This window comes from Bifidobacterium samirii, assembly GCF_003952945.1.
Classification (GTDB): Bacteria; Actinomycetota; Actinomycetes; order Actinomycetales; family Bifidobacteriaceae; genus Bifidobacterium; species Bifidobacterium samirii.
Window position 1 is genome coordinate 1 of record NZ_QXGK01000019.1, and the last position, 56,874, is coordinate 56,874.

The 56,874-nt window shown below is 67.3% G+C and carries 32 protein-coding genes, 1 tRNA gene and 1 rRNA gene; 8 read left to right on the forward strand and 26 right to left on the reverse strand.

Features of this window, described 5'->3' with window-relative positions:
- Positions 1 to 457: 457 nt before the first annotated feature.
- From D2E24_RS08315 to D2E24_RS08340, 6 genes are all read right to left on the reverse strand, one after another.
- Complete coding sequence (locus D2E24_RS08315) at positions 458 to 1,210, reverse strand: type 1 glutamine amidotransferase (RefSeq protein WP_125968881.1); 753 nt, start codon at positions 1,208 to 1,210, stop codon at positions 458 to 460.
- Between the two features lie 84 nt (positions 1,211 to 1,294).
- Positions 1,295 to 2,902: a Mur ligase family protein gene (locus D2E24_RS08320; RefSeq protein ID WP_125968882.1), complete on the reverse strand. Its 1,608-nt coding sequence runs from the start codon at positions 2,900 to 2,902 to the stop codon at positions 1,295 to 1,297.
- Positions 2,903 to 3,307: 405 nt separating this feature from the next.
- Positions 3,308 to 3,874, reverse strand: a complete 567-nt coding sequence (locus D2E24_RS08325) for a hypothetical protein (RefSeq protein WP_125968883.1) — start codon at positions 3,872 to 3,874, stop codon at positions 3,308 to 3,310.
- Positions 3,875 to 4,333: 459 nt separating this feature from the next.
- Positions 4,334 to 5,896: a replicative DNA helicase gene (gene dnaB, locus D2E24_RS08330; RefSeq protein WP_241222930.1), complete on the reverse strand. Its 1,563-nt coding sequence runs from the start codon at positions 5,894 to 5,896 to the stop codon at positions 4,334 to 4,336.
- Between the two features lie 597 nt (positions 5,897 to 6,493).
- Positions 6,494 to 9,901, reverse strand: a complete 3,408-nt coding sequence (locus tag D2E24_RS08335; protein ID WP_125968884.1) for a family 20 glycosylhydrolase — start codon at positions 9,899 to 9,901, stop codon at positions 6,494 to 6,496.
- A 222-nt stretch (positions 9,902 to 10,123) separates the two neighbouring features.
- Positions 10,124 to 14,164 carry a family 20 glycosylhydrolase gene (locus D2E24_RS08340; protein ID WP_125968885.1) on the reverse strand — a complete coding sequence of 1,347 codons (4,041 nt, stop codon included), beginning with the start codon at positions 14,162 to 14,164 and terminating at the stop codon, positions 10,124 to 10,126.
- Positions 14,165 to 14,756: 592 nt separating this feature from the next.
- Between D2E24_RS08340 and D2E24_RS08345 the strand changes: the two genes are divergently transcribed.
- The 3 genes from D2E24_RS08345 to D2E24_RS08365 all read left to right on the forward strand — a co-directional run bounded on the left by D2E24_RS08345 (position 14,757) and on the right by D2E24_RS08365 (position 27,860).
- Complete coding sequence (locus D2E24_RS08345) at positions 14,757 to 20,108, forward strand: glycosyl hydrolase family 95 catalytic domain-containing protein (RefSeq protein ID WP_164521065.1); 5,352 nt, start codon at positions 14,757 to 14,759, stop codon at positions 20,106 to 20,108.
- A 214-nt stretch (positions 20,109 to 20,322) separates the two neighbouring features.
- Positions 20,323 to 26,256: a beta-N-acetylglucosaminidase domain-containing protein gene (locus D2E24_RS08360; protein ID WP_125968886.1), complete on the forward strand. Its 5,934-nt coding sequence runs from the start codon at positions 20,323 to 20,325 to the stop codon at positions 26,254 to 26,256.
- Positions 26,257 to 26,474: 218 nt separating this feature from the next.
- Positions 26,475 to 27,860 (forward strand): MATE family efflux transporter, encoded by a 1,386-nt coding sequence (locus D2E24_RS08365; RefSeq protein ID WP_125968887.1) that lies wholly within the window; start codon positions 26,475 to 26,477, stop codon positions 27,858 to 27,860.
- Between the two features lie 583 nt (positions 27,861 to 28,443).
- Here D2E24_RS08365 and D2E24_RS08370 read toward each other — a convergent pair.
- From D2E24_RS08370 to ftsY, 3 genes are all read right to left on the reverse strand, one after another.
- Complete coding sequence (locus D2E24_RS08370; RefSeq protein ID WP_125968888.1) at positions 28,444 to 28,782, reverse strand: P-II family nitrogen regulator; 339 nt, start codon at positions 28,780 to 28,782, stop codon at positions 28,444 to 28,446.
- Positions 28,782 to 30,065, reverse strand: a complete 1,284-nt coding sequence (locus tag D2E24_RS08375; RefSeq protein ID WP_125968889.1) for an ammonium transporter — start codon at positions 30,063 to 30,065, stop codon at positions 28,782 to 28,784. The genes D2E24_RS08370 and D2E24_RS08375 overlap by 1 nt, the downstream gene beginning before the upstream one ends.
- A 225-nt stretch (positions 30,066 to 30,290) precedes the next feature.
- The gene (ftsY, locus tag D2E24_RS08380; protein WP_125968890.1) at positions 30,291 to 31,532 is read right to left on the reverse strand and encodes a signal recognition particle-docking protein FtsY; all 1,242 of its coding nucleotides are present in this window, start codon (positions 31,530 to 31,532) and stop codon (positions 30,291 to 30,293) included.
- Positions 31,533 to 31,664: 132 nt separating this feature from the next.
- Between ftsY and D2E24_RS08385 the strand changes: the two genes are divergently transcribed.
- Together D2E24_RS08385 and D2E24_RS08390 are read left to right on the forward strand one after the other, a co-directional pair.
- On the forward strand, positions 31,665 to 32,387 hold the full coding sequence (locus D2E24_RS08385; RefSeq protein ID WP_206430954.1) for a TetR/AcrR family transcriptional regulator: 723 nt from the start codon (positions 31,665 to 31,667) through the stop codon (positions 32,385 to 32,387).
- A 175-nt stretch (positions 32,388 to 32,562) separates the two neighbouring features.
- Entirely contained in the window at positions 32,563 to 33,600 is a 1,038-nt protein-coding gene (locus D2E24_RS08390) for a glycosyltransferase family 2 protein (protein ID WP_125968892.1), read from the forward strand.
- Between the two features lie 310 nt (positions 33,601 to 33,910).
- On the opposite strand, the gene D2E24_RS08395 is transcribed toward D2E24_RS08390, so the two are convergent.
- On the reverse strand, positions 33,911 to 35,506 hold the full coding sequence (locus tag D2E24_RS08395) for a C69 family dipeptidase (RefSeq protein WP_125968893.1): 1,596 nt from the start codon (positions 35,504 to 35,506) through the stop codon (positions 33,911 to 33,913).
- A 356-nt stretch (positions 35,507 to 35,862) separates the two neighbouring features.
- Between D2E24_RS08395 and D2E24_RS08400 the strand changes: the two genes are divergently transcribed.
- A complete protein-coding gene (locus tag D2E24_RS08400; protein ID WP_125968894.1) occupies positions 35,863 to 36,114 on the forward strand; it encodes a mycoredoxin in 252 nt (83 codons plus the stop codon).
- A gap of 636 nt (positions 36,115 to 36,750) precedes the next feature.
- Here D2E24_RS08400 and ilvC read toward each other — a convergent pair.
- The 8 genes from ilvC to D2E24_RS08440 form a co-directional block, all read right to left on the reverse strand.
- Positions 36,751 to 37,803 (reverse strand): ketol-acid reductoisomerase, encoded by a 1,053-nt coding sequence (gene ilvC, locus D2E24_RS08405; RefSeq protein WP_125968895.1) that lies wholly within the window; start codon positions 37,801 to 37,803, stop codon positions 36,751 to 36,753.
- Between the two features lie 286 nt (positions 37,804 to 38,089).
- Positions 38,090 to 39,454 (reverse strand): MFS transporter, encoded by a 1,365-nt coding sequence (locus D2E24_RS08410; RefSeq protein ID WP_125968896.1) that lies wholly within the window; start codon positions 39,452 to 39,454, stop codon positions 38,090 to 38,092.
- Positions 39,455 to 39,952: 498 nt separating this feature from the next.
- Positions 39,953 to 41,647: an MFS transporter gene (locus tag D2E24_RS08415; protein WP_125968897.1), complete on the reverse strand. Its 1,695-nt coding sequence runs from the start codon at positions 41,645 to 41,647 to the stop codon at positions 39,953 to 39,955.
- Positions 41,648 to 41,876: 229 nt separating this feature from the next.
- Positions 41,877 to 42,968, reverse strand: a complete 1,092-nt coding sequence (locus D2E24_RS08420) for a LacI family DNA-binding transcriptional regulator (protein ID WP_125968898.1) — start codon at positions 42,966 to 42,968, stop codon at positions 41,877 to 41,879.
- 170 nt (positions 42,969 to 43,138) lie between these two features.
- A complete protein-coding gene (locus D2E24_RS08425) occupies positions 43,139 to 44,269 on the reverse strand; it encodes a glycoside hydrolase family 172 protein (RefSeq protein ID WP_125968899.1) in 1,131 nt (376 codons plus the stop codon).
- Positions 44,270 to 44,415: 146 nt separating this feature from the next.
- Complete coding sequence (locus tag D2E24_RS08430; RefSeq protein ID WP_125968900.1) at positions 44,416 to 45,276, reverse strand: carbohydrate ABC transporter permease; 861 nt, start codon at positions 45,274 to 45,276, stop codon at positions 44,416 to 44,418.
- Positions 45,276 to 46,154, reverse strand: coding sequence for a carbohydrate ABC transporter permease (locus tag D2E24_RS08435; RefSeq protein ID WP_125968901.1), 879 nt, complete (start codon positions 46,152 to 46,154; stop codon positions 45,276 to 45,278). Before D2E24_RS08435 ends, D2E24_RS08430 begins: the two co-directional genes overlap by 1 nt.
- A 100-nt stretch (positions 46,155 to 46,254) precedes the next feature.
- Positions 46,255 to 47,475: an ABC transporter substrate-binding protein gene (locus tag D2E24_RS08440; protein ID WP_241222931.1), complete on the reverse strand. Its 1,221-nt coding sequence runs from the start codon at positions 47,473 to 47,475 to the stop codon at positions 46,255 to 46,257.
- Positions 47,476 to 47,820: 345 nt separating this feature from the next.
- Between D2E24_RS08440 and D2E24_RS08445 the strand changes: the two genes are divergently transcribed.
- The gene (locus D2E24_RS08445) at positions 47,821 to 49,413 is read left to right on the forward strand and encodes an alpha-amylase family glycosyl hydrolase (protein WP_125968902.1); all 1,593 of its coding nucleotides are present in this window, start codon (positions 47,821 to 47,823) and stop codon (positions 49,411 to 49,413) included.
- Between the two features lie 102 nt (positions 49,414 to 49,515).
- On the opposite strand, the gene D2E24_RS08450 is transcribed toward D2E24_RS08445, so the two are convergent.
- From D2E24_RS08450 to D2E24_RS10475, 4 genes are all read right to left on the reverse strand, one after another.
- Positions 49,516 to 50,175: a YesL family protein gene (locus D2E24_RS08450; protein WP_125968903.1), complete on the reverse strand. Its 660-nt coding sequence runs from the start codon at positions 50,173 to 50,175 to the stop codon at positions 49,516 to 49,518.
- 149 nt (positions 50,176 to 50,324) lie between these two features.
- Positions 50,325 to 51,845 (reverse strand): sucrose phosphorylase, encoded by a 1,521-nt coding sequence (gene gtfA, locus D2E24_RS08455; protein ID WP_125968904.1) that lies wholly within the window; start codon positions 51,843 to 51,845, stop codon positions 50,325 to 50,327.
- 200 nt (positions 51,846 to 52,045) lie between these two features.
- Positions 52,046 to 52,414, reverse strand: coding sequence for a fluoride efflux transporter FluC (locus D2E24_RS08460; RefSeq protein WP_164521067.1), 369 nt, complete (start codon positions 52,412 to 52,414; stop codon positions 52,046 to 52,048).
- Between the two features lie 2 nt (positions 52,415 to 52,416).
- Positions 52,417 to 53,250 (reverse strand): fluoride efflux transporter FluC, encoded by an 834-nt coding sequence (locus tag D2E24_RS10475; protein WP_241222932.1) that lies wholly within the window; start codon positions 53,248 to 53,250, stop codon positions 52,417 to 52,419.
- Here D2E24_RS10475 and D2E24_RS10655 point away from each other — a divergent pair.
- Positions 53,240 to 53,599, forward strand: a complete 360-nt coding sequence (locus D2E24_RS10655) for a hypothetical protein (protein WP_241222933.1) — start codon at positions 53,240 to 53,242, stop codon at positions 53,597 to 53,599. The genes D2E24_RS10475 and D2E24_RS10655 overlap by 11 nt on opposite strands.
- A 337-nt stretch (positions 53,600 to 53,936) precedes the next feature.
- Here the strand turns inward: D2E24_RS10655 and D2E24_RS08470 are convergent, their stop codons facing one another.
- The 4 genes from D2E24_RS08470 to rrf all read right to left on the reverse strand — a co-directional run.
- Positions 53,937 to 55,223: an adenylosuccinate synthase gene (locus tag D2E24_RS08470; RefSeq protein ID WP_125968906.1), complete on the reverse strand. Its 1,287-nt coding sequence runs from the start codon at positions 55,221 to 55,223 to the stop codon at positions 53,937 to 53,939.
- A 136-nt stretch (positions 55,224 to 55,359) separates the two neighbouring features.
- The gene (gene fbaA, locus D2E24_RS08475; protein ID WP_125968907.1) at positions 55,360 to 56,448 is read right to left on the reverse strand and encodes a class II fructose-bisphosphate aldolase; all 1,089 of its coding nucleotides are present in this window, start codon (positions 56,446 to 56,448) and stop codon (positions 55,360 to 55,362) included.
- A 114-nt stretch (positions 56,449 to 56,562) separates the two neighbouring features.
- A tRNA-Gly gene (locus tag D2E24_RS08480) sits at positions 56,563 to 56,636 on the reverse strand.
- Positions 56,637 to 56,766: 130 nt separating this feature from the next.
- Positions 56,767 to 56,874, reverse strand: a 5S ribosomal RNA gene (gene rrf / locus D2E24_RS08485); the annotation flags it as partial.

Genomic DNA, 56,874 nt, shown 5'->3' on the forward strand with positions numbered 1-56,874 from the left:
CCAGGCCGAGCAGGACCCGGCCGTCGAACGCGCTAGACTCAATACCAAGCCGCGCGGTTTCATTCATTTTTTCAATCACACACCGAATCAAACCGCACGGCCCTTACACACCAAAATGCGAAGAGCCAGATTACGGTCTTCCTCATGATCCTTGGTCACCATCCAAGGCCAATGTCGCCCTCGATCGGATCGAGGGCTTCCCGATTTCCGCACCGGCAACCCATCCCCTCTCAGGACCCGACTGCGCACATCCTTGTTCCTCCGTGACCGGAACCCGATAACCTCCCCGGTCCTCGGCCCCAGCTCACGCAAACGGCCATCTTTGCGTGACCTCAATCCGGGAACCTACCCAATCCTCGGGGCCAGGTCACGCCAACCACCCCGTCTGCGTGACCTGAGTCCGAGAAGCCAGCTTGTCCTCGGTCTCAGGTCACGCAACGGGACCGTCGCGCCCCAATTACCGGGGTCGCCCCGCAGCCACGCGCCGGGCCTGCTCGGCGGCCTCGTCCAGCCGCTGCAGCGCCGCGCGCGAGTCCGCATCCTGCAGCCGCTCCGGCTCGAACGCGCCGTAGCGGCGTTCGACGGCGGTGCGGATCAGGAAGTCGGCGACGGCCGGGTTCTTCGGCAGCAGCGAGCCGTGCATATACGTGCCGATCACGTTGTGCACGCGCGCACCTTCGGTGTGGTCCTGCCCGTTGTTGCCGGTGCCGTCGGCGTCGACGCGGCCGAGCGGCCGCACGCCGTCGCGCAGGAACGTCTGTCCGGAGTGGTTCTCGTAGCCGATCACGTCGCCGAAGTCGTCGGAGTGTTCGACGAGATTGCCGATCATGCGCACGTCGCGGCCGACCGTGTACGCGCCGATCACGCCGATGCCGTCGAGCCGCGCCCCGTCGACCGTTTCGAAGTATTCGCCGAACAGCTGGTACAGGCCGCAGATCATGAGCATGGGCACGCCGTCGGCGGCGAGCGCGCGCAGCAGGTCGGCACGCCGGTAGAAGTCGTCGACGATCTTCTTCTGCCCGGTGTCCTGTCCGCCGCCGCCGAGAATCATGTCGACGTGGTCGGGCCACGGGTCGCCCTGGTTGTAGGCGATGACGCGCGGCTCGTACCCGTAGAGGGCGAGCCGGCGCGCGACGGTGAGCACGTTGCCGGTGTCGCCGTAGATGTTCATGTCCTTCGGGTACAGCGACATGATGTCGATGGTGGTCATTGGCCCGCCTTTCGTTGCATGCGTTGCATGCGTTGCTTGCGTTTCAGTTCGTTGCGTGCATCGTCGGATGCGTGGGCGCGCCCGTCACCGTCCGACGCCGGCGTCGGCCACGTCGGCGATGCGCGCGAGCGCCGCGCGCACGTGGAGCATGGCCGTGTACGTGCAGTAGATGTGGCGTCGGCGGCCGGGGTGCGCGGGATCGGCGGCGACGAATGCGGCGAGCGCCGCGTCGAGGTCGGTGTCGGTGGCGCCGACGGGCACGCGGTCGTATTCGAGTCGCAGGGCCATGTCCCAGGCGCGTACGCCGGACACCTGCTTGACGCCGCCGTCGCGCAGCGAGGAGAAGTCGACGTCCCACAGCCAGCTCATGTCGCGGCCGTCGGCGTATTCGTCGTTGATGCAGATCATCGTGTCGGCGCCGTCGGGAGGGAAGGAGGCGAGGGCGAGGCGGAATCCCATGGGGTTCTTGACGAGCAGGAGTTCGGTGGGGTGTCCGTTGACGTCGATGATCTCGCCGCGGCCGAATGCGGGGGTGACGCCGGCGAGGGCGGCGACGAGCGCGTCGGTGCCGGCGTCACGGAAGTCGCGGATGCGTGCGGCGAGCGCGGCTCGTCCGCGTCCGGAGGCATGGTCGATGATGCGTCCGGTGCGTGGGTCGGCCTGTACGGCGCGTACGACGGCGAGCGCCGCGGCGGCGTTGTACAGGTTGTACACGCCTTCGAGCCGCACGTCGGTGGTGTGGGTGACGCCGTCGATGGTCAGGTCGGCGCGGTGGTCGCCGACGCGGGTGAGGATGACGTCGGCGTCGGGCCGGCCGGCGGCCGGGGCCGTTGCGCCGGCGACGGTCGGCGCGCCCGCATCGCCGTCCGCGGCGCCCGCCGACGCCGCACCTGCCGCGTCGGTCGTCGCGGCGGCGTCGCCGAGGTCGATGGTGACGGTCATGTCGTCGTCGGAGGGGAAGAACCGGCGCAGGTCGTCGGACAGGCCGAACCAGCGCACGTCGGCGCCCGGGGTGCGTACGAGGTCGGCGAGGCGGGCGATGCGCGGGTCTTCGCGGTTGAGGACGACGGTGCCGGTGGTGGCTTCGGCGACGTGGCCGAGGAGCCGGGCGGTGTTGTCGATTTCGCCGAAGCGGTCGAGCTGGTCGCGCATCACGTTGAGGAGGAGCGCGTAGCGCGGGCGGCATTGGCGTACGAAGTGCACGGCGTACGCCTCGTCGAGTTCGAGGACGGCGATGTCGGCGTCGAGCCGGCCGCCGAGGCTGACCTGTTCGAGGAGTGCGGAGGCGACGCCGCGGGTGAAGTTGGAGCCGGTGGGGTTGGTGAAGACGCGCAGTCCGAGGTCGGCGAGCATGGTGGCGACCATGCGCGTGGTGGTGGTCTTGCCGTTGGTGCCGGAGACGAGTACGACGCCGAGCGGCAGCTGGGCGAGCGTGCGGGCGAGGAAGCCGGGGTCGATGGTTTCGGCGATCTTGCCGGGGAAGGCGGATCCGCCGTGGTGCAGGAGCCGGGATGCGCGGCGCACGCCCTTGCCGATGAGCGGCGTCGCGAACGCGTGCCACGGCTTGCGTGGCACGGCCGGTGCAGCCGGTGCCACCGAAGCCGCCGAAGCCGCCGCGGCCGGCGTCGCACCCGCCGACGCACCGTCGGCCGGTTCCGTTTCACGTGAAACGCGCTGTGCATCGGTACCCATGTATCGTCCTTCCCTGATGGCGCCGTCGTGCGACGCCGCATGCCGCCGGCGCGGCGACGCCCGCCGCCGTCCGCCATCGCCCATCCTACCCGTCCACGCCGAATCGCCGACGACCGACGACACTCCCGAGGTTCAGGTCTTTGCCGACGTCCAGCGCAGTCACTCACGATTTCCCATCATGACCAACCGAACGGCCTTATCCCTCACCGCTCGCACACCTTGCGCCGGTACAGTTCGGAGACGGTGCCGTTGGCGCATGAAAAAACACGAAGAGTCCTTATGCTTCCACGAAACCGAACACGAATAACGCGAGAGCCGGCCCCCAAGATACTCGGGGCGTCCGGCTCTCACTTCCATTCCCCCAGCGGGGGCGGCTCACCTAGTAGTATACACGGTTTGACAATGTCAATCACCATCAATGACCACAGTTCGCACACAGCTGAGGAAACCATCGTACCTTCCTTCACCGGTTCGAGCGTCGCCATAGGCTCCGAGCAACTGATCCGGAAGCCACAGCCTTGCGTCTTCTTCTCCGGCCTGGAGTTTGACATGAATCGTTCCGATGAATCCACGGCTGCGCAGACCGTCGATGAATCGAATATCGTTTCTGTCCTGTGAGATTTCGCGCCGTTCAAGTACGAGCGTTTTCACGCCATATTCCTTTTCCAATAGAGGAAGAAGATGCTCCAGACATTTGCGCCGGGCTCGTTCGGCGGTATTCCAACGGCTCATAGGCACCGCGGCCACGATGACGTGATCGAGATGCATGGCGTCGATCGTGTCGATGACCTTGCCCCGCGTTACCGGCCGCATGTCGCGCCAATGCAGTTTCCGAGCACTCTTAGGCTTGAGCGATTCCAATCTTCTACGGGCCAGGATTTCATCGTCGTCGCACACGCACGCTCCCATCAAGTACATAGGCGAAGGCACTCCGGTTTTTCGAATGCTTTCATCACCCCAAGCGGTTGCCATGCTCTACCCCTTCTTGCGTAACGTGGACAATGGCTCGATGGTACTGGATGGTGAAGTCGACCGGAACAGCTTCCTTGTCTGAATCGAATGGCTTGCAGCCCTCCCCCTGGGACGAAAGAAGCCGGCGCCCTTGGGCTGACCGGCTTGCTTGTGGCCTTTAACGTCTACCGCGGTGACAGTCCGCGTCCGTTCGCACGGACGCGTTCCCCACGATGCTTAGCGTCCCCGTGGTGGGACTGGATACGTTCCGGGGCTTTGCAACCCCTGACGCCATTCGTATCGGGCGGCGGAATCCTTTTATACGTGTGGAGGCCAGCACGGCAAGTATGGACGCGGACGGCGCACCTGTATCTGCATCGTCCAGTGTACCAACACATGCCGCTTACGCCCACCGGCTTCACCGGATCGCGCGCGGCCCCGCATGCGGCACCAGGCCCGCCGCCCGCCGCCGGACCGCCGTCACACGGCCGGGCCGGTGCTGTAGTCCTGCGGCATGTCCTTGAACTTGGAGGTCGCGCCGAGGAACGCGAGGTGGAACGTCTCAGTGGGACCATTACGGTGCTTCGCCATGATGATGTCGGCTTCGCCGGGGCGGTCCTCCTTGTCGTAGAAGTCGGGCCGGTGCACGAGGAACACCACGTCGGCGTCCTGTTCGATCGAGCCGGATTCACGCAGGTCGGACAGCTGCGGCTTCTTGTCGTTGCGCATCTCGGGGCCTCGGTTGAGCTGCGAGAGCGCCACGACCGGCACCTCCAGCTCCTTGGCAAGCAGCTTGAGGGCTCGCGAGAACTCGGAGACCTCCTGCTGGCGGCTTTCGACGTGCTTGCCGGACGTCATGAGCTGCAGGTAGTCGATGACGACGAGCTTCAAATCGTTGGTCTGCTTGAGCCGGCGGCATTTGGCACGGATCTCCATGAGGCTCATGTTGGGCGAGTCGTCAATGAACAGCGGCTTTTCGCCCAGGTTGGCGAGGAACCGGTCGAGGATGTTCCACCGGTCGGGGGTGATCTCGTCGGCGCGGCGCAGCGCGCCCAGCGGGATGTTCGTTTCGGCGGAGATGATGCGCTGGGCGAGCTCCACCTTGCTCATCTCGAGGCTGAACACGATGGTGGTCATGCCGTGGCCGAGGGCGGCGGCGCGCGCGAAGTCGATGCCGAGCGTCGACTTGCCCATCGCGGGTCGGCCGGCGACGACGACCATCTGGCCGGGCTGCAGGCCCTGCGTCACGTCGTCGATGTCGCGGAATCCGGTCGGCACGCCCTTGTTGACGAGGCCGTTCTGCAGCTTGTTGATCTGGTCGAGCGCCTCATAGACGACGGGGCCGATCGCCGCGTAGTCCTGGCGGACCTTGCCGACCGACATCTCGTACACCTCGGCCTGGGCGAGGTTGACGACGTCCTCCGCCTGCGAGCCCTCGGCCGAGTAGCCGAGCTGGGCGATCTTGGTACCGGCGGCGATGACGTTGCGCAGGACGGCGCGCTGGTGCACGATGTCCGCATAGTAGGTCGCGTTCGCCGCGGTCGGCACGGATGCGACGAGACTGTGCAGATAGTCGACGCCGCCGACCTTGTCGAGGTCGCCGTCGGCGAGCAGCCGGTTGGCGACGAGGACCGCGTCGACCGGCTGGGACGCGGAGAACAGGCTGATGATCGCCTCGTAGATGGTCTGATGCTTCGGCTGGTAGAAGTCGGCCACGTCGATGGTCTGCGACACCTCGCCGATGGCGTCCTTGCTCATCAGCATGCCGCCGAGGACCGCCATCTCGGCGTCGTCGTCGTGCGGGGGGACGCGGTCGAACAGCGCGTCGCGCACCGACCGCGCGGAGTCGCCGCGACGGTACGATCCGTCGCCGCGGTCATACGACGACCCGTTGCGGTCGCGTCCGCCGCGGTCGCGTCCATCGCGGCCGCCGCGCTCCGACCGATCGTCCCAGTCGTCGCGTCCGCTGTGATCGCCCCAGTCCGCTCCCCCGTCGGGCGCGGGGGCGGGGCCGTCTTCTTCCCAAGTGGTTCCGTCTGCCATAGCTACCGAGTATAGGGGGCCGGCAGGAGGCAGCGGATTGGCCTCGCGGAGGACATCGTCCGATTACGTGCGATCGTACGTCGTCGCGTTCCCGGAGCGTCGTCACACGAAGTTCCGCTGCTGTCAGGACATGATGAACAGCACGATATCGTCATCCGACACCGTTTTGTCAATCGTTTGCCGACCATCGACGCGACACGCACGGAATGGTGCAATGTGGATAACTTTTCCGGAAGTTATCCACAATCTTGTGACAAATCAGGTATCCACCCCCCATATATGGGGCACATTTCCCCAAGGTTATCCACATATTGGGGACAACTATGTGGATAACTTGGGGGATAATCCGTGGACAACTGTGGATAACCATGGTGGACGTCCACCGAAACCTACCACGATTTGCCCTTCCGCCCATATTGTGCTACGCGCAAGTTTCAGTCATCAGCCCCAAAATCGTCCACAACGCCGTCCGAAAGACGGTCGAAGCCGGACACGACGAAGCCCGTCACCGTCGGATGGGGGAACGTGTTTCGCATTCTCCCCGTCCGACGATGACGGGCTCCTCAGCAGCGGTAGTCGCCGGCTTGACGTCGTCCGTCAGCGCGAGTCACGCCGACGGGCGACCAGCACAGCAGCACCGGCCGCACCGGCGAGCAGCGCGACGGCGATCGCAGCGCCCACCGCCGCGCCGGTCGAACCGATGACCGGCTTGCCCGGATTGCCCGGCTTGGTCGACGGCTCGGCCGGCTTCGTCGGCTTGCCCGGCTTGTCGGGATCCGTCGGCGTGGACGGATCGACCGGCGCCTTGACGAGCGCACCATGCGCCGCATTCAGCGCGTCGAGCGCCGCGGTCACGTCGTCCGCGGTGGCCGCATCATTGCCCAGCACGACCTTGGCATCGGCCAGCGCCGCAGCGAACGCCTTCCACGATGCGGACGTGTAGTCGGACTCGGTCAGCGCGCCCCACTGTCGTACGGCCGCCTCCAGCTTGTTCTTGTCCACCGGAGCCGGGTCGGGATCAGGCGCCGGGTCGGGATCAGGATCCGGCTTCGGGTCCGGGTCGGGATCAGGCACCTCCGCCTCGACTAGTCCGCCGCGCGCCGCGTTCAGCGCGTCGAGCGCCGCGGCAACGTCGTCCGCGGTGGCCGCGTCGTCGGCGAGCACCGTGCGCGCGCCGGCGAGCGCCGCGGCGAACGGCGTCCACGAGTCGGCCGTGTAGTCGGCTTCGACCAGCGCGCCGGCCTCGTCGACCGCGGCCGTCAGCGCGCTCTTGTCCACCGGCGTCGGCTCAGGTTCCGGGTCCGGATCGGGGTCCGGCTTCGGTTCCGGATCGGGCGTCGGGTCGGGCCGGACGTCGCCGGTCCACACCTGCGTCACGCGGCCGCCTTCGACGGCGATGCCGATGGTCGTCTCCTCGCCGTCCACGCTCACGCCGCTGGAGGATGCGACGCGCACCCGGATCGTGCCGACCTGTTCGCCGTCGGCGCCGGTCACGTCGGCGGGCAGGGTCACGGCCACGTCGACGGGCGAGTTCATCCGCGCGCTGTCGACGACGAGCTTGCCGCCTTCGGTGCGTTGCGTGGTGAACGTCTGCGCCATGCTCAGCGTCACCGGCAGCGTGTGTTCGCCGCCGTCCTCGCCGGTGTATACGGCGTCGATGTCCAGTCCGTCGGTGCCGGTGAGGCCGGGTTCGGCGTAGCGGCCGATCATGACCGTCCCGTCGGATCCGGTCGCCGCGCCGGATGCCTCGGAGGCCGCGTCGACGGCCCGGTAGGAGCCGTGCCAGCGGATCTCGGAGGCCTTGTGGAAGTTCTCGCCGCGGTTCATCAGGCCGATGCCCATGTCGGCGGCGCGGCGGTTCCAGTCGGTGTAGGAGCGCTGCGACTGCTGGGTCCAGCCGACTTCGGCGGTGGCGAACATGCGCGTGTACATAAGCAGTTCGGCGTCGTTGAGCGAGCGCAGGTGCTCGCTCCACAGCGCGTCCTCGACGCCCAGCACCTTGTCTTCGGTGGTGCCGGCCGCGCTGGTGGGGTTCCACTCGTAGAAGTTGGAGGTGGTGCAGGCGCCGCCGCACGCCCAGGAGACGCCGGTGAGCTCGTTGCCGGGCTTCTGCGGGAAGTACGCGTTGGCGGCCGGGGACATGATGATGCGGCCGTCGCGCTCGTTGAGGAGCTTGCGGATGCGCGCGTCGGTGGCGGCGTTGCCGGTCCAGTGCTGGACGACCGATCCGGCGGGGATCTGGTCGACGGCGGCGAGGCCGTCGTTCCATACGATCGCGGTCTTGCCGCGTTCGGCGGCCAGTTCGCCGGTGCGTCCCAGATACTGCTGGGTGCGGGTCTCCTGCGCGCCGTCGTTGAGGAACAGTTCGTCGCCGCCCAGATGCAGGTAGTCGGCGAGCACTTCGTCGGCGGGCATGGCGGAGGCGGCGATGCCCTGCTCGATCATCGCCTCGGTCTGGTCCATGATGTGCGCCATGACCGTGTAGGTCGCGTCGGAGTCGGTGGCGAGGCTGGTCTTGCCGTAGTTCTCCTTGGTGAGTTCGGCGGTGTCCTTGCCGGCGGCCGGCTTGGGGTGGGAGTTGCCGGTGTTGAGTTCGGGCAGCGCCTGCAGCAGGCCCATCGAGTGGGCGGGGCCGTCGTATTCGGGCACGATCGCGATGCCGTGGTCCGCCGCGTAGGTGACGAGTCCGATGAAGTCCTCCTGCGTGTAGTGGCCGGTGCGGCCGTCCTGGGCGGGCGACCAGGCCTGGTTGGGCCATTTGGCGGGGAACGACGTCGAGTCGGACACGTCGGCGAGGCGCGTGTAGTCGGTCGTGTCGCCGTCGGCGCGGCCGTCGTTGGTGATCTCGAGGCGGAAGCCTTCGTCGTCGCTCAGGTGCAGGTGCAGGATGTCGAGCTTGTAGGCGGACATGACGTCGATGATGCGTTCGAGTTCGTCGACCGGGTAGAACGACCGTGCCGGGTCGACGAGCAGGCCGCGCCACTCGTAGCGGGGCGCGTCCTCGATGAGCGACGCGGGGACGGTGGCCGGGGCGGCGAGCTTCACCGGCGACGACGTCCACGGGCCGATCAGCTGCAGCAGCGTCTGCGCGGCCCAGATGCCGCCCTTGGCGCCGGCCGCGGTGACGGCGATGCCGTCGGCGTCCGCATCGATCCGGTACGACTCGTCGAGACTGGCCGAACCGCCGTCGGGGATGCGTCCGCTCACGTCGAGGGCGGGGTCGATGGCGAACGACACCGCGCACTGGGTGCCGACGGGCAGGTCGAGTCCGTACGATGCGCCCAGCGAGTCGCGCAGGATGTCCACGGCGGCTTCGAGCGACGGGTCGGAGACGCTCACGCAGGTGTCGGAGGCGAACGTGAACGGGTCGCCGTCCTGCGAGGCCGCGTACAGCGGCTTGGGGGTCAGTCCGTCGAGCGGGTCGGCGACGACGGCCTCCATCGTGCCGATTGCGCGCATCTCCCACACCGACAGCGGGTACGACTGGCTTTTGGCGGTGGCGACCATGCGCAGGTGGGTGGTGGTCAGCGGGGTGTCGAACACGGTTTCGGACCATTGCGCCTTGCCGGTGCCGCTCAGTCCGGTGGCGACGTCCTGCCAGGTGACGCCGTCGTCGGAGGTCTGCAGCGAGTAGGCGGTGGCGTACGTGTTGCCCCAGGCGATGCGCACGCTGGAGATCGTCGCCTTCGCGGGGAATTCGTAGGCGAGCCACCATGGGCCGTCGCCGCCGTTGGCGCTCCAGCGCGAGGCGTCCGTCGCGTTGTGCACGGACGGGTTGGTGGGGTTGTCGGGCAGGTCGCGGTTGTCGGCGGCGAGTTCGGGGCCCTTCTGTCCGCCGGTTTCGCGCCCTGATGCGGTGACGGTCGCCTTGGGCGCCAGATTGGCCGCTTCGGCGTGCGTCGCGGCGTCGTCCGGCGCCGCCCATGCCGCGGCCGGCGCGATGGTCAGCGCCAGTGCGGCGAGCAGCGCGCCGATCGCGCGCGCCGCCCGTTTCGTCGTACTCATGGATGATGTCCTTACGTGGGATGGCGGGCCTCGCCGTCGAGGCCCGCCGATGATGGTGGATGCGTCGTCCGCCGCTGCGATGCGGCGGACGACGCCGGGAGGCCGGCCGGAGATCCCGGCCGTTCCATGCCGTCCCTTCCGGGGAGGGGACGGACCGGCGCCAGGCGATGCCTGCGCCGATGGTTCATGATGGGAAGTCCCGCAACGGGGCTTCCGTTGCCGTCAGCGTCCGCCGCGACGGCGGACGGCCAGCCCGACCGCACCGGCCGCGCCGGCGAGCAGGGCCACGACGATCGCCGCGGTCACGGCGGCGCCGGTCGCGCCGATCGTCGGCTTCGTGTCGGCGGTACCGGTCGTACCGGGCTTGGACGGCTTCGCCGGTTCGGTCGGCTTGGACGGCTCGGACGGCTTGTCCGGATCCGTCGGCTTGTCCGGGTCGGTCGGTTCGGCCTTGACGAGCGCGCCGGACGCGCCGTCGAGCGCGGTCAGCGCCGCATCCACGGCCTCCTGGGTCGCGGCGTCGTCGGCCAGCACCGCCTTCGCGTCGGCGAGCGCCGTCGCGAACGCCGTCCACGAGTCGGCGGTGTAGTCGGCTTCAACCAGCTTGCCGGCCTTGTCGACCGCGTCCGAGAGCTTGCTCTTGTCCACGACCGTCGGCTCCGGCTCCGGATCGGGGTCGGGGTCGGGCGTCTCGGCCTTGACGAGCGCGTCGATCGCACCGTTGAGCGCGGCGAGGGAACCGTCGATGACCTCCTGCGCGGCGTTCTCGTCGGCCAGCGCACGGCGCGCGTCGGCGAGCGCCGTCGCGAACGCCGTCCACGAGTCGGCCGTGTAGTCGGCTTCGACCAGCGCACCGGCCTTCTCGACGGCCGCGGCGAGCGCGGTCTTGTCCACCGGCGTCGGCTCGGGCTTCGGCGTCTCCTTGACGAGTCCGTCGCGCGCTTCGGCGAGGGCGCCGAGCGCCTGGTCCACGTCGTCCTGGGTGGCCTTGTCGTCGTCCATCACCGTGCGTGCGGCTTCACGAGCCTGGTCGAACCGTGCCCACGAGTCGGCGGTGTAGCCGTCGGCGCTCATCGCGTTCGCTTCGGACAGGGCCGCGGCGAGCGCTGTCCTGTCCACCGGCGTCGGTTCCGGTTCGGGTTCGGGACGGCGGGTCGGTGCGGCCGCTTCGAGGGCGCCCAGCGCCGCGTCCACGCGTTCCTGGGTGGCCTCGGCATCGGCGAGGACGGCCTTGGCGGCCGACAGCGCGGTCTGGAAGCGCTCCCACGATTCGGCGGTGTAGTCGTCCTCGTTCAGCGCGTCGGCCTTCTCGACCGCAGCGGCAAGCGCGGTCCTGTCGGCTTCGACGGCGACCGGGTTGTCGTCGGGCTGGTCGGGTGCGACGATCTCGACCGGCGTGACGACGGCGGTCGCGTTGAGTTCGGCGACGGACGTGAAGTTCGCCGGGTCGACCGCGTCCTTGCCGGGGAACATCTCGTCGCCGACGAGCTTGACGTACACGTCGCCGGCGGGCACGGACCCGTCGGGCACGGTGATGGTCTGCAGGGCGGTGCTCTTCGGGAACTCGCCGTGGGCGACGGGCGCGCCCCACTGCTCGTCGGTCATGTCGCCGACGGATGCGGCCGTGTCGGCGGGGACCACGTAGAGCTGGTACCGGCGGATCATGCCGTTGTTGTTATTGCCCTGGCGCGGCAGTTCGGTGACGGTGGCGAGCGTGGCGCCGTCCATCGACGCCTTGAACGCGATCCAGTGCGGCGGCAGGTCCTCGGTCGGATCCCACTTGGTGTGCCAGTAGGTGTTGGGGTTCTTGTCGAACGCGTTGCTCACGGGCGCGCGCTCCTGGCTCGTGTCGGCCACGGAGTCGGCCGCGTAGTCGGAGGTGCGCACGTCGAAGGTGAGCTTGCCGGTCAGGCCGATCGAGGTGCGGGCGAGTTCGGTGCCGTCGGCTCCGGTCATCGCGAACGCGATGTCGGCGGCGCCTTCGCCGGTGGTGTTGACGACGCGGAACACCGCCTTGGCGCTCTTGCCGGCGGGCACGGACCTGAGGTCGACGCGCTCGGGCAGCACGGTCCAGCCTTCGGGCACGGTGGGCGTGACGGTCACGTCGCCGGTGTTCTCGCCGTTCGCCGCCTGCACCTTGACGGTGATGTCGACGGGCGAGGCGGGGGTGGCTTCGGTGGAGGTCGCGGTGGCGCTCATGCCGAGTCGCGGTTCGATGGCGAACAGCGCGTTGTCGCCCACGAGGTCGTGGGGGAACTGGGCGATCTGTCCGGCCTGCGGGCGCAGCGAGGCGTCCTGTTCGTCCATGAGGGTCAGGTCGATGTGCTCCTCCTGGCCGGTGGCGACGGCGAGCCGCTGCTGGGTGAGGGCCGGGGTGATGGTGTACAGGCCGTCCCTGTCGGTGCGGATCTGCCACTTCTGCTGGTTGCGGGCCGGCGCGGTGGAGGTGTTGATGTCCTCGCGGAACGTCACGTCGGTGTCGACGCATTCGACCAGTTCGGGGCGGGCGCCGACCTGGGTGACGACGTTGAGGTGTTCCTTGAGCAGGCTGGAGTCGCCCACGCCCTGACGCAGGGAGAGGCACTTGCCGCTGTCGGCCTGGACCATCTGGTAGTAGCCGTCGGGGGTCTTGCGCAGGTTCCACGGGCCTTGGGCGGCCGCGTCGAGGCCGGGGATGTCGTAGGTGCCTTCCTCGAGCGGCTGGTAGACGTATTGGCGGATGGCCAGCGGGTAGCCGATCGAGTCGACCGACGCCTTCATCGCGGTCCAGTCGGCCCATGGGCGCGAGTCGGACCAGGTCATCTGGGCGATGAAGCGCAGACCGTAGAAGATCTCCTGTTCGACCTCGTTCTCGGTCTGCAGGTCGGAGCGGTCGGGCCAGATCGACACCTTGGCGCCGCGCAGGCCCTCGTAGTTCTTGTCGATGCGGCGCCAGCCGTCGAAGACGCCGACGTTCCAGTTGTTGTCGTACAGGTACTGGGGGTTGACGGTGAAGGCGCTCTTGGCGGAGCGCGACCAGTAGAGCGCCTGCGAGGCGTTCATCAGCTCGTAGCCGTTGGAGGCGAGGTCGGAGGGCTGGCGGCCGGTGCCCTGCCAGTATTCGACGATCACGTCCTTGTCGAGCGTGACGTTCTGCGTGGTGACGATGCCGTCGTTCCAGATGCGCAGGTGCTTGCCCTTGGTTTTGACGTAGTCGTTGATCTCGTTGATGAAGCCGGTGAACGCGTCGTTGGCGGTGGCGCCGGCGCCGTATTCACGTTCGGCGAACTCCTTGAGCTGCGGATAGTTGGCGAAGCTGGAGCCCATCATGTACTCGTCGGCGCCCATGTGCCAGTAGTCGGTGTCGAACGCGCCGTCGTACTCGTCGATGAGGGTCTTGTAGAAGTTCACCGCGTCTTCGCTGGAGATGTCGAGGCGGTTGGAGTCCCGGTTGCCGTAGCGGTCGACCAGCTGGTATTCGGGGTAGTTCTCCAGCCAGATGTTCATGTGGCCCGGGGAGTTGATCTCGGGGATCACGTCGATGCCGTAGTCCTTGGCCTTGGCGACGAACGCCTTGACGTCGTCGGCGGTGTAGTACGACCAGGCTTCGGCGCGCTTCGTGTTCTCCTCGTTGGGCTTGAGCTTCATCTCCATGAGCACGTAGTTGAGGCGCAGGTCGGCCATGTCGGACAGGAAGCGGTCGATCCAGTCGGTGGACACGTTGATCTGGCAGGCGCACAGCGTGGCGCCGCGCTCCTCGTAGGCGGGCGTGGAGGTGACGGTGCCGGCCGGCAGCGTCAGCTGGCCCTGGCGCAGCATCTGCGAGACGGATCGCGTGCCGTAGAAGACGCCGATGTCGCTGGCGCCGATGACCTTGAAGCCGTTCTTGCCGATGTCGAGCGCGAAGCCTTCGGCGCCCAGTTCGTCGCGCCGCGTCTCGTCGAGGACGAGCGACACGTCGGCCGGGCCGGCGTCGCCGGTGGCGGCCGGCACGTCGAGGCTGGAGAAGGCCGTCAGTTCGGTGGACAGCATGTCGGCGCGCGAGGCGAGCGTCTCGTCGGCGACGACGCGCGTGCCCTCGCCGAGCGTCCATGATCCGACGCCGTCGTCCCAGCCGTCGAGGCTGGGGACCGTGGCCGGACGGCTCAGTCCGGCGGGTGCGGCGGTGTGGTAGCCGGCCTCCGTCAGATCGTCGGCCGCGGCGACGCCGGAGAGGCCGGCGGCGACGATCATGGCGGCGATGCCCGCCGCGAGCGCGCGCGGGGCAAACCGTGATGTACCCATGTTCTCTCTTTTCAGGTGGTCGTCGTTGGATGGCGGACGATGCCGATCCTCCCCCGCCGCGCGCCGCGGCCGGTCCGGCGCCGTTGCCGGCGGCCGACGGGTCGGGTCCGTGCGGGTGGGACGGATCGTCCGAGGAAGGCTCCTTCGCCTTCGTGGTGGGAAAGCAGGCACCCCGTCGCCCTGCGGCGGACGAGGCATTGACCCCCATTAATGTACACTACGTTAACTACAAAAAATCCCACTCCTCCGACACACCGCAGCCATCGGCACCACCCTCCGAAGAGGTGTCGCATCGAACCGGTTATATGGGTAAATCCGCAGAATCTTCGGGAAATGTTAACGCAGGACACATCACCCCCAGCGACCGCCCTCCACGGCGACCAGCACACCCCCGAAAGCGACCCTGCGCAGCATTACGTCGGTTTGACACATCTAGTAAACTTCCTTAACATTATGTGGTTGACCGAGCTTTCCGGCCCGCCGGCCGGTGGCGCGCTCGCACCGCCCATTTCCGCACGACGGCACGATGCAGTGCTTGCCGTCCCCGACAGTCGCATCGTCGCGACATCCATCCTTCGAGAAAAGAGAACCCATGAACGGACCCCATAGGGGCCGGTCCCGCACCAGGACGCTGGTGGCCACCTGCGGCACCGCAGGCATGCTGCTGGCGCTGACGGTCGCGCCGGCAGGCGCCATGCAGACCGGGAACGCCCCATCCGGCGACGTCGCCACGCTCACCGCGTCCGCCGACACCACGCTGCAGGCGTGGTCGACGGAGAAGACGCAGAAGATGAACGCCAAGGCCTACATCGGCGCGCTGCGTCCGACCGGCGACCACGGCACCTTCGGCGAGAAGTTCGTCTCCGCCGACACCTCCGACCAGACCGACGCCAAGATGGGTCTGCTCACCTTCGACCTGTCCTCCCATGACCGCGCGCCCAGCTCGGCCATCCTCACCCTCACCTACGCCGGCTATGCGGGCGCCAACCGCGACGCGAACACCACCGACACGGTCCGCGTGACCGCGGTGGACACCACGAACTGCACCAACAACGCGCAGTCGTGCGCCCCCGACGAGGCGACCTGGGCCAACCGTCCCGACTTCGACGCCGACGCCGCCGACGCGCTCGTCGCCACGTCCGGCGAATTCGCCATCGGCGCGGTCAAGTACGCCGACGGCATGACCCTCGGCGCCACGTCCAAGGTCACGCTCGACGTGACCGACATCGTGCGCAGGAGCTTCGAGAACGGCAGCAAGATCGTCACCCTCGCCCTCGGCGAGGACAGGAACATCGACGTGCGCTTCGTCAGCCTCGAAGGCGCGGCCGGCGGCCTCAAGGGCGCCGACGCGTCGATGGCCCCGACGCTGAGCGTCACGGCCGCGCCCGAGCAACGCACGCTGGGCGTCGCCGCCGACACCACGCTGCAGGCATGGGGGTCGGAGAAGACGCAGAAGATGAACGCCAAGCCCTACGTCGGCGCACTGCGCCCGACCGGCGACCACGGCACCTTCGGCGAGAAGTTCGTCTCCACCGACACCAACGACGGCACCGACGCCAAGATGGGCCTGCTCTCCTTCGACCTGTCCGCCTACGACAAGGCGCCTAGGAGCGCGTCCGTCACCCTGACCTACGCCGGCTACGCGGGCGCCGCCACCCACGACGCGAACACCACCGACAAGGTCTATCTGACCGCCGTCGACACCACGAAGTGCACCAACGGCGCCGCCGAATGCGCGGTCGACGACGCGACGTGGGCGACCCGCCCCGACTTCGACTCCGCCGCCGACGGCGCGCTCGTCGCCAGCTCCGCCGACTTCGCGATCGGATCGGTCAAGTACGCCGATGAGATGACCGTGAACGCCGACGCGACCACCAAGGTCACGCTCGACGTGACCGACATCGTGCGCAGGAGCTTCGAGAACGGCAAGAAGATCGTCACCCTCGCTCTCGGCGAGGACAAGAACATCGACGTGCGCTTCGTCAGCTCCGAAGGCGCCAACGGCACCCTGGCCGGCGCCGACGCCTCGATGGCGCCCGTCATGACCGTCGAGGTCGAACCGGAACAGTACGTGCTCACCGTCACCGGCACCCCGACCAAGGTGCGCTACGACCGCGGCGAGGAGTTCACCGCCGACGGTCTGAAGGTCACGCTCACCGACGCGACCACCGGCACATCCACCGAACTCGCCTCCGACCAGTACACCGTCGACGCGTCCGCCTTCCGCAAGGACAGCATCGGCGTGTACCCGATCGTCGTGACCTCCACGGACCATCCGAAGGCCACCGCCATGTTCAACGTCTACGTGACCGCGCCCGTCGAGGAGGGCGGCGACGGCGACGTCAGCGGCGACGACATGATGTGGTACCGCCAGAGCGCCTCCAAGACGCAGAAGAACGGCGCGGACGGCAACGGCCTGTCCTCGGCGGACTCCAAGCAGTGGCAGCAGACGGTCCTGCCGGTCGGCAACGGCCGCATCGGCGGCACCGTGTGGGGCGAGGTCGACCACGAGCGCATCACCTTCAACGAGGAGACGCTGTGGACCGGCGGCCCGGGCAGCACGTCCACCTACAACGGCGGCAACAACGAGTCGAAGGGGCAGAACGGCGCGACGCTGCGCGCGCTGAACAAGCAGCTCGAGACCGGCGTGCGGACCGTGAACCCCAACAGCCTCACCGGCGGCGAGAACGCCGCCGAACAGGGCGCCTACCAGAGCTGGGGCGACATCCGCATCGACTACGCGTTCGACGACGATGACGCCGACAACTACCGTCGCGACCTCAACCTGTCGAAGGGCAAGGCGGACGTCTCGTTCGAACGCGACGGCGTCACGTACACGCGCGAATACTTCGCGTCCAACCCGGACGACGTGCTCGTGGCCCGCCTGACCGCCAGCGAGGAGGGCGCGCTCGACCTGACCGTGTCGATGCCGACGAACGCCGGCTTCTCCAAGAAGGGCGAGACCACCACGGTCAGCGGCGACACGATCACCGTGGCCGGCGCGCTGGGCAACAACGGCCTGCGCTACGATGCGCACGTCAAGGCCGTAGCCGACGGCGGCGAAGGCACCATCGAGACCGGCGCGGACGGCAAGTCCCTGCACATCGAGGGCGCGACCGCGGTCACGCTGTACGTGGCCGCCGCGACCGACTACAAGCAGGAGCATCCCGCCTACCGCACCGGCGAGACCGCCGAGCAGGTGGACGAGCGCGTCGCCGCGACCGTCCAGGACGCCGCCGACAAGGGCTACACCGCGGTCAAGCAGGCGCATCTCAAGGACCACGTCGACCTGTACGACCGCGTGTCGCTCGACCTGGGCCAGTCGAAGGCGTCCGACGAGGGCGCGCTGCCGACCGACCAGCTGCTGCGCGCCTACCAGAACGGCTCGGCCACCACGGCCCAGCAGCGCGAACTGGAGACGCTCGTCTACGAGTACGGCCGCTATCTGACGATCGGCTCGTCGCGCGAGAACAGCCAGCTGCCGTCGAACCTGCAGGGCATCTGGTCGTCCACCGCCTCCGACAACGGTCATAACGGGTCGACGCCGTGGGGTTCCGACTTCCACATGAACGTCAACCTGCAGATGAACTACTGGCCGACGTATTCGGGCAATCTGGCCGAACTGGCCGAACCGCTCATCGAATACGCCGAGGGTCTGGTCGAACCGGGCCGCGTGACCGCGCGCGTGTATGCGGGCGCCTCCACCGACGCCGGCACGGCGATCGGCGAAGGCGAGGGCTTCATGGCCCACACCGAGAACACCGCCTACGGCTGGACCGCCCCCGGCAACGCGTTCTCGTGGGGCTGGAGCCCGGCCGCGATGCCGTGGCTGCTGCAGAACGTGTACGAGGCGTACGAGTACACGGGCGACACGGACCTGCTGCGCGAGCACGTGTATCCGCTGCTCAAGGAGGAATCGCACTTCTACGTGAACTACATGCTGCACAAGGCGGCCCTCAAGGCGTCCGACGGCACGACCCGTCTGACCACCGGCGTGGCCTACTCGCCGGAGCACGGCCCGCTCGGCACCGACGGCAACACGTATGAGAGCTCGCTCGTCTGGCAGATGCTCAACGACGCCATCGAGGCGGCGACCGCGCTCGGCACGGACGCCGACCTGGTGGGCGACATCGAGGAGTGCTCGGCCGACAACTGGGCCACCGACGCGAACGGCACGTTCACCGACGCCGACGCGAACCGCTCGTGGTCGTGCGCCAAGAGCCTGCTCAAGCCGATCGAGGTGGGCGCCTCCGGGCAGATCAAGGAATGGTACTTCGAGGGCGAGCTCGGCAAGACCACCGACGGCTCCGGCATCGACGGCTACCAGTCCGGACACCGCCACATGTCGCATCTGCTCGGCCTGTTCCCCGGCGACCTGATCACCGTGGACAACACCGAGTACATGGACGCGGCGAAGGTCTCCCTGACCACCCGCGGCGACGACGCCACCGGCTGGGGCGTGGGTCAGCGCATCAACTCCTGGGCCCGCACCGGCGACGGCGACCACGCCTACAAGCTGGTCAAGGCGCAGCTCACCAAGGCGATGTACCCGAACCTGTTCGACGCGCATCCGCCGTTCCAGATCGACGGCAACTTCGGCAACACGTCGGGCGTCAACGAGATGCTCATGCAGTCGAACTCGACGTTCACCGCCACCGACGGCACCACGTACGCCAACTACACGAACATCCTGCCGGCCCTGCCCAAGGCGTGGGCCTCCGGTTCGGTCAGCGGACTCGTGGCGCGCGGCGGCTTCACCGTGGACGTGACGTGGGCCGGCGGCAAGGCCGACACGGTGACGCTCACGTCCGGCAACGGCGGCCAGGCGGCGGTCAAGGTCACCGCGGCCGGCGAACGCGCCTACGCGGTCACCGCCGCCGACGGCACGGCGGTCGACTCCCGCACCGTGACCAACGCCGCCGGCGACACGCTGCTCGTCTTCGACACCGAGCAGGGCGCCACGTACACGATCGCCGAATCCGACGCCCCCGCCCCGAAGCCGGCCGACAAGACCGCGCTGAACGCGGAGATCGCCAAGGCCGACGGCCTCACGCAGTCCGACTACACGACGGATTCGTGGACCGCGTACGCCGCGGCGCTCGACGAGGCCAAGGCCGTCGCCGCCGACGAGAACGCCACCCAGCAGACCGTGGACGACGCCGCCAAGACGCTGACCGCGGCCCGCAAGGCGCTCACGAAGGCCGAGAAGCCCGACCCGAAGCCGGAACCGGCCGACAAGACCGCGCTGAACGACGAGATCGCCAAGGCCGACGGCCTGACCGAATCCGACTACACGACGGACTCGTGGGCCGCATACGCCGCGGCGCTCGACGAGGCCAAGGCCGTCGCCGCCAAGGAGGACGCCACGAAGGCCGAGGTGGACGCCGCGACCGCCAAGCTCGCCCAGGCCCGCGAGGCGCTGGTGAAGGCCGAGACGCCCGAGCCGACGCCGGAGGTCGACAAGACCGCGCTGAACACGGAGATCGCCAAGGCGGACGGCCTGACCGAATCCGACTACACGACGGACTCGTGGACCGCCTACCAGACCGCGCTCGCCAAGGCCCGCGAGGTCGCCGCCGACGAGAACGCCACCCAGCAGACCGTGGACGACGCCGCCAAGACGCTGACCGCGGCCCGCAAGGCGCTCGCCAAGGCCGAGACTCCGGATCCCGATCCGGATCCGACGCCCGATCCCGATCCGACGCCCGACCCGGACCCGACCCCCACGCCGGACCCGGACCAGCCGACCGACCCGTCGAAGCCGACCGACCCGGACCAGCCGTCGAAGCCGTCGGAGCCGTCCAAGCCCGGCACCGGCAGCACCGGCAAGAAGCCGGTCATCGGATCGACCGGATCGAACGTCGCCGTCATCGCGGGCGCGGCCGTGCTGGCCGGCCTCGCCGGCGCGGCGGCCATCATCGTCCGCCGCAGGCGGACCCTCTAAGACCGGCCTCGTACGGGAGTAAAGCCGCTCCCGTACGGGGCCTGCGGGAACGACGTGTGAGGACGCCGCAGCCCGCATCCTTCGCAGGACGGTGAGCCGCCCGGTCGTCCCTCCATCGCCGGAGGGACGGCCGGGCGTCCACCTGTTTCCGCGACCGTCCACGGGCGTCCGCACCCCGCCGGAGCCGCCCCATCATCAAGAGAAAGGAACCCGCATGCGCAAGGCAATCGGGGGATTGCTCACGCTGGGCCTGACGGCCGGACTCGTCGTCACGACGGGCACCGCCACGGCGTACGCCGACGAGGCGACGCCGGACGCGACGGCCACGTCATCGTCATACACGCTCTATCCCCAACCGCAGTCGATCGTCTACGGCGACGGCGACTACATCCTTCGAGACATCAACGTCATCTACGACGACGCGATCGACGAGGCGACCCGCGACCGGCTTGAGGAGACCGCCGCGCTCAAGGACCTCGACGTCGCCGAATCCGACGAGCCCGTCGCCGGCAAGACCAACGTGTACGTGGGCGTGCACGATTCGGGCGGCGACGCGGAACAGGCCATCGAAGCCGCGTACGATCCCGACGACGAGCAGTTCGACCGGACCGACGCGTACTTCCTCAAATCCGACAACGGCACCATCAGCGTGCTCGGCGCCGACACCGACGCCAGCTTCTACGGCCTGACCACCCTCTACCAGGTGTTCGGCCAGCTCGACAGCCTCACCATCCGCGACTTCACCGTCACCGACCACGCCGACGTCGTCAGCCGCGGCTTCATCGAAGGCTACTACGGCAACCCGTGGAGCACGCAGGACCGCATCGACCTGATGACCTGGGGCGGCTACTACAAGCTCAACTCGTACTTCTACGCGCCCAAGGACGACCCCAAGCACAACGCGCAGTGGCGCACCCTGTACACCGACGAGGAGATCGAAACCAAGATCAAGCCGCTCGCCGAAGCCGGCAACGCGTCCAAGACGCGCTTCGTGTTCGCCCTCCACCCGTACATGTACAACGCGCTGCGCTACGACACCGACGAGCACTACGAAGCCGACCTCAAGGTCATGCAGGCCAAGTTCGCGCAGGTCATCGAAGCGGGCGTGCGCCAGATCGCGATCCTCGCCGACGACGCCGCCAACGTGGGCGCCGCCAACTACAACCGCACCCTGACCGACATGGTCGCCTGGCTCAAGGAGATGAAGAAGACCTACCCGGACCTCAAGACCACGCTGCCGTTCTGCGCGCAGGAGTACATGGGCAACGGACAGGCCTACTTCGCGGACTTCCCCAAGGAGGTGCAGGTCGTCATGACCGGCGGCCGCATCTGGGGCGAGGTGAGCGACACGTTCACGAACACGTTCACGAACACCGCCGGCCGCGGCCCGTACATGTGGATCAACTGGCCGTGCTCCGACAACTCCAAGAACCACCTCATCATGGGCGGCTACTCCACGTTCCTGCACCCGGGCACCGACCCGGCCAAGATCCAGGGCATCGTCCTCAACCCGATGCAGCAGTCCCAGCCCAGCAAGGTCGCGATCTTCGGCAACGCCGCCTACTCGTGGAACATCTGGGACACCGCCGAACAGGCCGATCAGGCGTGGAACGACGCGTTCTCCTTCGTCGACCACAACTCCGCCGTCGCCACCCCCGCATCCGACGCGCTGCGCGAACTGTCCAAGCACATGATCAACCAGAACATGGATAGCCGCGTCACCGCGCTCCAGGAGTCCGTCGACCTCGCCCCCGTCCTCGACGAGGCCCGCGAGGCCATCGACGCCGGCACCCTCGACGAGACCATGATCGACCGCCTCGCCGCCGAATTCACCACGCTGCGCGACGCGGCCGCCACCTACCGCGAGCAGGGCGACACGACCATGCTCGGCGACATCGGCAAGGACTACTCCACGCAGGACGCCAACGAGCAGCTCGCCCCGTGGATCGACGCGTGGGACGACACCACCGAGGCGGCGCTCGCCTACCTCGACGCGTTCCGCGCGCTCGCCTCCGGCGACGACGCGACGCTCATGTCCCGCTATTCGGCCGGCCAGCAGGCGTACGCGCGTTCGCGCACGCACGGCCTGTACTACGTCGACCATCAGGAGTACGCGGAGGTCGGCGTGCAGCACATCGTGCCGTTCATCAAGGCGATGGACGCGGCCCTGTCGCGCAAGGTGCAGGAGCTGGCCGACCCGAACGTGGTGACCGCCACCTACATCAGCGACGTGTTCACCAACCCGTCCACCGGCTCCCTCGACGACATCCTCGACGGCGACGACGCGACCACGGCCGTGTTCCAGAACCCGAACTTCCTGTACGAGGGCAACTACGTGGGCGTCTCCTACAACCGTCCGATCACGCTCAACTCGGTGCGCTTCGCGTTCGACGGCGGCAAGAACCACTTCTACCATGCCAAGGTGCAGACCAGCGCCGACGGCGAGACGTGGACCGACGTGCCGGACGCCACGTTCGAGCGTCCGCGCGGCTCCGAGGAGCCGATCGAGGTGACCGGCCTGAACATCGCGGACGTGACCGCCGTGCGTCTGATCGCCACCGCCGACAACGGCAACGACCTGTGGCTGGGCGTGCGCGGCATCGACGTCAACAAGCCGGCCGACACGTCCGACGAGCCGTACACGGCCACCGGCGTGACCCTCCAGAACCTGGTCGCCACCTACGGCAGCACCACCGCCATGATCATCGACGGCGACCCGTCCACGATCGCCTACCTCAAGGACCCGTCGGGCGACCGCATCGCCGCCGGCGCATCCTTCACCGTCGATCTGGGCGCCGTCAAGCCGATCGGCGAGATCACGCTCACCGGCCACGCGTCCGCGCAGGGCGACCGGCCCAGCCAGGGCGTCATCGAGGTCAGCGCGGACGGAGAGCACTGGACCGAGTTCGGCCGTCTCGCCGACGCCGTGACCACCACGGTCACCGGCAACGAGAAAGCGCGCTACGTGCGCGTGCGCAACACCGCCGACAAGGCCGTGTGGTGGCGCGTGGGCGGCATCAGCATCGTCCCGCCGGCAGCCAGCGACCCGCTCGCCGCCGTGTACACCAGCCTCGGCCAACACCCGTTCACCGCCGAACTCTCCGATGAGTCGGCCGCGCTCTCCGCCGGCGAGGCCACGCTCGACCCGAACGACTACATCGGCCTCGACCTGGCGTCCATCCGCCGCATCGCCGGCGCGCGCATCGACGCGGGCGACATGGACGGACTGACCCTCCAGTACTCCGACAACGCGATCGTGTGGACCGACGCGGACGACGCGGCCGACCTCGCCGGCCACACCGCCCGCTACGTGCGCCTGATCGCCGCATCCGGCAAGGCCGCGACGGCCGGCATCGTCGAGTTCGCGCTCGACTTCGACGCGGTCGGCGGCTTCGGCTCGCTCGTCTCCTCCGACATCGAGGTCCAGGCCAGCTGGGGCGACGCGCGCGACAACGGCGCCGGCTTCGACGGCGACATGTCCACCGTCACCAAGTTCGGCGGCAACCCGTACGCCGGCGACAGCGTCGTCTACGACCTCGGCCAGCCGATCGACGTGACGTCGCTGCGCATCTACACGCAGGACTCCCAGCTCGACTACATCCGCGACGTCAAGGTGCAGATGTCCGCCGACGGGACCGAGTGGACCGACGCGTTCGAGATCGGCGACGGCGTGACCGACACCGACCGCACCACCGCGTTCGGCGACATCGCCGACGATGCCAAGCGCACCGATTCCAACTATCCGAACGTGTTCTACTACGGCAAGGACGACATCGCCGGCGGCGAGGGCGTGCGCTACCTGCGTCTGCTCGTCACCGCCGACTATCCGCAGCGCGCGCTCGCGTTCAACGAGCTTATGGTCAACCAGGGCGCGTACGTGTCCGTCGAATCGAACGCCGCGTTCGAGTCGAGCGTCGTCGAGGAGCGCGGCCACGCGCCCAGCCTCATGCTCGACAGCGACCTGACGACCACCTGGCGTCCGAGCGCCGGCGACGGCACGCTCACGCTGCGCATGTCCGCCGACACCGGCATCCGCTCGTTCCGCCTCGTCCACGCGGGCAAGGCCAGCGGCGCCGCCGTCATCGGCACCGTCTACGACACCGCCACCGGCAAGGTGCGCGACATCGAGTTCGGCACGCTCGACCAGGCCATCAACGCGTTCAAGGTGCCCGACGGCACGACGCTGCTGACCCTCGGCATCGTCTGGGGCGACCAGATCCCCGAGATCGCCCAGCTCGTCACGCTCACCACCGCCAGCGACGACCAGGCGATCGCCGACGCGCATGACGCGCTCGGCGTCCTCGCCGACGTCACGCCCGACGGCTACGCGTCCTGGACCGCGTCGTCGCGCACCGCCTACGACGAGGCGCTCGCCGTGGCCCGCAAGGTGAACGCCGGCGCATGGGTCGAGACCGTCTCGCTCGACTCGGCCCGCAAGGCGCTCTCCGCCGCCGCGACCAACGCCAAGGCCAAGGCGTCCGACGATACCGTCGACGCGCTGCGCGCGCTCGCCGACGAGGCCCTGAGCAACGACGACCACCACTACACCGCCGTCTCGTACGCGCCCTACGCGAGCGCCGTCGCCGCCGTGCGCACCGCGCTCGACGCGCGCGACGACCTCACCAAGGATGCGGCGGCCACGCTCACGGCCACGGTGGAGAAGACCCGCAAGGCGCTCGTGTTCTCCAGCTACCGGAGCGAACTCGCCAGGCTCGCCGTCGAACAATTCGACGCGATCGACCCGGACGCCTACACCGACGCCTCCTACGAGACGCTCGCCGCGGCCAAGCAGGCCATCGACGGGCTGCTCGCCGGCGACGGGAAGCCGGCCGAGTTCCAGGCCGCGACCGCCGACTACACGGCGGCCCGCGACGCGCTGGTGAACGCGGCCGACCTCAAGGCGCTCATCGCCGAAACGGCCGGACTTGCGGAGGCCGACTACACGGCCGACTCGTGGAAGCCGTTCGCCAAGGCGCTCAAGGACGCCCGCAAGGCCGCCGAAAGCGGTTCCGCCGCCGACGTGGCCGACGCGCGCGCCAAGCTCGCCAAGGCCCAGGCCGACCTCGAACGCGTCACCCCCGATCCCGGCCCCGACCAGCCGGACACGACGCTGCTCGATAAGACCATCGCCGACATGCGCGCCATCGCCAACGAGGACGCCGACGGCGTCCAGAGGTACACCGCCGCCAGCTACGCGGCGCTCGTCGCCGCCGTGGACAAGGCCGAAGCGGACAAGGCCGCGCAGGACGCCGCGCTCAACGACGCCAACCTGCAGGCGATGAAGGACGCACGCGCCGCGCTCGTCCCCGTCGCCGACCTGCTCGCCAAGGTCGCCGAAGCGCGCGGGTACAAGGCCGAGCACTACACGACCGCCAGCCATGCGGCGCTCGCCCGGCTCATCGCCGACGACGATGACGAGACGACCGATCCGACGACCGTCGGCGTCGCCACGCTCCTCGACCACGGCACCGCCGACGAGCTCGCCGCGCGCGTCGCCGCGATCGGCGAGGCGATCGGCACGCTCGTACCCGCCGCCGACGGCATGACCGAGTACGTCGATGCGATCGTCGAACTCGACAACGCCGACGGACGCTACACCGCCGACTCGTACGCCGCGTACAAGACGGCCCTCGACGCGCTGCGCGCCCTCGCCGCGCAGGGCGACCGGGGCGTCGCGCTCGCCGACTACGAGACGGCGAAGACCGCGTACGAGACCGCCGTGTCGAATCTCGCCCACACCGAAGCCGACTACACCGAGGTCGATCGTCTGCTCGGCCTCGTGCCCGGCGATCTGAGCGGCTACACCGACGAGTCCGTTGCCGCGCTCCGGAAGGTCATCGACGGCATCGAACGCGGCAAGACCGCCGCCGAACAGGACGTCGTCGACGGCTACGCCGCGGCCCTGGAAGCGGCGATCAAGGCGCTCCAGCCCAAGACCCCGTCCGAGGGCACCGGCGACGATAAGCCGGGCCAGGGCGGCCAGCCGGGCGGCGCCACCGACGGCACCGGCACCAAGCCCGGCAAGCCGGCCAAGCCGGGCAGCGGCACCGCCGACACCGGCGCCGACGTCGCCGCGGTCGCCGGACTCGCCCTCGCCGCCGCCCTCCTGGGCGCCGGCGCGACGGTCCTGCGCCGCCGCCGCGCCTGACCCGGTCGGCGCGTTCCCCGCAGGTGGCGTGCGCGACGGGATGATCCCCGTACCGCACACCACCCGACCGGGCGGACCGCCGCCCCGACCCCTGAGCGGGCCCACGTCATCCGACGAGGGCCCGCTCTCGCATATGCGGACACGACTGCTGGTGCGCCCATCCCCCGCATCAGCCCCAGCCGCACCGTCTGCACCCGCCTGCCGGTAGCGTAGGACGGGTGACTTCAACCAACCAGCATCCCGGCGATCGCCGGCACGACGCGACCGCCGCCCCGGCCACAGCCGCCCCCGCCGTCAACCGGCGCATCCTCGCGCTCGCCATACCCACGTTCGGCCAGCTCATCGCCGAACCCGCGTTCATCCTCATCGACACGGCCATCGTCGGGCATGTCGGCGACGCGGCGCTCGCCGGCCTGTCGGTCGGCTCGACGATCGTGCTGACCACGGTGGGCCTGTGCGTGTTCCTCGCGTACGGCACCACGTCGCAGGTCGCGCGGCTGATCGGCGCCGGCCGCCGCCGCGAGGGATTGGAGGCGGGCATCGACGGCCTGTGGCTGGCGTTGGGCATCGGCCTGGTCGTGTCGGCGGCGCTGTTCGCCGGCGCGGAGCCGTTGTGCCGGGCGATGGGCGCCCGCGGCGACGTGCTGGCGAACGCGGTCGCCTATCTGCGTGCGATCGTGTTCGGACTGCCGGGCATGCTGCTCGTGTATGCGGCGAACGGCATCTTCCGCGGATTGCAGAAGGTGCGGGTCACGCTGGTGGCGGCCGTGTTCGGCGCGGCCGTCAACACGGTGCTCGACCTGCTGTTCGTGTTCGGGTTCGGCTGGGGCGTGGCCGGGTCGGGCGCGGCGACGCTGGTCGCACAGTGGGCGATGGGCGTGTTCCTCGTCGTGCCCGCGCTGCTGTGGTCGGCGGCCGACGGCGCGTCGTGGCGGCCGCGGCCGCGCGGCATCCTGCGTTCGGCCGGCGACGGGATGCCGTTGTTCGTGCGCACGCTCGCGTTGCGCGCGTCGATGGTCGGCACGGTCGTGCTCGCCACGCATATGGGCGTGACGGTGCTGGCCGGCTATCAGGCGGTCAATTCGGGGTGGAATCTCGCCATCAACATGCTTGATGCGATCGGCATCGCCGGGCAGACGCTCGTCGCCGCCGAATTGGGTGCGGGCCGGCGCGACGCGGCGCGCATGATGACGCGCACCGCGTCGCGTGCCGGCCTGTTCGGCGGCGTCGCGATCGGCGTGATGATGGCCGTCGTCGGCTCGCTGGCCGCTCCCCTGTTCAGCCCGTCGCCGGACGTGCAGCGGCTGATCGTCGTCGGCATGGTGACGCTCGCCGTGTTCCTGCCGCTCGGCGGCTGGATGTGGGCGTTGGACGGCATCCTGATCGGCGCCGGCGACTACCGGTATCTGGCGTTCGGCTGCGCCGTCACGACCGCCGTCTACCTGCCGGCGCTGATGCTCATCGACCGCCTTGACGGCACGCTGATCGTCTCCGATACGGCCCGCACCGCGGTCCTGTGGATCGCGATCAACGTCCTGTTCGTCGGCATCCGCGCCCTGTTCGACGGCCTGCGCGCCCGCTCCGACCGCTGGATGCGCGTCTGACCCGGATTCTGGCCCTTCCGCCGCTCCACCCGCGTGACCTCGCTCCGAGGAACCTAACGAGACTCGGACTGCGCTCACGCCAATCATTCCGGTTGTGTGACCTCGCTCCGAGGAACCCGGTGATTCTCGGACTCCGGTCACGCGGCTCCGATGCTCACAGGCAGTGCGCCATGCACAGCAGCGGGTAGAAACACTCATACACCGCATGCCCTCGGAGAGACGGCTGTTATCACCCTTCCGCCGCTAATCCCCAGAATCGTTGCAACGTCAATGTTTTCCCGAACTGATTTACACGAATCCTAGGGTATAAAAGTCAGAATCTACACGAATCCTAGGGTAAGGATTGTCGAAATATACACGAATCCTAGGGTATGAATTACCCCAATCACCACGAATCCCAAGGCGACCGCCGCCGGATCGGCCGCCGTCCCCGGTTTCGGCATCATCCGCAGCCGCATCCCGTGAGGAGCGGCATGCCGGCCGATCCGGATCATGCGGATATGGCAATCCCCGCACCACGGGAATGCGATGCGGGGATACCACAGTCAGCGACCGGTCAAACCGTCCGGTCCGACCGCCGGAATCAGATCGCGGCGGAACCGGTTTCGCCGGTACGCACGCGGGTCACCGAATCAAGCGGCATGACCCACACCTTGCCGTCGCCGATCGTGCCGGAGCCGGCCGACTTGACGATCACGGACACGAGCGTGTCCGCGTCCGCGTCGTCGGACAGCACCTCGATGCGCACCTTGGGAATCAGATCCACGGTGTACGACGCGCCGCGGTACACCTCGGTGTGGCCGCGCTGACGGCCGTAGCCGTTCGCCTCGGACACGGTCAGGCCGTGCACGCCGGCCGCGGCGAGCGCCTCCTTGACGTCGTCGAGCTTGTGGGGCTGGATGATGGCGGTGATGAGCTTCATCACTTGACCTCCTTGAGGATGGAGCTGGCGGCCGTCGCGAAATCGTATGCGCGTTCGCCCTGGTCGGCCAGGTCGACGCCGCCGATCTCCTGGGCTTCGCTGACGCGCCAGCCGATGGTCTTTTCGAGCGCGAACGCGATGATCGCGGTCACGACGCCGGAGTAGAGGATCGCGACGAGCGCGATGATGGCCTGGACGGCCAGCTGGCGCCAGTCGCCGCCGGCGAGCAGTCCGACGCCCTCGCCGAAGAATCCGACCAGGAGCGTGCCGATCAGGCCGCCCACGCCGTGCACGCCGACCACGTCGAGCGAATCGTCGTAGCCGAAGCGGAACTTGAGTCCGCACGCCAGGCAGGTGACGATGCCGGCGATCGCGCCGATGACCATCGCCCACAGCGGGGAGACGACGTCGGCGGCGGGCGTGATGGCCACGAGGCCGGCGACCATGCCGGACGCGGCGCCGATGGCCGTGTAGTGGCCGGAGCGGATCCTCTCGGTGAAGCCCCAGGCGAGCATCGCGGCCGCGGCGGCGACGCTGGTGCTCACCCACGTGTAGCCGGCGGTGCCGTTCGCGCCGAACGCGGAGCCGGCGTTGAAGCCGAACCAGCCGAACCACAGGAGGAACGCGCCGAGCATCACGAACGGCACGTTGTGCGGGCGGAACGGCTGCGTGCCGAAGCCCTTGCGCCGGCCGATGATGAGCACGATCACGAGCGCCGCCATGGCCGCGTTGATGTGCACGACGGTGCCGCCGGCGAAGTCGTGCGCGGCGGCGCCCAGCGCCTGCGAGATCGCGCCGTCGGCCGACAGCAGGCCGCCGTTCCACACCATGTGCGCCATCGGACCGTAGTCGAACGTGACCCACAGGGCCACGAAGATCATCCACGTCGAATATTTGATGCGTTCGGCGAGCGCACCGCAGATCAAGCCGACGGTGATCATCGCGAACGTGGCCTGGAAGGCGACGTCGATGCTGCCCGGATAGCCGCCGGTCGTGTCGGCGGCGGTGTATACTCCGTTGTGGGCGACCATCGAATCCTTGAGCAGGAATCCGGTGGCGGGGTCGCCGAAGATGCCGCCGATCGAATGGCCGGCGTACGCGACCGACCAGCCCCACAGGACCCAGATGATCGCGGTGACGGCGATCGCGCCGGCCTCCAGCATGAGCATGTTGAGCACGGCCTTGGCGCGGACCATGCCGCCGTAGAAGAACGCCACGCCGGGCGTCATGAGGAATACGAGGGCCGCTGATGTGAGCATCCATGCGGCGTTTCCGGTATCCATACCTGCCTCCCTCTGTTCGGTATGTGCGTGCGCCGCGGCCCGACGGTCGGGCGGGCGGCGCGGTTGACGGGGTTCCGCGGCGGCGGCCCCTCCGATTCGTCATGGAACGCCCGTCGCGTGTTCATCAGGTTACGTGAGGTTACGCGATTGTAAACCGGCGCGCGGTCCGGTGCGCGGTCCGGTACGGCCGGCCGCGGCACCGGGCGGCGCGGGCCGGCCGCGACCTCACGCGAGGATGCCGTCGACGAACCCTTCCGGGTCGAACGGGGCCAGATCGTCGGGGCCTTCGCCCAGTCCCACCAGCTTGACGGGCACGCCCAGCGCCTGCTGCACGGAGATGACGATGCCGCCCTTGGCGGACCCGTCGAGCTTGGAGAGCACCACGCCGGTGATGCCGATCGCCTCGGCGAACACCTTCGCCTGGGTCATGCCGTTCTGGCCGGTGGTCGCGTCGAGCACGAGCAGCACCTCGTCGACCGGCAGGTTCTTCTCGGTGACGCGGCGGATCTTGCCCAGCTCGTCCATCAGGTTCGCCTTGTTCTGCAGACGGCCCGCCGTGTCGATGATGAGCACGTCGCTGCCGGCCTCCTTGGCCTTGGCGCTCGCCTCGAACGCGACGGACGCCGGGTCGGCGCCGTCCTTGTCGCTGCGCACGACCGGCACGTCGACCTTCGCGCCCCACGTCTCCAGCTGGTCGGCGGCGGCCGCGCGGAACGTGTCGGCCGCGCCGAGCATGACGCTGCGGCCGTCGGCGACGAACAGGCGCGCCAGCTTGCCGGCCGTCGTGGTCTTGCCGGTGCCGTTGACACCGACCATGATGATGACCGACGGACGGTTCGCACCGTCCCTGTCGGCGTTGAGACGACGGTCCGTGTCGCGTCCGACCAGGTCGAGCAGGCGTTCGCGCAGGGCGGCGCGCACCTGCTCCGGGTCGGATTCGCCGGTGACGCGCGCGTCGCGTCGCAGCTCGTCGACGAGCCGTTCGCTCGCTTCGGCACCCACGTCGGCCAGCAGCAGCGTGTCCTCGACGTCCTCCCAGTCGGCTTCGGTCAGCTTGTCCTTGGCGAGGATGTCGAACAGGGCACGGCCGAACGGGTTGGCGCTGCGGGCAAGCTTCGCCTTGAGCCGTTGGATGCGCGACGTCGCCGATTCCGGCGTCTCCTTACGCGGCGCGGACGCGGCGGGTTCGGCAGTCGAAGTCGGCTCGACGGCCGACTCCACGGCCGCGGTCGACTCATCCGATGATGCGACGACAGCCGACGCCGGTGACGACACGGCGGCATCGGCCGGCTCGGCCGGCTTGACGGCGGACGCGCCGGCGGACGGCGATCCGTCCGACTGCGGCAGGGATTCCGACGACGCCGATGCGGCGGCATCGGAGCGATGCTTCATCACGCCCCAGACGATCAGGGCGACGGCAACGACCGCAATGACGGCCACGATGCCAATGATCACGATTGGTTCCATGCCCTCCACCCTATGAACCGCAACGGACAGTAGCCATCGACGCCCGCGAGCGCCGCCGACGCGACGGCGGACGGGTTCGCGGCCGGCCGGAAGCCACCCACTACACTGGGACGCATGGCCAATACTTCACGCATGACATCGCTCCAACGCCGCGAACAGCTCATCCAGGTCGGGCGCGCCCTGTTCGCCGCCAAGGGGTTCGAGGCGGTCAGCGTCGAGGAGATCGCCTCCACCGCCAAGGTCAGCAAGCCGATCGTCTACGAGCATTTCGGCGGCAAGGAGGGCCTGTACGCGGTCATCGTCGACCGGGAGATGCAGGCGCTGACCGGCGCGCTCACCGCCACGCTCGCCGATCCGGGCGTCCATCCGCGTCAGATCGTCGAACGCACCGCGCTCGCGCTGCTCACCTACATCGAACAGAATGCGGACGGCTTCCAGGTGCTCGTACGCGACTCGCCCAGCACCGACCCGGCCGGCTCGTTCAACTCGCTGCTGGGCGACATCAGCATGCGCGTCGAGGACCTGCTCACCGCCTCGTTCAAACGGCAGAAACTGTCCGTCAAGGGCGTGCCGTACTACGCGCAGATGCTCGTCGGCATGACCGTGTTCACCGGCCAGTACTGGGCCGACCGTCCCAAGGTCAGCAAGGAGCAGCTCGCCGCCTATATCGTCGACCTCGCCTGGCACGGCCTGTCCCGCCTTGACTCCAAGCCGACGCTGCGGTTCGAGAGCCGCAAGGCGCGCGCCGTCGCCGCCAAAACCGTCGGCCACAACGATGCCGATGACGATGCCGGCGACACCACCGCGGACGCACCCCTACCGACCCCGTCGGAAAGCACCACCGACCATTCGTGAACGCACGCGTGCAGAACGTGCCGTTCCCCCTACCCGACGTGCGCCCGCAGTGCTAGGTTTGAACTGGACGCCGCGGCGGAACGCACACGGCGACGGAGAATCAGGAACGAGTCATACGCATAGGGCGCCCCGCACGCGACGCGACACGGCACCCGCGGAAGGCAACGAGGAGAACATGAACCAGACCACGGCCACAACACTGACGTTCGTCGTGCCCGCATACAACATGGAAACGTATCTGGAACGCTGCATCTCGTCGCTGATGAGCGCCAAGGACACCAGCGACATCGAAGTCCTCATCGTCGACGACGGATCCTCCGACTCCACCCCGGCGCTCGCCGACGAGTACGAACGCCGCTGGAAGGGCCGCGTGCGCGCGATCCACCAGCCGAACAAGGGGCACGGCGGCGCGGTCAACACCGGCATCGCCAACGCGCGCGGCCTGTACGTGAAGGTCGTGGACGCGGACGATTGGATCGACCCGCAGGCCATCAACATAATGATGGACACGCTGCGCGCCCAGGCCGCGTCCGACGAGCCCGTCGACATGGTCGTCAGCAACTACGTGTACGACAAGGTCGGCAAGCGTCGCAAGCACGTCGTCAACTTCCGCCGCGCGATGAAACCGGGCGTGGTGCTCACCTGGGATGATCTGGGCCGCTTCGGCCTGGCCGAATACATCCTCATGCACGCGCTGACGTTCCGCACCGACGTGGTGCGCCGTTCCGGCATGCAACTGCCCGAGCACACGTTCTACGTCGATTTCATCTACGCGTACCAGCCGTTCACGCAGGTACGCACGATGATGTACCTCGACATGCCGTTCTACCACTATTTCATCGGCCGCGAAGGCCAGAGCGTGCAGACCGACGTGATGATCCGCCGCGTCGACCAGCTGATCCACGTCAACCGCTGCATGCTCGACGCGACACCGGAACCCGACACCGTGCCCGCCGGCCTGTACCGCTACATGATCCACTTCCTCACCATCGAAAGCTGCGTCACATCCGTGTTCCTGATCCTGTCGCGCGACAAGACGAACTACGAGAAGAAGCGCCGCCTGTGGGCGGATATCGCCGCGCATTCCGAGACGATCGGCCGCGACGTGCGCCGGCAGATCATGTCGCGCGCGATCAACCTGCCCGGTTCGGCCGGCCGTTGCATCGTCCGATGGGGCTACCGTATCGCCGAACGCGTCGTCGGCTTCAACTAGGCCGCTACCGACCGGTCGGGTTTCGGCCGGACCGAAGGATCCCTGCCGAAACCCGACCACGGAGCGGGGCATCCATGTGTTTCACTCACACGGATACCCCGCTCCGATATGTTCAGTGGGGTTTCAGCGTGAGCCGCTCTCTCGGCCACCCCGCTTACACGCCTTCAGCGGGGTAATCATGAGAGCTACTCATACAGGCGCCACGCTCGCACTACCTCAGCGGGGCATCCATGAGAGCAACCCGCACATCGACCCCATTCAGCATCCCTCAGCGGGGTAATCATGAGACCGAATCCGACACCTGCCCCGCTCACACCCAGCGGTCGGACATCGCGAACGAGTTGTGCATCAGGTTGCTCGATGTGTACAGCACGTCGTTGAGCAGCTTCGTCGTATGCTCGCGCAGATAGTCGGCCATTTCGTCGTTCGCCCGCTCCAGTACGCACGACGTCGGCTCGCCGGCCGCGCGAGCGGTAGCGCGATCGGCCGCGGCCCCGTCACGGCAGGCCACGCCATCACCGCAGCCGTCCAGCAGCGCATCGGTCCGCTCCACCAGCCGATGCCCGAACGCGCGCACGCCCTCCGCGTATCCTTCGACCGCGTTGTTCGTCTCGAACCAGTGCGCGTCGGCGATCACCGCAATCAGACGGTTCGTCCAATACAGGTTGTCGGTCGACACGATCGGCGTCGTGTCACGCAGGTAGGCGGGCGTGCCGTCCACGTTCGCGTAGAACGGCGCGACCGCGGTGAACGGCCCCGACCCGAACGACGTCCACATCACCGCACGATGGTCCGCCGCCGCATACGGCCGCAACTGGATCGCGACCATGTGGCCGGTCCGGTTCACGCCGATCGGACGGTAACGATGCCGCGATTCGGGCGTGCCGAGCGTGCCATACGGGTCGTACGGCGTGCCCTCGAAATGCGACGACATCAGAAAATCCACGTCCTCGATCGTCACCTTCGCCTCAGGCACGCGGCACCACGGGATGTCGTCCGACGACGGCGTGTAGCGGGCCGCCGGCGAATCCCAATCCTCGCTCGGGTTGAGATGCCGCTGCATGTACCATGCGCGCGGCGTGTTGTAGATGTGATCCTTCGACGTGCTCGTACCGAACGCGAGCCGCGGGTTGAAGCGGGTCGACACCGCCGCGCCGGCCGTCACCGCCGCCCCCGCGCCCACCGTCCGGTCGAGATGATGCCGCGCCATGAACTCGGGCAGGTCGGCGCTGCACAGGTGCTCGCGGCGCTCGCCGAACGCGTCGGCCAGATCGAACGAGTCAATGCCCAGCTGGTTGGGGATGGTCGCGTAGCAGTCGTCGGGCACGCGGCGGGCAATCCAATGATGCCCGCCGATCGTCTCCACGTACCAGATTTCGTCCACGTCCGAGATGATGACGCCGTTCGACTCGTACGTGCCGTATGTTTCCAGCAGTTCGCCGAGCCGTGCGACGCCTTCGCGCGCGGTCGTCACGTATGGCAGGACGAGCGTGATGATGTCCTCCTCGCCGATGCCGCCCGGCTGTTCGGGACGATGGTCCGGGTCGCCCGGTTCGCCGACCGCCGGCTGCAGTTCGACGAGCGGGTCGGCGGCGAGCACGCGCTCGTTGACGGCGATCGTTTCGGTGGCGCTCATCGCCACGTTGTGTTCGTTGGCGCCGGCTTCGGCGAGCACGCCGCGGTTGGGCAGCACGTTGGGTGCGATCGTGTACCGGCATGGGTTGTCCGGCAGGTCGATTTCGACGTGGCTGAGCACGCTGCGGTAGTGTCGCGGCTGGTCTGCGGGCGCGATGGCGACGAGCCGTTTGGGATCGTAGCGGCCCGATCCGGAGTCGTCGTCGCGGGCGATGATGGTCGAGCCGTCGTAGCTGGCGTTCCTGCCGATGAGAATCGTGGTGCATGACATGATGCCTTACCGTAGTCGCGGGCGGGACGAATCGTATCTCCAGCATCGGCGCGACAGTAGGGAGGCGCCGATGCGGCAGCTCCAGCGGACTCGGATGGGTGCCGACACCGGCATGCCCTGGACGGTGCCCCATGTAGGTGCGGGCGAAACCACGTCGGAAACCCTATCGCCTGGATTCTCCGCTTCTGCCGCCGCCGGGAGATGACAACGTGCCGACGGCATCGAATCGTGGCCGGAGTCACGGGCGGCCTACGCCCTGAGCGTGTCGCCGGGCGTGGCGCGGCGGCGGCGTGAGACAGTGGAACGGACATTATGGTGACGTTGCCGCCCGTGTGGCGGCCGAGGAAAGGAGCCTTATGGCAGTGGACGTGTATGGTGCCGACTGGTGCGGCGACTGCCGCCGTGCGAAGGATGCGCTGAACCGCTTCGGTGCGGAGTACGTGTGGCATGATCTGGAGAGCGAGGAGGGCGCCGCGGAGAAGGCCGTGGAGATCAGCGGCCAGAAGCACATCCCGGTGCTGCTGTACTCCGATGGCGCGTTCCAGGTGGAGCCGTCAGCGACGGACATCCAACGCAAGCTTAAGGAGCTGGGGCTGCTCGGCGAGTGAGTCCGGGAGGGAGTGGAAAAGACGGTTTCCCATGCAATTCCCAGACAACACGCACGGTTTGCCCAACATGGGGCGGTTAACTGTGTATCAGGTCGCAAGACCGATATAACTTAACCTTCTTCTCTCTTCCTTCTCTTCTCTCTCAAAGCCCGGACTCCCCGGGCTTTTCTTTTGCCTCCGGGAGGACTCCCCAAGCCCTGCACCGAACCGATACGCGATTCCCATGGTTTTCCCAGCTGGCGCCCATCGCGTGTTGAACATCATGCGGTTATATGGGAATCACGGTCGAAAGGCCGATAACTGAACCCTTCTTCTTCTCTTCCTTTCTTCTCCTTTGAGCCCGGCCCCACGGCCGGGCTTTTCTCTTACCCGGGCACCGACGCATCGGCACATCGACCACGCTGCGACACGCCCGGAGTGGTCGTACGGAACAGTCGATACCGGCCGACACGCCGTCGGAATCGAGCCTATATGCGCTTGTGTATGACCACTCCGGGCGTGTTCCCCACCCTAGGCTTCCCCGAATGCCCAAACCCGGCCGGACCGGGCCCCACCTATGACGAAAGGCCGTCGTCCCGCAGGGGACGACGGCCTCACATCAGACATCCGACCGGCTCAGGCCCGGTCGGAACCGGATCACTGCACCTGGGTGCGGGCGATCTTGCCGTTGAAGGACTCGGCCTCGTCGGCATCGGCGGCCGGGCCGTTGTTCCAGGAGAACATGCCGCGCAGCTTCGGGCCCACGGTCTCGAGGTGCGGGTGGCTGTACTCCTCCTGCAGCTCCTTGAAGTGCGGGGCGCCGGCGGCCTGGTCGTCCATGAACTCCTTGGCGAAGGAGCCGTCCTGGATGCGCTTGAGCTGGTACTTCATGCGCTCCTTGGTCTCCTCGTTGATCACCTTGCAGGTGTAGTCGCCGTACTGGGCGGTGTCGGAGCAGGACCAGCGGGCCTTGTTCAGGCCGCCCTCGTTGGCCAGGTCGACCAGCATCTTCAGCTCGTGGAACACCTCGAAGTAGGCGATCTCCGGCTGGTAGCCGGCTTCGGTCAGCACGTCGAAGCCCATGTCGCACAGGTGGTTGATGCCGCCCATGAGGACGTTCTGCTCGCCGAACAGATCGGTCTCGGTCTCCTCGGTGAACGTGGTCTTGATGGCGCCGGCGCGCAGCGCGCCCAGAGCCTTGGCGTAGGCGAGGCACAGCGGCCAGGTGTTGCCGTCCGGATCCTGCTCGACGGCCACGACGACCGGCACGCCACGACCGGCGGCGTACTCGCGGCGGACGATGTGGCCCGGGCCCTTCGGGGCGACCATGAACACCGGATGATCCTCGGACGGCTTGATGTAGCCGTAGTGGATGTTGAAGCCGTGGGCGAAGGCCAGGGCGGCGCCCGGCTTGAGGTTCGGGGCGACCTCCTCGTTGTAGACCTTGGCCTGGTACTGGTCCGGCAGCAGGATCATCACGACGTCGGCTTCGGCGACGGCTTCGGCGACCGGCTTGACCTCAAGGCCCTGCTCCTTGGCGAATTCCACCGACTTGGAGGTCGGGCGCAGGCCGACGACGACGTCCACGCCGGAGTCGCGCAGGTTCAGCGCGTGCGCGTGGCCCTGCGAGCCGTAGCCCAGGATGGCGACCTTCTTGCCGTTGAACACGGCGAGGTCGGCGTCGTTCTCGTACCAGATCGTTGCTGCCATGATTGGCGCTCCTTCATGTTTTCCGCCGGATGGTCCGGCCGCCGGATCACCGGCTGTGTCGTTCGATGTCGAGCGCATGCACACTACCTGCGTCCGGCAATCCCGTTGATTGCGGACGGCTCCGACGCGGCGGATCATGTCCCCCGTGGAGAAGTCATCCCCTTCTGCGAAGCAGTTCTAGTCCTGCTTCTCCGGACACGGTCTCCCGTGTCCACATGGTGAATCCTCGATCATGATGCGAGGATGATGGGCGGGGCGTCCGTGGGGAACGGCCCGCCCGGCGGCCTCACTTGGTGAAGTCGACGTCCTTGGTCTCGCGGCAGGTGACCACGGCCACAAGGCAGCACACGGCCATCACGCCGAGGTAGAGGCCCACGGAGTGCACGCCCCAGTTGCTCGACAGCCAGGTGGCGATGGTCGGCACGAACGCGGCGCCGACGATTGCGGCGAGGTTGTAGCCGATGCCGGAGCCGGAGTAGCGCACGTTCGCGTCGAACAGTTCGGGCAGGAACGCGCCGATCGGGCCGAACGCGGTGCCCATGAGCGCGAAGCCGACGCACAGGAACACCATGTTGGCGAGGAAGTTGCGCTGGCCCACGATCTGGCCGTTGAGCAGGAACGGGAACAGCGCGGCGAACACGACGAGCAGGCACGACGAGGTGATGATCACGCGCTTGCGGCCCCACTTGTCGGCGTTGACGCACGAGATGACGATGAACGCGGCGAACACGCACACGGCGAGCATCAGCATGAGCAGATACTCCTGATTGGTGAAGCCGAGGTCGCCGCCGCCCTGTTCGGCGGTCTTGGTGCCCCAGGCGAGCGACCAGGTGGCGAGCGTGTAGAACAGCGTGTAGGTGACGGCGACGAGGAACGTGGCCTGCAGGACTTCCTTCCAGCTCTTGCGGAACACTTCGACGAGCGGCGCCTTGACGACCTTCTTCTGCTCCTGGGCCATGCGGAAGATCGGCGTCTCCTCCATGTGGACTCGCACGACGAGGCCGACGATGACGAGCACGGCGCTCAGCAGGAACGGCACGCGCCAACCCCAGGCGAGCATGGCCGCGTCGTCGTTGAACGTCTCCAGCAGGAAGTACGTGCCGTTGGACAGGAAGAAGCCGATCGGCGCGCCCAGTTCGGGGAACGAGCCGTAGAGCGCGCGCTTGCCTTCCGGCGCGTTCTCGGTGGCGACGAGCGCCGCGCCCGACCATTCGCCGCCCAGGCCGATGCCCTGCGCGAACCGGCACAGGCACAGCAGTGCGACGGCGGCCAGTCCCCACGTGTCGTAGGTGGGCAGGCATCCGATGAGGAACGTGGCGACGCCCATCGTCATCAGGGAGACGACGAGCGTGGCCTTGCGGCCCATACGGTCGCCGAAATGGCCGAAGATCAGCGAGCCGACCGGGCGGGCGATGAACGCGACGGCGAACGTCAGCAGGCTCATGAGCAGTGCGACGGTCGGATTGGTGGTGTCGGAGAAGAACAGGTGCGGGAAGTAGTTCGCCGCGGCGGTGCCGTACGCGTAGAAGTCGTAGAATTCGATGGCGGTGCCGACCATGGACGCGGCGATCACGGTCTTGACCGAGTCGCGGACCAGCTCCTGCGCCTTGCCGGCAGCGCTCGTGCCGGCGGTGGTGTTGACGGATGTCATGGGGTTTCTCTCTCGTATTACGGATGCCGACGGTCATGCCGACCGGCCGTCCTTGCCTGTGTTGCTGTTATGCGCTGATTCCGAGACCCGATTCCGTCGCGTCGGCCTTGTGGGTGCGCAACGAAAAAGCCCCGCCGTCAAGGCAGGGCCACGAAGAAATCGCCATCCCTGCCTTCGCCGGCGGGGAGGGCTTGCAATACCGAATCAGACCGCCGACGAAGACGGGATGATAATTCGTGCGGACATCGCGACGGCGTCGACGCGGGACGCGCCGGCGACACGGCTGACTGCAGAGTATCCGGTCATCGTGGCAAGCCTCCTTCCGATATCGAAACGTACGCACCGGGCCATATCGCCCGACTGAGCCCACACCATAGGAGCGGCAGGACGGCACATCCAGCGAGTGTTCACTATGTGAACGCATTCCACGAGGACATGCCGACCGGCCGCTCCCCCGATCCCAGCCAGACCAGCCAGCCAGACCAGCCAGACCAGCCGTCAGTCGTGCAACGCCAGCGTCGGGCCGACCGCCGCCAGCGCCGCCACGCACGCGGCGACCGGCAGCGCCGTGAACCCGGCCACGACCGCCACGGCCGCGCCGACCACCGCGGCAAGCGCCGGCGCAACCACGTTGGCGATGTCGTACACGCCCAGATCATGACCCGCATTGCGCGGATCCGGCAGCGACTCCATCACCAGCGTCTGCGCGAACACGTCATACACACCAAGAGCCAGGCCGGACACGAACGCGAACACGACCATCGACCACACCGCCGGAACCAGCCACGGCAGCAGCGCCACCGCCGCATACGCGACCATCGCCGGCACGGCACCGCGACGCGCATCCTCCACACGGTCCGCCAGACGGCCGGCGATCGCGGCCGCCAAAGCCGAACCGACGAGCGTGGCCACCGCCATCATCGCCATCACGCCCGCCGTGGACGTCACCGCGGAAACCGACGCGACGACATCGCCCGACGTCCCCGCATCGCAGCGCGACGGGTCGACGATGCCATGGCGCACGATCATCCACAGGAACACCGTCATGAATCCCACGCCGGTCATCATCGCCAGACGCGCCCAGAACGCCAGAACGAACCGCGGCGCATCCTTGGGTGCGCGGAACTGCGCCGAAAACGCCTCGCCAGTGAACCGCAGAGCCGGATCGTACCGGCTTGAACGCTCGCGCGGCAGCACCAGCACCACCGTCGCAGCGCACACCACGAACATCACCGCGCACACGCGGAACGCCAGGCCACCATCCGTATCGACCACCAGTCCGGCCGCGGCGAGCACCACACCCAACGCCTGGCCGAGCATCAGGCCCACGCCACGCCAACGCATACTGCGCTCGCGGAACTTGTCGGGCAGGCGTTCGGCGAACGCGGCGGCGAGCGGAGTGGCGATCATGGCGTAGCCGAACTGCATGACGATCCAGAAGAGCGCGATACCGGCCGTGGCACCCATCGCGCCGAGGATGAGCGTGTCGAGCGCGCAGATGATGCCGCCGGCGATGATCCACGGCGTACGTCGGCCGATGGTGGTGCGGGTGCCGTCGGACCAGATGGAGACAAGCGCGTTGGCGAACAGTGCGCCCACGCAGCCGAGGGTCACGACGATGGCGAGCGGCATCGCCGAAGAGACGCCGACAAGTGTCGATGCAGACGCCGACGATGTCGCCGACGCGCCGACCGCGCGGGTCACGTCATTGTCGGCGGCGCAACGCTGCGCCCAGTCGCCGGCGTTGCCTGCGACGCGGTCGATGAGGACTGGCAGCAGCAGCATGTTGAGCATGATCCACGGGATGGTGCGCAGCAGTGCGGCGAGCGCGAACCCCCAAGTGAGGCGGCGCACCTGGCCAGTGTCGGGGCGGGTGCCGTCGGCGGCGGTCATCGGGTCGCGCATGTCGAGGAATGCGGATGCCATGTCGGGGATGGCGGTGTCGACGGCTGCGGCGGCGGCGGCCGGCGAACCGGATGCGGACAGTTTCGCGGACTGGGTGGATGCTTGGGCGGCGGCGCGTTCGGGGGCGCGGCGGCGCAGCGGCACGGCGAGGCGCGCGACGGCTGCCTTGTCTTCGGGGCTGAGCGCCTTCTCATAGTCGGGCCGGTCGTCGATGCCGGGGCGCACGAAGTATTGGCCGGGCAGCGGCGGCGGGGTGGGGGTCGGTTCGTTGGGCTTCTCTTCTGTCATCTCGTTTCTTCCTGACGTGGTTCGCTGACGTTGATGGCCGGCGTGCGGCCGCACAGGCCGCCGTCGGGACGTCGGATACGACGAATCGCCCGTACGCGCATGCTTCGGCGCGTACGGGCGATTCGTGTAGTCGCGTTCAGAATACGACGACGTCGGGATTGTCCCGGTGCCGTCGTTGGCACCCGTCGATGGGGTGCCTTCGGAGCGCGGGGCGGAGGCTGAGCTGGTGTCACGCCACCGGCGTCGGCCGGGTAGTCTCGCCGGCGATGAATCGTACCGGGATGAGGTCCATCGCCTCGGCCACGTCACGAGGCGAGGCGGTATCCGCGTCGGTGGTGATGACGCCTGCCTGTGTCGCGTCGAGTTTGCCGTCGGACGCCTCATAGGATTGCATGAGTCGTTCGACGAGTTTCTCGGCGAGCGCCGTGAAGTCCTGCCGGACGCTGGTCAGGCGCATGCCGGCCATGTCGGCGGCGATGGTGCCGTCGTAGGAGACGAGTTGGATGTCGTCGGGGACGTGTCTGCCGCGCCGGAGCGCATCCTGAAGACAGTAGGAGATGATGTAGTCGGAGCCGACGATGGCGTCGGCGTCGGGGTACCGGTCGAGTACGGACAGGGCGACGTCGCGTTGATGGTTCAGCCGGGAGACCTCGCCAGCTTCGATATAGTCGTAGGCGACGCCGGCGTCGTTGAGCAGTCCTTCGAGTGCGGCGTGGAAGCGAACGGTGGGGAATGTGGTGCCCATGCCGCCGCCGTAGTCGATGAACTGTTCGAGTGGACCGCCGAGGGATACGACGTGGGTGGCACCGGTGGCGATGAGATGTTCGGCTATGATGCGGCCGCCTTCGTCGTGGTCGGAGCTGACGGAGGGGATGCCGGCGCCAAGGTAGCGGTCGAAGGCGACGATGGGCCGGCCGATGGATGTCCAGTAGTCGGGGGAATGGTCGGTGTGGGCGGCCATGATGATGCCGTCCATCATGCGGCGTCGCAGCATGTTGATGTATTCGGTTTCGCCGTTGTCGCCGTCTGCGGTGGAGCACACCATGATGCGGATGCCGCGTTCCGACAGGGCGCGGTGGAGTGCGGCGAGCATGGATGCGAAGAACGGGTGGATGATGGTGGGCACGATGACGCCGGCGAGACCGGTACGCCCGTGGTAGAGGTTGCGGGCGAGCTCGTTGGGGATGTAGTTGAGTTCCTTCATCGCGTTTTCGACGCGTCCTCGCATGTCGTCGGACACGTATCCGGTGCTGTTCACCACTAGGGATACGGTGCTCAGCGAGACACCGGCCTTCTTGGCCACGTCACGCATGCCTGCCACGATCAGCCTCCTTCCTGGGCGCATGGTCGCGCCACTCCCGTACGCCGTCGTCTGCCCTTGACTGTCGGCGTTCCACAAATCCTCAGGTGCCAGTCTAATAGGTTATTCGGGGCGACGGGCGACGGCCTTGTCGTGCCGCGGGCCCGCCGCCCCTACTGTCATACGATAGCTCAGCGCGGCCAGCGTTCGCTTGCCGGCGGCAGCGCGGGGAAGGGCGTGTGGCCGGCGGTCTGGTACCAGTAGGCGACGGTGGTCACATCGTCGCGGCGTTCGAACAGGCCGCGGTGGCCGACGCCGATCTGCTGGAGGGTGACTTTCAGGTCGTGGTGGAACGTGATCGGGTCGGGGATGTGCCAGCGGTAGAAGCCGCGTTGCGGGGGCACGTCGTCGTTGTGGTAGTCGTTGTGGATGAGCGTGTCGTGGCGCGAGTAGTACGGGTAGCCCAGGTAGGGGGTGCAGTAGGTCTGTTCGACGGTGCGGCCGTGTTCCTGACGGGCGAAGCTCCAGGACCCGCCGAAGTAGTCCTCGGTGCCGGTGCCGCAGATGGTCGGGTACTCCTCGTCACCGTCGATGTAGAACTTCATCTCGCCTTCACCCCACCAGTAGCGTTCCAGCGTGGAGAGCGCCAGGTAGGTGCCCACGTAGTGGCCGCGGCCGTGCACGCCGTCGAGGACGACGTAGTCGTGGCCGAGATCGGTGATCGGCTGTCGACGCCATTGCGCGTGGAAGTACGTCAGTTCGCCTGATTCGGCGGCTTGCGCGACGGCTTCGTCTTCGATGCGGTAGTCGATCTGGTAGAAGAGCGCCGGAATGGGGTTGGCGTGCTGGTTTTCGATGGTGATGCGTGCGTGGCGGGCGAATGGCATATGCCAGTAGCAGTTGAAGCCGCGGTTCGGCACGACGGCGACGGGGGCGGAGTTCACGATGCAGGCGCGTGCGAATCCGCAGCAGAAGAAGTCGCCCAGCGGCGCCTCGACGCTGGGCGTCGTTTCGTCATCCCAGTACATGCGCAGGACGAGGTCGCGCAGCACGAAGCAGTCGGCATCCGTGGTCTTCTCGTCGACGGTGAACCAGATATGGGTGATGGCTCCGGGACCGTCGATGTCGGCGAGAGTGACGGTGGCGCCGGCGGGGATGTCGTTGAGGCAGGGGGATCCCTTGCGTGACGGTCCGAGCGCGCTGGAGGCCTTCCCGCCGGCGCCTTTGGCCCCTGTGGGGTTTTCGGCGGTGATGGCGCGGCTGACGTAGTGCCGGACGCGGGCGAGGGAGTCGAGGGATGTGCCGGGAAGCAGGTCATGCATAGCGGGGCCTTTCGAATCAGTACTATGGTGTCGGGTCGCGGGTATGGAAATGCCCGTCGTGTGCGGCAGTACACGACGGGCTTATTCGGGGCGTCCGCAGGCGGGCAAAGGGGGTAAATCCCGCCCACGGCTACGCCGATGTTCGCCTATCCCTTCACCGCGCCGGAGGTGACTCCGGCGACGATGTAACGCTGCAGGAACAGGTAGAGGATGAGGATCGGCAGCATGGCGAGCAGCAGCGCCGCCATGATCAGACCAATGTCGTTGGAGTAGGTGCCGTAGAAGATCTGCGTCGCGATCGGGATCGTGTACAGTTCTCGCTCGCCGAGCACCAAGGACGGCAGCAGGTAGTCGTTCCAGAAGGCCATCGCGTCGATGATGGTGATGGTCGCGATCGTCGGCTTGAGCAGCGGGAACACGATGGTCCAGAACGTGCGCCAGGTGGTGCAGCCGTCGATGCCGGCCGCCTCCTCGAGTTCGACGGGCACGTTGGTCTTGATCGCACCGTGGAACATGAACGCCGCCAGCGAGACGGAGAAGCCCACGTGCATCAGGATCAGGGTCAGTCGGTGGTTGAGCACGCCGAACATGCCGCCGTAGACGGAGACCAGCGGAACCATGAGGACCTGGAACGGGATGACCATGGAGGCCACCATGGCGGCGAAGAAGATCGAGCAGGCCTTCCAGCGCGGGTTGCGCACGATCACGTACGCGGCCATCGCGGAGACGAGCACGGTCAGCACCGTCGCGGACAGCGTGATGATGGCGGAGTTTCCGAACACGGTCCAGAAATTCATCTTCTCCATGGCTTCCGGGAAGTTATCCAGTGTGAAGCCTCGCTTGCCGATCAACGCAAGGGGAGCGGTGTTGATGTCGGCCTTCTCCTTGAAGACGTTGATCAGCACCAGCAGGAAGGGGAAGACGAACGCGATTAGGGCGATGGTCAATACCACCAGCACGATGGCATGGATGATCTTGGTCTTGGTGCTCTTCTGTCCGGTTTCCATTATGCTGCCACCTCGCCCTTCTTGCCGACGTACACCTGCAGCACGCCGATGACGGCGCAGATGACGAAGAGGATCAGGGCCTCAGCCTGGCCCACACCGTAGTTCTTGTAGACGAATGCCTGGTTGTAGACGTGCATCGCGGCGAGCACCGACTGGTTGAACGGCTCGCCCTTGGTCAGGGAGAGGTTCAGGTCGTAGACCATGAAGCAACGGGTCGTGCTCAGGAAGATGCACTGGACGAACGACGAGCGCATCAGCGGGATGATGACGTGCCACATCGCCTTGGTGGAGTTGCAGCCGTCGATCATGGCGGCTTCCTTGAGGCTCTGGTCGACGCTCATGAAGCCGGCCACGTAGATCAGCATCATGTAGCCCGCGTACTGCCAGACCGACACGAGGATGAGGGCGAACATCGCGCCGCTCGGGCTGCCGAGCAGGGAGTCGGGCTTGGAACCGGTAATCAGGTCACCGATGGAGACAAACGCGCGGTTGAAGACAAACTTCCAGACATAGCCGAGCACGATGCCGCCGATCAGGTTCGGGATGAAGAAACCGGCACGGAAGAAGTTCTGGCCTTTGATACCGCTGGTCACCGCGTAGGCGAGCAGGAAGGCGACAACATTGACGAGCACGACAGAGATGGCGGAATAGACGACGGTCCGTCCCAACGCAGCCCAATATGCGGTGTCAGTGAATGCCTGCTGATAGTTGAGGAACCCGACGAACGGCTTGTTGCTGGCAACGCCGTCCCAGCTGGTGAAGGTCAGGTAGATGCCATAGATGAACGGCAGCACGACAACGGCGCAGAAGAGGATTCCGGCCGGTCCGGCGAACATCAGGAACTGCCCTAGCTTGTATGAAAACTTGTTCTGTTTCATAACAATTCCATTCATGTCCGGTGGTCGAAGGCATCGCTACAGTGCGATGCCTTCGACCTAGGTTGGCGATGATTATGGGTTATTTTCGGGATGGATTAAATCAGGCAGTGGTGCCCGAAAGCGTCGCGGTCTTCCAGTAGGCCTGAATGTTCGTGGCGAGAGCGTCGCGGTCTTCCTGATCGGCGAGGTACTTCTGCAGCTCAGCACCGAGGACGGAGTAGTGATCGTCAGGCAGATGGCTGTAGTTCGGAATCAGATTGCCTTCATCAGCGTACTTCTTGACCGACTTGCTCAGCGGGTCCTGGACCTCAAGGGTGTTGGTCTTGAACGGGGAGACCAGCGAGCAGTCGTTGACGATGAAGGACTGGCCCTCCTCGTCGTTGGCGAGCCAGTTCAGGAAGTCCTTGGCGGCTTCGCGCTGGGCATCGGTGGTCTGGTCGGAGGAGTCGATGAACATGAACTTAGAACCGCCGCCGACGAGCTTCTCGTTGGAGCCGTCGTCCATGTTCTGCGGGACCGGCATGATGCCCATGTTCTCGGAGTAGTCGTACTGGTTGAGCACGGACCAATCCCAGTTGCCGCCGAACATGAAGGCGATTTCACCCTCGGCCAGCTTCTGCTCGGTCACTTCACGCTCGGCGGAGACAGCGGAGGACTTGGCGTAGTTGTTGTCCTTGAGGACGTCGAAAGTGTCCATCAGAGAGTTCCACTTCTCGTTGTCCTGCAGATTAGCAGTGCCGGACAGCAGGGTGTCGACGAAGGCGTCGACGTCGGACTGCTCCTCATAGACCTGCGGCAGATAGTGGCCTGCGAGAGACCAGTCTTCCTTGAGGACGCCGACCGGGGATTCCATGCCGCCGTCCTTGAGCTCCTTGATGATGCTCTTGAGATCATCGGTGGTCTTGATGGTGGAGGGATCAAAGTCCTTGCCTGTGACCTTCTTGATGGCATCGGCGTTGTAAATCAGGCCACGGGCCTCGACCGTGGTCGGGAAGCCATACACCTTGCCGTCCACAGACAGTGCATAATCAGTGTCCTTAACCCAATCCTCATCGGACAGGTCGACGGCGTGCTCCTTGGCAAGGGAATAGATATCCTTGTCGTCCACCATGGAGATGGTGTACGGCTGCTTGGAAGCGTACTTGGTGGCGAGATGGGCGGCAACGGTGTCGTTGGAGTAGTAGACCTTGACGGTGACTCCCTTTTCCTTGGAGTACTGCTCGGCCATGTCCTCCATCTGGTCCTCGATTTCGACCTTGGAGTTGAAGAGGGTAATGGTGGTCGCATTGCTATTCGCGCTACTGCCACAGGCACCCAGCATGCCGAGGGACAGGACGGCGGCGGTAGCGGCGGCACCGAGCTTCATCCACGAATGTGCCATTGTCTTTCCTTTCCTTACCACTGTTCGCGGCAACCCTGCTCGCGAAAGGTGTTTTTTCAGGCAGAGATCCGACGGTTCTGAACCCCCGTCGAATCACTACCCATCCTCCCGAATCGAACCGGTTCGAGAAGAACTGCGTCCAGTATAACGCTCTCAAACCGGTTCGTCAAACCATTGACGCCACGGCGTGTCGAACCGGTTTGACACGCCACCCTCCCATGCCCCGCCGCATACGGGCCGCCGTGCCGTATGCTGTATCGCGCGACATACGACAAGGAGGTTCCCATGCGCCACCAATGGCTCGACGACGCGGTGTTCTACGAGGTCTACCCGCAGTCGTTCCGCGACTCGAACGCCGACGGCATCGGCGACTTCGCCGGCATCGTCGACCGGCTCGACCACATCCGCGATCTCGGCTGCAACGCGATCTGGATCAACCCATGCTTCGACTCGTCGTTCTACGACGCCGGCTACGACGTGCGCGACTACTACCTCGCCGCGCCCCGCTACGGCACCAACGAGGACCTGCGCCGCCTCTTCGACGAGGCGCACGCGCGCGGCATCCGCGTGCTGCTCGACCTCGTCCCCGGCCACACCGCCGTCGACAACCCGTGGTTCGCGCTCTCCGGCAGGGACGAGCGCAACGAGTGCACCGACCGCTACATCTGGCGCCCCATGACCCAGTCCCCCAACCTCAACTCGCCGTACGACTCCATCCGCGGCTTCCTCGGCGGCATCGCCGAACGCCCCGACGCGGCCGCCGTCAACTGCTTCTCCACGCAGGCCTGTCTCAACTACGGCTTCGGCACCGTCACCGAGGACTGGCAGTTCGCCGCCGACTCCCCGCAGGCCGAGGCCGGCCGCCTGCTGCTCCAGGACATCATGGACTTCTGGCTCGGACTGGGCTGCGACGGCTTCCGCGTGGACATGGCCGCCAGCCTCGTCAAGGAGGACACCGAGGACCACTACTGGACGTCGCTGCTGTGGCGGCGCATCCGCGAGCATCTCGACGCCGCGTTCCCCGACGCGGTGCTCGTCTCCGAATGGGGCAACCCCAGCCAGGCGCTGCACGCCGGCTTCGACATGGACTTCCTGCTGCACTTCGGCCCCTCGCACTACCTCGACCTGTTCCGCGAGCGCCCGTACTTCTCCGCCGCGGCCGCCGCCGACGGGTCGGCAACCGTGCGCGCGTTCGTCGACGCGTACGAGTCGATGCTCGCCGACACGGACGGCGAGGGGTACATCTGCATCCCGTCGGGCAACCACGACATGATCCGCATGCGCGACACCCTCTCCCCCGACGAGATGAAGCTCGCGTTCGCGTTCCTGATGACGATGCCGGGCTGCCCGTTCGTCTACTACGGCGACGAGATCGGCATGCGCTACGTGCATGGCCTCCGCTCGAAGGAGGGCGGCTACGAGCGCACCGGTTCGCGTACGCCGATGCAGTGGGACGCCTCGCCGAACGCCGGCTTCTCGTCGGGCCGCCGCCAGGACCTGTATCTGCCGGTCGATGCGGCCGACGATGCGCCGACCGTCGCCGCGCAGCGCGGCGTCGCCGGGTCGCTGCTGGAGACGGTGCGCGAGCTGATCGCGCTGCGCCACGATCATCCGGCGCTGCATGCGGGCGGTGCGATCCGTTTCCTGTATGCCGAGGACCACGCCTATCCGCTCGTCTACGAGCGCACGTCGCGTGTCGCCGATGCGGATGCGCCGGCCGAGCGCATCGTCGTGGCGATCAACCCGTCGCCGACTGCGGCGTCCTGCCCGCTGGCGGACGCGCCGGGAGCGCCGCTGACGTCGATCGGCGACGCCGCGTCGTGGAGCGACGGCGTCCTGACCGTGCCCGCCGGGTCGGCCACGGTCTTCCTCGCCTGAGCGTCGCCGCGACGGCGTCCATCGGACGACGATGGCCCGCCACCTTCCGGTGGCGGGCCATCGTCGTATCGCGCGCGGGGCCGACCGAGGCCGGCCGGAACGTCAGTCCCTGCGGATCGGCCGATAGCGGGCGTCCACGTCGCCGTCGAGACGCTGGAACACCGGGTTGTACAGCCATGCGCAGCAGTACTGCGGCAGGCTGACGCCGAGGATCAGGATGAACGGGATCAGGTAGATCAGCCACTGCAGGTAGACGAGCGCGAACGCGACGAGCACGACCAGCATGCACAGCGTGCGCGGGAAGCAGCCGACCGCCAGCGCGGCCGCGTTGCGCACGTGCCCGGCGACGGTGTTCTCGTAGCGGGAGATGAGCGGGAACAGATATTGGGCGAGGCCGACGAGCGCGACGCCGATGACGGCCAGTCCGGCGAGCATCGCCACACGCGTGCCGCCGGGCATCTGCAGGGCGACGAGGATGTCGACGCCCATCACGACGCCGGCGAGCAGATAGACGGCCCACACGATCGTCGACTGCTTGAGGTTGCGGCGGAATTCGTGCAGGAACTGCCGCCAGATGTACGTTTCCTCGCCGCGGATCATGCGCCACAGCACGGCGTGCATCGCGGTGAGCGACGCGCCGGCGGTCACGACGGGCAGCGAGCATGCCAGGGCGAGCAGGTTGAGTTCGATCAGGTCGAACAGTATGCCCATGAAACGGAAGAACAGGTTGTCCTGGTTGAAGAGCTTCGACATCTGCGACATACGGCAATCCTAATCCCATGAGGGCCGGCGGCGCGGCGGCATCGGCGGCGACGCGGGCCAACCGAGCGTCGACCGGCCGGCCGGCGGGGCGGTCTGGTTGGCGGTGGATACGGGGACGGCCCGCCATGGTCGGCGGGCCGTCGGTTGCGTCAGGCGACGACGGGCGGTTCGGCGATCAGGTCGCGCGTCTCGTGGTCGCCGGCGGCGTCGGTCCAGGTGAGCGTGACGAGCGACGTCTCGTCGTCGACGCCGTGGCCGCGGCCCGGCTCGAACACGAGCGTCGCGGCGGATTCGCCGTCGTGGCCGACCCAGCTGAGCGACAGCGTGCGGTCGCCGTCGGCCTCGTAGGTGAACACGCCGTCGAAGGCGGGCAGCTGGTTGCGGAAGCGGCACAGCGCGTTGAGCGCCTTGACGACGGGGCGTTCGAGCTGCTCGTCGATCTCGGCGGTCGTGTAGTAGTGACGGTTGATGTCGCGGCCCACGTTGGTGCGCTTCAGCAGCTCCATGTCGTTGGCGCCGGCGAGCGCGCCCACGTAGTAGACCTGCGGGACGCCGGGCATGAAGAACTGCATCGCGCGGGCGGCGATGTAGCGCTGGTCGTTGCAGCCGAGCGCCGAATAGTAGGTGGAGTTCACCTGGTACAGGTCGAGGTTGGATGCGGCGGCGCCGGTCGCGGCCTGCGATTCGCCGTGCGTGTTGGCGTGGATGGTGTTGACGAGCGCGTCGACGTCCTCGTCGGGCACGAGGCCCTTGAGGGAGCGGTCGAGCTGGTCGGATCCGATGTCGATGACGCCGATGCCGTCATGCGTGTCGAGGACGGTGACGGCGTTGTTCGGACGCACGTCGACCCAGTGGGTGACAGCGTCGGTGCGGCCGGTGAAGATCGCATGCAGGAGCAGCGGCGGCAGCGCGAAATCGTAGACGCGGTCGACCTTGGAGGCGATGTCGATCTGCTTGCGGTAGTACGAGTGGACCTCAATGAGCGTCTCCAGTCCACGCGCCTCGCCTTCGGCCTTGATGCGCTCGATGAGCGTGAAGGTCTTGGGGGTCATGAAGCAGCTGGAATTCGCCTCCTTGGCACCGTAGCCGACGGCGTCGAGGCGGATGGAGCGCACGTTGGACGCGGCGAGACGGTCGAGGATGGACGTCAGGTACGCCCAGCCTTCGGCGGAGTCGGTGTCGATGTCGACCTGCTGCGGGGTGAACGTGGTCCACACGAGGCGCGTCTTGCCGCCCCACGTGTAGTGGGTGAACGGCAGGCCCGGGCGCGGGCGGTAGATGCCGGCGAGGTCCTCTTCGGTGGCGCCATCGGGGAAGACGCTGCTCATGGTGAGGAACATCCTCGCGTACGGGCTCTCCTCGCCGCGGGCCATGACGTCCTGGAACTGCTCGGATTCCCAGCTCATGTGGTTGACGATCGTGTCGACCATGATGTCGTGGGTGCGGCTCAGTTCGGTCACGTCGTCCCAGGTTCCCAGACGCGGGTCGACCTTCGTGTGGTCGACGGGGTCGAAGCCGGCGTCGGCGCCGTCGAACGGGGTGAAGAACGGCAGGACGTGGACGCCTTCGTAGACACCGTCGAAACGAGTGCGCAGAACGTCGGTCAGCGAGGCGAAGTCGCCGTCGCCGAAGCGGTCCGCGTAGGTGATGAGTTGGACTTTGTTCTCCATGGAGGCCTCCTTGATATGCGGTCGTATCCTTCGGAACTGCCTTCCATCGTACTCGAACCGGTTCGATACCGTCAACACCGCGCGCATGTCCCCTCATATGATGACGGCGGGCGCGCCCGGATGCCACCGGTCGCGCCCGCCGTCGTATCGGCACGCAGCCTGCCCGCAGACGTCACCGCCGACGGACGTCCGCCGCCCGCTCAGCGGGTCAGGGCGATCAGCGACCAGCCGGCCGCGACGCACAGCAACGGCACGACGATCGTCAGCGCGCAGTAGAGCGCAGCCAGACGCCGCCGACCGTCGCGCGCCAGCGACACGATCTCGTTGATCGCGGTCGAGAACGTCGAGAACCCGCCCAGGAAGCCGGTCACGAACAGCAGATACGTGCCGTGGTCGACCGTGTGGAACGCGAACGCGGCGGCCGCGATGCCGGCGCAGAACGTCGCGATCAGGTTGATGACGAACGTCGCCAGCGGGAAGCCTCGCTTCCACACCTGCTGGATCGACGTGTTGAACACGAACCGCGTCACCGCGCCCAGTCCGCCGCACGCGGACACCAGAAGGAACATCATCATCGTTCGCGGGCCTCCCCTCGCAGCGGATCGGCGACCATCGGAATCTCGTCGGTCACCGGATCGGGTTCGAACGACGGCACCAGCGTCGTCGCCAGCAGCGGTTCCGACTGTTCGACGCGCGCCGTCGCCGATGCGGTAGCAGCAGCGCCCACATGCGACGCCGACCCGCTCACAGCACCGTCGGACGGCGGCAGCACCGACAGCGGTCCGCCGGCCGATTCCGGAGCACCGACCGCAACGGCGGCCGCAGACACCGCCGACGTCTCCGCAGCCGACGAGGACGCGCCGGCCGCGGAGGCTGCGGCGCCGGCGTCTGCATGACGGCCGGCATCGCCGTGCCGCGCACCCTCCGCGAGCGCCGGACCGGCGTCGCGCACCGCGCGCCTCGCCGCCGCCTCCAGCCCGAGCGTCGCGCCGCTCCATGCGGCGATCAGGCCGAACGTGAAGCTCAGCAGCGTGTACAGCATGAATCCGGCGATCTCACCCGTGTGCATCGCCGTCAGGTTCTCGATCGCCATCGCCGACAGCGTCGAGAAGCCGCCGCACATGCCCATGCCCAAGCCGCGGTTCGCCAGCTGGCGCGCCCGCTTGCGCAGCCACGACGCCTGCGACAGGTAGGCGGTGAGCGTCGCGAAGATGAAGCAGGCGAGCATGTTCGCGATGAACGTCGCCGGGTGGAATCCGGCCAGCACGCCGGTGTCCGCCAACGCATCGGGCATGACGAGGTTCAGTCCGTAACGCATCGCCGTGCCGACGAATCCGCCGAGGAACACCACCAGATACACCACGCCGTCCGCGAGCGGGTTGAACCGCGCCTGCATGCGCTTCATCGGCGCGAGCGGGATCTTCGGCGGCGCCGACTGCGGCGACGTCAGGTGGGCAGCCGCCATCTCCATCGTCATCGGCTCCGGTTCCGCAGCCGTCGTCGAGGTCGTGGTCGACGATTCGGTCGACGCCGGCGACGCCGATGCGTCCGTCATCGGCAACGACGCCGACGGCACGGCCGGTGACGGCAACGCCGAACGCGACGGCGGCAGCGGCGGTTCCGGCGACGGCAACGTCGGCAGCGACGGCATGATGGGCAGCGTATCGCCGTCGTCCGCCGCGGCGGCGGCATTCGGGACGGGCGCAACACCGACGGTGACGGCGGACGTCTTCGTCGCCGGAACCGGAGCCTGAGTCGGAGCCGCAGCGGAGACCGGGCCGGCGCCGGCCGCGGCATCGGGCCGCACCGGGGTCAGCACCGGCACTTCAAGCGAGGGGATATCTTCTTCGGACATAACAACTTCCGGATAGGGATCCGTCGGCCGCACGCACGCCACCGCCACGCCTTCCGGAGCCCCGCACCGCGGGGACGGAAGGGATGCGACGGGCGGAATCCCACGAAAACGACGACCGGCCGGGCATGCCCGCCGCAATCAGCGGACAACCCGGCCGGTACGGTCGGCAATCATGGCCCCGCCGCATCCGAGGCGGCTTCGAGGCTGTGAACGGCCGAACGGATCAGTCGAACGAATCAGTCGATCAGCGAATGGATCTGGATGATGTGGTCGCGCTGCGGACCGGTGCCGATCACGGAGATACGGCAGCCCGACAGCTCCTCGAGACGCTTCACGTACGCCTGGCAGGTGGCCGGCAGATCGTCGAAGTCATGCACCTGCGAGATGTCCTCATCCCAGCCCGGCATCGTCTCGTAGATCGGCTTCGCGGCGGCGAACGCGGCCTGGTCGGTCGGCATGTCGTCGTGACGTTCGCCATCTACGTCGTAGGCCACGCAGATCGGGATCTCCTTGAGGCCGGTGAGCACGTCGAGCTTGGTGAGCACGATGTCGGTCAGGCCGTTCACCTGCGTCGCGTAACGGTTGACGACCGCATCGAACCAGCCGCAACGGCGCGGACGACCCGTGGTCACGCCGTACTCGTGGCCCTGCGCGCGCAGCCAGTCGCCCCACTCGTCGAACAGCTCGGTCGGGAACGGGCCTTCGCCCACGCGCGTCACGTACGCCTTGGACACGCCGATCACGCGGGTGATCTTCGTCGGGCCGACGCCGGTGCCGGTGCACGCGCCGCCCGCGGTCGGGTTGGAGGACGTGACGAACGGGTAGGTGCCGTGGTCCACGTCGAGCATCGTGGCCTGGCCGCCTTCGAACAGCACGGTCTTGCCTTCGTCGAGCGCCTTGTTGAGGATCAGGCTCGTGTTGGCCACGTACGGCTTGAGGCGCTCGCCCAGTGCGAGCAGCTCGTCGGTGACCGCGTTCACGTCGATCGCGCGGCGGTTGTACAGCTTGACGAGCAGCTGGTTCTTCTGGTGCAGGCTCGCCTCGACCTTGTCGCGCAGGTGCTCCTCGTTGAACAGGTCGTGCACGCGGATGCCGACGCGGTTGATCTTGTCCGCGTACGCCGGGCCGATGCCGCGGCCGGTCGTGCCGATCTTGCGCTTGCCGAGGAAGCGTTCGGTCACCTTGTCGAGCGTGCGATGGTACGGCGCGATGATGTGCGCGGCTTCGCTGACCAGCAGCCGCGAGCAGTCCACGCCGCGCGATTCGAGGCCGTCGATCTCCTGGAACAGGACCTCCGGATCCACGACGACGCCGTTGCCGATGACCGGCGTGGCCTTCGGGCTCAGGATGCCGCTGGGCAGCAGGTGCAGCGCATACGACTCGTCGCCCACGACGACCGTATGGCCCGCGTTGTTGCCGCCGTTGAACCGGGCGACGTAATCGATTTCGGTACCGATCAGATCGGTAGCCTTACCCTTGCCTTCGTCGCCCCACTGGGCGCCGATCAACACGATTCCAGGCATTTTTACCTCCGCCTCATCGCCTTTTCCGCCGGAGACCTAGGTTACCCCATCATGTCTACCGGCGCCACCGCCGTCTTGAACCGCCTGTCGTCCGGCGCTTTTCGGCGCTCTTCGACGCTCTTCGACGCTTTCGCCGCTACTTGAGGGCGCGGCCGGCGGAGCCGAGCTGCACACACGCCTCCACGACGCGCGCGGCCATCGCCGACTCGGCCTCGCGACCCCACGAACGCGGGTCGTACAGCTTCTTATTGCCCACTTCGCCGTCGATCTTGAGCACCGCATCGTAGTTGGAGAACATGTGGCCGGCGATCGCGCGCGAGAACGCGTACTGCGTGTCGGTGTCGATGTTCATCTTGACGACGCCGTAGCTGACGGCGCGCGCGATCTCGTCCGCCGACGATCCGGATCCGCCGTGGAACACGAGCGCGAACGGCTTGCCGTCCGGCATGTCGGGCAGGGCGCAGCTGGAGACGGCCGACGTGCCCAGCGAGTTGACGCGTCCGTCGTGCGCCGCCTGCCAGACCTCGGATTGGATGTCGCGCAGCAGTTCGGGACGCAGCTGCACCACGCCCGGCTTGTAGGCGCCGTGCACGTTGCCGAACGTGAACGCGGCCATGTAGCGGCCGTGTTCGCCCAGACCGAGCTTCTGCGCCACCTTCACGCCGTCGGCGGGCGTGGAGTACAGCTTCTCGTTGATTTCGGCGCTGTGGCCATCCTCCTCGCCGCCGACCGTGCCGATCTCGATTTCCAGCACGGTGTGCGCCTTGACGGATTTGTCGAGCAGTTCCGCGGCGATGGACAGGTTCTCGTCGAGCGGCACGGTCGACCCGTCCCACATGTGCGATTGGAACGTCGGCTCCTGGCCGTGACGCACCTGGTCCGCTTCGATGGTGAGCAGCGGGCGCACCCAGTCGCTCAGATACTGCTTGGCGCAGTGGTCGGTGTGCAGTGCGACCGTGATGTTCGGGTACATCTGCGCGACTTCGTGCGCGAAGGCGGCGAAGGCGAGCGATCCGGTGACGCGTTCCTTGACGCTCTGCCCGGCGAAGTACGCCGCGCCGCCGACGGATACCTGGATGATGCCGTCGGATTCGGCTTCGGCGAAGCCCTGCAGCGCCGCGTTCAGCGTCTGCGTGCTCGTCACGTTGATTGCGGGGTAGGCGTATCCGCCATGACGGGCGGCGTCCAGCATTTCGGCATAGCGTTCGGAAGTTGCGATTGGCATGATGTCATTATCACGCGCCCGACAGACCGAAGACGGCGATGATGCCTCGGTTCGTCCGTGGTTCGTCCGTTTCGGGAAACAAAAAAAAGGCCGTCGGAGTCCGACGGCCTTGAGTGGAGCGGATGACGGGAGTCGAACCCGCCTCTAAAGCTTGGGAAGCTTTCGTTCTACCGATGAACTACATCCGCAGATGCGCTGAGCGCACAAGTGGAAAGTGTACCACAGGTTGCAAGTGTCCGCGCCACACGAGTGACGTGATGGGGCCGGATATGCGAAATCCCCGGGAGCGTTCACGCTCTACCGGGGATTCGATGTGTGATGCGGCGGTGTGCTACTCTCCCACACCCTATCGAGTGCAGTACCATCGCCGTGCCAGGCCTTAGCTTCCGGGTTCGGAAAGGGACCGGGCGTCTCACCTGGGCCATG

Excerpts from the sequence above, each read along its gene's own strand:
- D2E24_RS08425 (WP_125968899.1), bottom strand. The coding sequence starts at position 44,269 with ATGCATGACCTGCTTCCCGGCACATCCCTCGACTCCCTCGCCCGCGTC.
- dnaB (WP_241222930.1), bottom strand. The coding sequence starts at position 5,896 with ATGGCAGACGGAACCACTTGGGAAGAAGACGGCCCCGCCCCCGCGCCC.
- gtfA (WP_125968904.1), bottom strand. The coding sequence starts at position 51,845 with ATGGAGAACAAAGTCCAACTCATCACCTACGCGGACCGCTTCGGCGAC.
- fbaA (WP_125968907.1), bottom strand. The coding sequence starts at position 56,448 with ATGCCAATCGCAACTTCCGAACGCTATGCCGAAATGCTGGACGCCGCC.
- D2E24_RS08335 (WP_125968884.1), bottom strand. The coding sequence starts at position 9,901 with ATGAGTACGACGAAACGGGCGGCGCGCGCGATCGGCGCGCTGCTCGCC.
- ilvC (WP_125968895.1), bottom strand. The coding sequence starts at position 37,803 with ATGGCAGCAACGATCTGGTACGAGAACGACGCCGACCTCGCCGTGTTC.
- D2E24_RS08450 (WP_125968903.1), bottom strand. The coding sequence starts at position 50,175 with ATGTCGCAGATGTCGAAGCTCTTCAACCAGGACAACCTGTTCTTCCGT.
- D2E24_RS08395 (WP_125968893.1), bottom strand. The coding sequence starts at position 35,506 with ATGTCATGCACCACGATTCTCATCGGCAGGAACGCCAGCTACGACGGC.
- D2E24_RS10655 (WP_241222933.1), top strand. The coding sequence starts at position 53,240 with ATGCGCTTCATCGGCGCGAGCGGGATCTTCGGCGGCGCCGACTGCGGC.
- D2E24_RS08340 (WP_125968885.1), bottom strand. The coding sequence starts at position 14,164 with ATGGGTACATCACGGTTTGCCCCGCGCGCGCTCGCGGCGGGCATCGCC.
- D2E24_RS08440 (WP_241222931.1), bottom strand. The coding sequence starts at position 47,475 with ATGCTGGGTGCCTGTGGCAGTAGCGCGAATAGCAATGCGACCACCATT.
- D2E24_RS08470 (WP_125968906.1), bottom strand. The coding sequence starts at position 55,223 with ATGCCTGGAATCGTGTTGATCGGCGCCCAGTGGGGCGACGAAGGCAAG.
- ftsY (WP_125968890.1), bottom strand. The coding sequence starts at position 31,532 with ATGGAACCAATCGTGATCATTGGCATCGTGGCCGTCATTGCGGTCGTT.
- D2E24_RS08460 (WP_164521067.1), bottom strand. The coding sequence starts at position 52,414 with ATGTTCCTTCTGGTGTCCGCGTGCGGCGGACTGGGCGCGGTGACGCGG.
- D2E24_RS08435 (WP_125968901.1), bottom strand. The coding sequence starts at position 46,154 with ATGAAACAGAACAAGTTTTCATACAAGCTAGGGCAGTTCCTGATGTTC.
- D2E24_RS08390 (WP_125968892.1), top strand. The coding sequence starts at position 32,563 with ATGAACCAGACCACGGCCACAACACTGACGTTCGTCGTGCCCGCATAC.
- D2E24_RS10475 (WP_241222932.1), bottom strand. The coding sequence starts at position 53,250 with ATGAAGCGCATGCAGGCGCGGTTCAACCCGCTCGCGGACGGCGTGGTG.
- D2E24_RS08375 (WP_125968889.1), bottom strand. The coding sequence starts at position 30,065 with ATGGATACCGGAAACGCCGCATGGATGCTCACATCAGCGGCCCTCGTA.
- D2E24_RS08315 (WP_125968881.1), bottom strand. The coding sequence starts at position 1,210 with ATGACCACCATCGACATCATGTCGCTGTACCCGAAGGACATGAACATC.
- D2E24_RS08345 (WP_164521065.1), top strand. The coding sequence starts at position 14,757 with ATGAACGGACCCCATAGGGGCCGGTCCCGCACCAGGACGCTGGTGGCC.
- D2E24_RS08445 (WP_125968902.1), top strand. The coding sequence starts at position 47,821 with ATGCGCCACCAATGGCTCGACGACGCGGTGTTCTACGAGGTCTACCCG.
- D2E24_RS08385 (WP_206430954.1), top strand. The coding sequence starts at position 31,665 with ATGACATCGCTCCAACGCCGCGAACAGCTCATCCAGGTCGGGCGCGCC.
- D2E24_RS08325 (WP_125968883.1), bottom strand. The coding sequence starts at position 3,874 with ATGGCAACCGCTTGGGGTGATGAAAGCATTCGAAAAACCGGAGTGCCT.
- D2E24_RS08360 (WP_125968886.1), top strand. The coding sequence starts at position 20,323 with ATGCGCAAGGCAATCGGGGGATTGCTCACGCTGGGCCTGACGGCCGGA.
- D2E24_RS08320 (WP_125968882.1), bottom strand. The coding sequence starts at position 2,902 with ATGGGTACCGATGCACAGCGCGTTTCACGTGAAACGGAACCGGCCGAC.
- D2E24_RS08430 (WP_125968900.1), bottom strand. The coding sequence starts at position 45,276 with ATGGAAACCGGACAGAAGAGCACCAAGACCAAGATCATCCATGCCATC.
- D2E24_RS08410 (WP_125968896.1), bottom strand. The coding sequence starts at position 39,454 with ATGACATCCGTCAACACCACCGCCGGCACGAGCGCTGCCGGCAAGGCG.
- D2E24_RS08400 (WP_125968894.1), top strand. The coding sequence starts at position 35,863 with ATGGCAGTGGACGTGTATGGTGCCGACTGGTGCGGCGACTGCCGCCGT.
- D2E24_RS08370 (WP_125968888.1), bottom strand. The coding sequence starts at position 28,782 with ATGAAGCTCATCACCGCCATCATCCAGCCCCACAAGCTCGACGACGTC.
- D2E24_RS08415 (WP_125968897.1), bottom strand. The coding sequence starts at position 41,647 with ATGACAGAAGAGAAGCCCAACGAACCGACCCCCACCCCGCCGCCGCTG.